This is a genomic window from Bradyrhizobium iriomotense (assembly GCF_018130765.1).
GTDB lineage: Bacteria > Pseudomonadota > Alphaproteobacteria > Rhizobiales > Xanthobacteraceae > Bradyrhizobium > Bradyrhizobium iriomotense_A.
In genome coordinates this window covers 227791-285239 of record NZ_JAFCJZ010000004.1, presented here as the reverse complement: position 1 = coordinate 285239, position 57449 = coordinate 227791, and the positions used below count along the sequence as shown (strand labels likewise).

At 65.7% G+C, this 57449-nt stretch carries 48 protein-coding genes (1 of these 48 running past the window's edge); 21 read left to right on the top strand and 27 right to left on the bottom strand.

What is annotated here, in order from left to right:
• Nucleotides 1–39: 39 nt before the first annotated feature.
• From JQ635_RS09980 to JQ635_RS09960, 5 genes are all read right to left on the bottom strand, one after another.
• On the bottom strand, nucleotides 40–1782 hold the full coding sequence (locus tag JQ635_RS09980; protein WP_211409684.1) for a methyl-accepting chemotaxis protein: 1743 nt from the start codon (nucleotides 1780–1782) through the stop codon (nucleotides 40–42).
• Nucleotides 1783–2012: 230 nt separating this feature from the next.
• The gene (locus tag JQ635_RS09975; RefSeq protein WP_211409683.1) at nucleotides 2013–2246 is read right to left on the bottom strand and encodes a DUF6894 family protein; all 234 of its coding nucleotides are present in this window, start codon (nucleotides 2244–2246) and stop codon (nucleotides 2013–2015) included.
• Between the two features lie 163 nt (nucleotides 2247–2409).
• Nucleotides 2410–3009 carry a hypothetical protein gene (locus JQ635_RS09970; RefSeq protein WP_211409682.1) on the bottom strand — a complete coding sequence of 200 codons (600 nt, stop codon included), beginning with the start codon at nucleotides 3007–3009 and terminating at the stop codon, nucleotides 2410–2412.
• 113 nt (nucleotides 3010–3122) lie between these two features.
• Entirely contained in the window at nucleotides 3123–4109 is a 987-nt protein-coding gene (gene acuI / locus JQ635_RS09965; RefSeq protein WP_211409681.1) for an acrylyl-CoA reductase (NADPH), read from the bottom strand.
• Between the two features lie 41 nt (nucleotides 4110–4150).
• Nucleotides 4151–5401 carry an MFS transporter gene (locus tag JQ635_RS09960; RefSeq protein WP_211409680.1) on the bottom strand — a complete coding sequence of 417 codons (1251 nt, stop codon included), beginning with the start codon at nucleotides 5399–5401 and terminating at the stop codon, nucleotides 4151–4153.
• Nucleotides 5402–5719: 318 nt separating this feature from the next.
• Between JQ635_RS09960 and nadA the strand changes: the two genes are divergently transcribed.
• From nadA to nadC, 3 genes are all read left to right on the top strand, one after another.
• Nucleotides 5720–6823, top strand: coding sequence for a quinolinate synthase NadA (gene nadA, locus JQ635_RS09955; protein WP_211409679.1), 1104 nt, complete (start codon nucleotides 5720–5722; stop codon nucleotides 6821–6823).
• 147 nt (nucleotides 6824–6970) lie between these two features.
• Nucleotides 6971–8578 (top strand): L-aspartate oxidase, encoded by a 1608-nt coding sequence (locus JQ635_RS09950; protein WP_211409678.1) that lies wholly within the window; start codon nucleotides 6971–6973, stop codon nucleotides 8576–8578.
• 10 nt (nucleotides 8579–8588) lie between these two features.
• Nucleotides 8589–9467, top strand: a complete 879-nt coding sequence (gene nadC, locus JQ635_RS09945; RefSeq protein ID WP_211409677.1) for a carboxylating nicotinate-nucleotide diphosphorylase — start codon at nucleotides 8589–8591, stop codon at nucleotides 9465–9467.
• Nucleotides 9468–9621: 154 nt separating this feature from the next.
• Here the strand turns inward: nadC and JQ635_RS09940 are convergent, their stop codons facing one another.
• The 3 genes from JQ635_RS09940 to JQ635_RS09930 all read right to left on the bottom strand — a co-directional run bounded on the left by JQ635_RS09940 (nucleotide 9622) and on the right by JQ635_RS09930 (nucleotide 14769).
• Nucleotides 9622–11076: a cell wall hydrolase gene (locus tag JQ635_RS09940; RefSeq protein ID WP_211409676.1), complete on the bottom strand. Its 1455-nt coding sequence runs from the start codon at nucleotides 11074–11076 to the stop codon at nucleotides 9622–9624.
• Between the two features lie 525 nt (nucleotides 11077–11601).
• Nucleotides 11602–14517, bottom strand: a complete 2916-nt coding sequence (ppdK, locus tag JQ635_RS09935) for a pyruvate, phosphate dikinase (RefSeq protein ID WP_211409675.1) — start codon at nucleotides 14515–14517, stop codon at nucleotides 11602–11604.
• Between the two features lie 96 nt (nucleotides 14518–14613).
• A complete protein-coding gene (locus JQ635_RS09930) occupies nucleotides 14614–14769 on the bottom strand; it encodes a DUF3096 domain-containing protein (protein ID WP_074077234.1) in 156 nt (51 codons plus the stop codon).
• A 225-nt stretch (nucleotides 14770–14994) separates the two neighbouring features.
• Between JQ635_RS09930 and JQ635_RS09925 the strand changes: the two genes are divergently transcribed.
• Nucleotides 14995–15342, top strand: a complete 348-nt coding sequence (locus JQ635_RS09925) for a DUF1236 domain-containing protein (protein WP_211409674.1) — start codon at nucleotides 14995–14997, stop codon at nucleotides 15340–15342.
• 303 nt (nucleotides 15343–15645) lie between these two features.
• Here the strand turns inward: JQ635_RS09925 and glyS are convergent, their stop codons facing one another.
• The 6 genes from glyS to JQ635_RS09895 form a co-directional block, all read right to left on the bottom strand.
• Nucleotides 15646–17835, bottom strand: coding sequence for a glycine--tRNA ligase subunit beta (gene glyS, locus JQ635_RS09920; protein WP_211409673.1), 2190 nt, complete (start codon nucleotides 17833–17835; stop codon nucleotides 15646–15648).
• The gene (locus JQ635_RS09915) at nucleotides 17835–18770 is read right to left on the bottom strand and encodes a glycine--tRNA ligase subunit alpha (protein ID WP_211409672.1); all 936 of its coding nucleotides are present in this window, start codon (nucleotides 18768–18770) and stop codon (nucleotides 17835–17837) included. The genes glyS and JQ635_RS09915 overlap by 1 nt, the downstream gene beginning before the upstream one ends.
• Before the next feature lie 231 nt (nucleotides 18771–19001).
• The gene (locus JQ635_RS09910; RefSeq protein WP_018648788.1) at nucleotides 19002–19193 is read right to left on the bottom strand and encodes a hypothetical protein; all 192 of its coding nucleotides are present in this window, start codon (nucleotides 19191–19193) and stop codon (nucleotides 19002–19004) included.
• A 104-nt stretch (nucleotides 19194–19297) separates the two neighbouring features.
• Complete coding sequence (locus JQ635_RS09905) at nucleotides 19298–20206, bottom strand: S49 family peptidase (protein ID WP_211409671.1); 909 nt, start codon at nucleotides 20204–20206, stop codon at nucleotides 19298–19300.
• Nucleotides 20207–20421: 215 nt separating this feature from the next.
• A complete protein-coding gene (locus JQ635_RS09900; RefSeq protein WP_211409670.1) occupies nucleotides 20422–21189 on the bottom strand; it encodes a tRNA1(Val) (adenine(37)-N6)-methyltransferase in 768 nt (255 codons plus the stop codon).
• Complete coding sequence (locus JQ635_RS09895) at nucleotides 21182–21409, bottom strand: DUF2007 domain-containing protein (protein ID WP_018648792.1); 228 nt, start codon at nucleotides 21407–21409, stop codon at nucleotides 21182–21184. The genes JQ635_RS09900 and JQ635_RS09895 overlap by 8 nt, the downstream gene beginning before the upstream one ends.
• A 133-nt stretch (nucleotides 21410–21542) precedes the next feature.
• Between JQ635_RS09895 and JQ635_RS09890 the strand changes: the two genes are divergently transcribed.
• From JQ635_RS09890 to JQ635_RS09870, 5 genes are all read left to right on the top strand, one after another.
• Nucleotides 21543–22550 carry a polyprenyl synthetase family protein gene (locus JQ635_RS09890; protein WP_080135719.1) on the top strand — a complete coding sequence of 336 codons (1008 nt, stop codon included), beginning with the start codon at nucleotides 21543–21545 and terminating at the stop codon, nucleotides 22548–22550.
• A 434-nt stretch (nucleotides 22551–22984) separates the two neighbouring features.
• The gene (locus tag JQ635_RS09885; RefSeq protein WP_211409669.1) at nucleotides 22985–23500 is read left to right on the top strand and encodes a winged helix-turn-helix transcriptional regulator; all 516 of its coding nucleotides are present in this window, start codon (nucleotides 22985–22987) and stop codon (nucleotides 23498–23500) included.
• A 1-nt stretch (nucleotide 23501) separates the two neighbouring features.
• Nucleotides 23502–24764 carry a beta-ketoacyl-ACP synthase II gene (gene fabF / locus JQ635_RS09880; protein ID WP_211409668.1) on the top strand — a complete coding sequence of 421 codons (1263 nt, stop codon included), beginning with the start codon at nucleotides 23502–23504 and terminating at the stop codon, nucleotides 24762–24764.
• 44 nt (nucleotides 24765–24808) lie between these two features.
• Nucleotides 24809–25441 (top strand): LysE family translocator, encoded by a 633-nt coding sequence (locus JQ635_RS09875; protein WP_211409667.1) that lies wholly within the window; start codon nucleotides 24809–24811, stop codon nucleotides 25439–25441.
• Entirely contained in the window at nucleotides 25434–26312 is an 879-nt protein-coding gene (locus tag JQ635_RS09870; protein ID WP_211409666.1) for an alpha/beta fold hydrolase, read from the top strand. Before JQ635_RS09875 ends, JQ635_RS09870 begins: the two co-directional genes overlap by 8 nt.
• Nucleotides 26313–26421: 109 nt before the next feature.
• Here JQ635_RS09870 and JQ635_RS09865 read toward each other — a convergent pair whose 3' ends face one another.
• The 3 genes from JQ635_RS09865 to JQ635_RS09855 form a co-directional block, all read right to left on the bottom strand.
• Nucleotides 26422–27306, bottom strand: coding sequence for a 4-(cytidine 5'-diphospho)-2-C-methyl-D-erythritol kinase (locus tag JQ635_RS09865; RefSeq protein ID WP_211409665.1), 885 nt, complete (start codon nucleotides 27304–27306; stop codon nucleotides 26422–26424).
• Between the two features lie 25 nt (nucleotides 27307–27331).
• Complete coding sequence (locus JQ635_RS09860; protein WP_211409664.1) at nucleotides 27332–29128, bottom strand: tetratricopeptide repeat protein; 1797 nt, start codon at nucleotides 29126–29128, stop codon at nucleotides 27332–27334.
• A 298-nt stretch (nucleotides 29129–29426) separates the two neighbouring features.
• Nucleotides 29427–31088, bottom strand: a complete 1662-nt coding sequence (locus JQ635_RS09855; protein ID WP_211409663.1) for an electron transfer flavoprotein-ubiquinone oxidoreductase — start codon at nucleotides 31086–31088, stop codon at nucleotides 29427–29429.
• Between the two features lie 133 nt (nucleotides 31089–31221).
• Here JQ635_RS09855 and JQ635_RS09850 point away from each other — a divergent pair, with 133 nt between their 5' ends.
• On the top strand, nucleotides 31222–32034 hold the full coding sequence (locus JQ635_RS09850) for a uracil-DNA glycosylase (protein WP_211409662.1): 813 nt from the start codon (nucleotides 31222–31224) through the stop codon (nucleotides 32032–32034).
• A gap of 148 nt (nucleotides 32035–32182) precedes the next feature.
• Here JQ635_RS09850 and JQ635_RS09845 read toward each other — a convergent pair whose 3' ends face one another.
• The 4 genes from JQ635_RS09845 to JQ635_RS09830 form a co-directional block, all read right to left on the bottom strand.
• Entirely contained in the window at nucleotides 32183–33691 is a 1509-nt protein-coding gene (locus tag JQ635_RS09845) for a glycosyltransferase family 39 protein (RefSeq protein WP_211409661.1), read from the bottom strand.
• Nucleotides 33692–33790: 99 nt separating this feature from the next.
• Nucleotides 33791–34576, bottom strand: a complete 786-nt coding sequence (locus JQ635_RS09840) for a ribonuclease HII (RefSeq protein WP_211409660.1) — start codon at nucleotides 34574–34576, stop codon at nucleotides 33791–33793.
• 78 nt (nucleotides 34577–34654) lie between these two features.
• Nucleotides 34655–35110: a VOC family protein gene (locus tag JQ635_RS09835; protein WP_211409659.1), complete on the bottom strand. Its 456-nt coding sequence runs from the start codon at nucleotides 35108–35110 to the stop codon at nucleotides 34655–34657.
• A gap of 24 nt (nucleotides 35111–35134) precedes the next feature.
• A complete protein-coding gene (locus JQ635_RS09830) occupies nucleotides 35135–36301 on the bottom strand; it encodes a PA0069 family radical SAM protein (RefSeq protein ID WP_211409658.1) in 1167 nt (388 codons plus the stop codon).
• A gap of 210 nt (nucleotides 36302–36511) precedes the next feature.
• Between JQ635_RS09830 and JQ635_RS09825 the strand changes: the two genes are divergently transcribed.
• From JQ635_RS09825 to JQ635_RS09810, 4 genes are all read left to right on the top strand, one after another.
• Nucleotides 36512–38899, top strand: coding sequence for a phosphoketolase family protein (locus JQ635_RS09825; protein ID WP_211409657.1), 2388 nt, complete (start codon nucleotides 36512–36514; stop codon nucleotides 38897–38899).
• A 4-nt stretch (nucleotides 38900–38903) separates the two neighbouring features.
• A complete protein-coding gene (locus JQ635_RS09820; RefSeq protein ID WP_211409656.1) occupies nucleotides 38904–40100 on the top strand; it encodes an acetate/propionate family kinase in 1197 nt (398 codons plus the stop codon).
• Nucleotides 40101–40184: 84 nt separating this feature from the next.
• Nucleotides 40185–42113 carry a hypothetical protein gene (locus tag JQ635_RS09815; RefSeq protein ID WP_211409655.1) on the top strand — a complete coding sequence of 643 codons (1929 nt, stop codon included), beginning with the start codon at nucleotides 40185–40187 and terminating at the stop codon, nucleotides 42111–42113.
• 10 nt (nucleotides 42114–42123) lie between these two features.
• Nucleotides 42124–43731, top strand: a complete 1608-nt coding sequence (locus JQ635_RS09810; protein WP_211409654.1) for a PEP/pyruvate-binding domain-containing protein — start codon at nucleotides 42124–42126, stop codon at nucleotides 43729–43731.
• Here the strand turns inward: JQ635_RS09810 and JQ635_RS09805 are convergent.
• Entirely contained in the window at nucleotides 43725–44564 is an 840-nt protein-coding gene (locus JQ635_RS09805; RefSeq protein WP_211409653.1) for an RMD1 family protein, read from the bottom strand. The genes JQ635_RS09810 and JQ635_RS09805 overlap by 7 nt on opposite strands.
• Nucleotides 44565–44894: 330 nt before the next feature.
• On the opposite strand from JQ635_RS09805, the gene JQ635_RS09800 reads away from it, so the two are divergent.
• On the top strand, nucleotides 44895–45470 hold the full coding sequence (locus JQ635_RS09800; protein WP_211409652.1) for a glycosyl transferase: 576 nt from the start codon (nucleotides 44895–44897) through the stop codon (nucleotides 45468–45470).
• A gap of 61 nt (nucleotides 45471–45531) precedes the next feature.
• On the top strand, nucleotides 45532–46461 hold the full coding sequence (locus JQ635_RS09795) for a bifunctional helix-turn-helix transcriptional regulator/GNAT family N-acetyltransferase (protein WP_211409651.1): 930 nt from the start codon (nucleotides 45532–45534) through the stop codon (nucleotides 46459–46461).
• Nucleotides 46462–46701: 240 nt separating this feature from the next.
• Here JQ635_RS09795 and moaB read toward each other — a convergent pair whose 3' ends face one another.
• Both moaB and ypfJ read right to left on the bottom strand, forming a co-directional pair.
• Complete coding sequence (moaB, locus tag JQ635_RS09790; RefSeq protein WP_211409650.1) at nucleotides 46702–47265, bottom strand: molybdenum cofactor biosynthesis protein B; 564 nt, start codon at nucleotides 47263–47265, stop codon at nucleotides 46702–46704.
• A 227-nt stretch (nucleotides 47266–47492) separates the two neighbouring features.
• A complete protein-coding gene (gene ypfJ, locus JQ635_RS09785) occupies nucleotides 47493–48440 on the bottom strand; it encodes a KPN_02809 family neutral zinc metallopeptidase (protein ID WP_211409649.1) in 948 nt (315 codons plus the stop codon).
• A gap of 405 nt (nucleotides 48441–48845) precedes the next feature.
• Between ypfJ and JQ635_RS09780 the strand changes: the two genes are divergently transcribed.
• From JQ635_RS09780 to JQ635_RS09770, 3 genes are all read left to right on the top strand, one after another.
• Complete coding sequence (locus tag JQ635_RS09780; protein ID WP_283826437.1) at nucleotides 48846–49976, top strand: site-specific DNA-methyltransferase; 1131 nt, start codon at nucleotides 48846–48848, stop codon at nucleotides 49974–49976.
• A 187-nt stretch (nucleotides 49977–50163) separates the two neighbouring features.
• Nucleotides 50164–50490: a hypothetical protein gene (locus JQ635_RS09775; RefSeq protein ID WP_211409647.1), complete on the top strand. Its 327-nt coding sequence runs from the start codon at nucleotides 50164–50166 to the stop codon at nucleotides 50488–50490.
• Nucleotides 50491–50622: 132 nt separating this feature from the next.
• Entirely contained in the window at nucleotides 50623–51309 is a 687-nt protein-coding gene (locus JQ635_RS09770) for a glutathione S-transferase family protein (RefSeq protein WP_211409646.1), read from the top strand.
• A gap of 52 nt (nucleotides 51310–51361) precedes the next feature.
• Here JQ635_RS09770 and JQ635_RS09765 read toward each other — a convergent pair whose 3' ends face one another.
• Together JQ635_RS09765 and JQ635_RS09755 are read right to left on the bottom strand one after the other, a co-directional pair.
• Entirely contained in the window at nucleotides 51362–53371 is a 2010-nt protein-coding gene (locus JQ635_RS09765; RefSeq protein WP_211409645.1) for a methyl-accepting chemotaxis protein, read from the bottom strand.
• Nucleotides 53372–53918: 547 nt separating this feature from the next.
• Nucleotides 53919–54362: a nuclear transport factor 2 family protein gene (locus JQ635_RS09755; RefSeq protein ID WP_211409643.1), complete on the bottom strand. Its 444-nt coding sequence runs from the start codon at nucleotides 54360–54362 to the stop codon at nucleotides 53919–53921.
• A gap of 91 nt (nucleotides 54363–54453) precedes the next feature.
• Here JQ635_RS09755 and JQ635_RS09750 point away from each other — a divergent pair, with 91 nt between their 5' ends.
• The gene (locus JQ635_RS09750; RefSeq protein WP_211409642.1) at nucleotides 54454–55371 is read left to right on the top strand and encodes a LysR family transcriptional regulator; all 918 of its coding nucleotides are present in this window, start codon (nucleotides 54454–54456) and stop codon (nucleotides 55369–55371) included.
• A 201-nt stretch (nucleotides 55372–55572) separates the two neighbouring features.
• Here JQ635_RS09750 and JQ635_RS09745 read toward each other — a convergent pair whose 3' ends face one another.
• On the bottom strand, nucleotides 55573–56193 hold the full coding sequence (locus tag JQ635_RS09745) for a glutathione S-transferase family protein (protein ID WP_211409641.1): 621 nt from the start codon (nucleotides 56191–56193) through the stop codon (nucleotides 55573–55575).
• 140 nt (nucleotides 56194–56333) lie between these two features.
• On the opposite strand from JQ635_RS09745, the gene JQ635_RS09740 reads away from it, so the two are divergent.
• Nucleotides 56334–57449, top strand: the 5' portion of a protein-coding gene (locus JQ635_RS09740; RefSeq protein ID WP_211409640.1) for a flavin-dependent oxidoreductase. The gene runs 162 nt beyond the window's last position; 1116 of the gene's 1278 nt are visible here — the first part of the coding sequence; it begins with the start codon at nucleotides 56334–56336; its stop codon lies beyond the right edge, outside the window.

The following is a 57449-nucleotide window of genomic DNA, read 5'->3' as shown; positions in this document are numbered from 1 at the left end:
CGACGGTTGCGGATCGAATCTTCCGAAGGACGGCCGCTCTCAGGCGGCCCGCACCGTCTCGAGAAATTTCCCAACCTCGAGCTTGAGGCGATTGCTGTCGCCGGACAGCATCTGCGCGGCGGACAGCACCTGCGAGGAGGCCGAGCCGGTCTCGCTCGCGCCACGCTGTACGTCGGTGATGTTGGACGAGACCTGCTGCGTGCCGTGCGCGGCCTGCTGCACATTGCGGGAAATCTCCTGCGTTGCCGCGCCCTGCTCTTCCACCGCAGCCGCGATCGTCGAGGAGATCTCCGACAACTTTTCGATGGTGTCGCTGATGTTCTTGATGGCGCCGACCGATTCCTGTGTCGCAGCCTGGATGCCGGAGATCTGCTGGCCGATCTCGCCGGTTGCCTTCGCCGTCTGCTCGGCGAGCGCCTTGACCTCTGATGCGACGACCGCAAAGCCCTTGCCGGCCTCGCCCGCGCGCGCCGCCTCGATCGTGGCATTGAGCGCCAAGAGGTTGGTCTGGCCCGCGATGGTGTTGATCAGCTCGACGACGTCGCCGATGCGCGTCGCCGCCTTGGACAGTTCGCTGACGCGCTCGGTGGTGGTGCGGGCCTGCCCGACGGCTTCGCTCGCCACGCGAGCGGATTCCTGCACCTGCCGGCTGATCTCCGTGATCGAGGAGGACAGCTCTTCCGTGGCCGAGGCCACCGACTGCACGTTGGTGGAGGCTTCTTCCGAGGCTGCCGCGACCATGGTTGTGAGCTGTTGCGTACGCTCGGCGGTCGAGGTGAGCGTAGTGGCGGACGCCTCGAGCTCAGTCGAGGCCGATGACACCGTCCCGACGATCTCGCCGACGGCGCCTTCGAAACTGTCGGCAAGCCTGCGCATCTCCGATTTGCGCTGCTCGGCTGCGATCTGATCCTGCCGCATCTTGGCTTCGGCTTCCTCGCGCGCCTTCTGCTCGGACACGATCTTGAATTTCTCGACGGCGCCCGCAACCTCGCCGACCTCGTCCTTGCGGCCGAGGCCCGGCAGAATCACCGAGAAGTCACCTGCGGCGAGCTTCTCCATCGCCGACGTCAACGCGCGCATGGGCCGCGCGATGCTGAAGACGGAGAAGATGCACGCGCCGATCAGAACCAGCGCGACCAGCACGCCCGTGACGAGCGACACCCGGGCAACGGACGCGGCCTCGGCTTCCGCCTCCGCACGGGCCTCGGCGCTGCTCTTCTTGGCGAAGTTGGTGATCTGGTCGGCGAGCTCGGATATCTCTTCGTTGATCGGCGCCAGCATCTCCTTGCGGATGCGGTTGACCTCGGCCGTGAGCCTGGCGTGCTCCGCCGCCGCTTCGCCGTCCTTCTTGCCGTCGAGCACGAGCTCCTGCTTGCGGATGGCTTCGATCTGCTGCTCGCCTTTGCCGAAATTTCCGATCAGCACGGTCAGGCGGTCGATCCGCTTGCGGTTTTCCGGCGAGTGCGACAGCTTCGCCATCTCCCCCGAGAATTTCAGCGCCGCCGTCTGGCGATCGCCGAAATAGGTGACGGCCTTCTGCATCTCGGCCGGCGAGGATGAGGTCAGGATATCGCGAATGCCGATCTGCATCCCGCGGACCGAGGCCTTCGCCTCCGCGGCGTTTTGCGCGACCGCCTGCTGTCCCGATGCGGCGTTGCTGAGCCTCTGGACTTCGGTGCCACCGCTCATCTGGAGGAAGATCATCAGCGCGACGAGCCCGATGGTCAGCGCGGAGGTGACGGCGAGCTTGGTGCCAATTCGCAGGTTCTGAATGAACGACATTGAAGCATCCCCGGATACGCATTGCCGCGCCAATGCGCGTGAACAGCCCGGGAAGGCTAGCCGCGAGGTTCCTCATTAACGTTAAGTGAGAGCGCCTGCGGCCTGGGTAGAAATACTGAAAAAGCTGCTCAAACCATGGGACTTGCACACTTTTCGCGTGCAGTGAATTTGCACTTCGCGGATTTGCGGACAATACGTCCGTTAACGGACCGACCCGTTGTTGAGTCTCATCAGCTGACCGTCTCGCCCATGATGCTGATGCGGAACACTGGCTCCTTGTTCTCGTCGAGCAGCTCCATGCTCCACTTCGCATTCGGCTTCATGCTGCGCGCGATCCCGCCGAGCAGATTGGCGCAGACCTCGGTCATCTCGTTCCACGCGGCGGCGCGATCGTCGAACTCGTAGGGCTGATCGGCGGCACCGGAGTAGCGACCGGTACTGATGCGGAAGAAGTACAGCGACATCGTTGAACCCTTGTCTAGGGCCGCGTCCCTCCGGCCGTACGCAAACTGGGGCGCGAACAGCTACCAACGCATGAAAGCCGCCGTCCGTATGACTACGGCACGGCGGCTTCGTGTGCGATGGACATATGCAACGAAAAGGCGCGGATTGGCCTGCGCCGCCAGCTCACTGGGTGGAGCGACGCAGCTCCAGCGGGCCCTCGTTCTTCGCAGGCTCCGACCTGACTTCGGACTTCACCGGCTCGAGCCGGCTGCTCTCGACACGCGGCGTCTCGACACGCGCGGCAACCTCGGTGTTCGAGGAGGCGACCGAGCCGGTGTGCTCCGAGGAGCGCAGCGAACGCGGACGCGCCACCGCGCGCGCCATCAGCATCTGGTTGCCGCCCTGGTGATGGAAGTCGCAATAGGCGAAGCCCATGCCCGATACCGAGCCGCGGAAGCTGCGCTCGTCGGTCTTCTCCAGGTTGAAACAGGGCTCGAACGGGATGCCCTTGATCGAGGCGCAGACGTTCTGGCCGCGGATCTGGAGCGTATTGCCGGGCAGGCGGAGATGTTTCACCGGGCCTGAGCCCGAGAACTGCACGGCGCCGGCGGCACCGAGGTCGTCCAGGATGCGGCCTGCGCCGCGGGTGCCGTCGAAACAGGTGAAGGCGAAGACCTTGCCGGCCACGAAGCGGCGCGCCTCATCGGCGTTCATGCTTCCAGCAATGGCCGGCGCAAACGTCGCTGCCGCCGTGACAGCCCCCAACACAATACGCGCAAGCATGCTCAACTCCGAACCGACCCCCGCAGCGGGCGATGCCTTATCTCTTTACCCGCTGCTTACCATACTAACCAAGGCAACATTGAAGCAGCTTGGTTGGTAAAGTCTGAACGCCGTTAGACAATTTTTACCACGATGCGGCCGCGGACCTGGCCGGCCAGGATCTTCGCGCCCCAACCCTGGACCTCGTCGAGCGAAATTTCGTGAGTAATTTCAGATAGTTTTGTCCGATCCAGATCGGAGGCCAGGCGCTGCCAGGCGGCTTTCCGCGGCTCGATCGGGCACATCACGGAATCGATGCCGAGAAGGCACACTCCGCGCAAAATGAAGGGCGCGACAGAAGACGGCAGGTCCATGCCGGCCGCAAGGCCACAGGCGGCGATCGCGCCGCCGTACTTCGTCATCGACAGGAGATTCGCCAGCGTGGTCGAGCCGACGCTGTCGACGCCGCCCGCCCAGCGCTCCTTGGCGAGGGGTTTCGCCGGCGCCGACAATTCATTGCGATCGATGACTTCGGCCGCGCCGAGGTGCTTGAGGTAGTCGGCTTCAGCTGCGCGGCCGGTCGAGGCGATGACGTGGTAGCCGAGCTTGGACAGCACGGCGGTGGCGACCGAGCCGACGCCGCCGGCTGCGCCCGTTACCACCACGGGACCGCTCTTCGGCGACAGACCGTGCTTCTCCAGCGCCAGCACCGAGAGCATCGCGGTGAAGCCGGCGGTCCCGATCGCCATGGCGTCGCGCGCCGACAGGCCCTGCGGCAGGGCGACCAGCCAGTCGCCCTTCACCCGTGCCTTCTCGGCATAGGCGCCGAGATGGGTCTCGCCCATGCCCCAGCCGGTGCAGACGACCTTGTCGCCCGCCTTCCACTGCGGATGCGAGGAGGCTTCGACCGTGCCGGCAAAGTCGATGCCGGCGATCATCGGGAAGCGGCGCACCACCGGCGCCTTGCCGGTGAGCGCGAGGCCGTCCTTGTAGTTCAGCGTCGACCATTCGACGCGGACGGTGACGTCGCCCTCCATCAGTTCGGCTTCGTCGAACTGCGCGAGGTGCGCGGTGGTGCCCTTGTCCGCCTTGTCGACCCGGATCGCCTTGAATGTGGCCACGACTACGCTCCCTGACTTGTTTGTCGGGGATGTTTAGCCGATCAGGCCGGCTGCGCAACCGCCCGTGCGACGGGTTTCTCCACGATCGGAAGGTTGATCAGCGCCGAGAGCACGCCGAACAGGATCGAGAGCCACCAGATCGGCGTGTAGGAACCGTATTTCTCGAACACGATGCCCCCAAGCCAGACGCCGAGGAAGCCGCCGACCTGATGGCTGACGAAGGCAAAACCATAGAGCGTGGCGAGCCAGCGCGTGCCGAACATCAGCGCCACCAGCGCCGAGGTCGGCGGCACCGTCGACAGCCAGGTCAGGCCCGAGATCGCGCCGAATGCGATCGCCGAGAACGGCGTGATCGGGAACGAGATGAAGGCGAGCGTCGCAAGGGCGCGCGTGAAATAGATGGTCGAGAGGATGTAGCGCTTGGGCAGATAGTTCTGGAGATAGCCGACGCTGAGCGAGCCGATGATGTTGAACAGGCCGATCGCCGCGATCACCCAGCCGCCGGTTTGCGTCGAGATGCCGCGATCAACCAGGAAGGCCGGCAGATGCACGGTGATGAAGGCGAGCTGGAAACCGCAGGTGAAGAAGCCGAGCACCAGCAGCACATAGGAGCGGTGACCGAAGGCTTCCGCAAGCGCTTTGGTAAACGTCTGCTCGTCCGCTGGCGCCGCATTCGCGGTGGTTGCGACCGGCGGCGTGGCGAGCGCCAGCGACAGCGGGATGATCAGCAGCATCAGGAAGCCGAAGACGGTGAGCGCCTGCTGCCAGCCGAAATTGTCGATCAGCGCGACGCCGATCGGCGCGAACAGGAACTGTCCGAACGAGCCCGCCGCCGTGCCGGCGCCGAGCGCAAGCCCGCGCTTCTCGGCCGGCAAGAGCTTGCTGAACGCCGACAGCACCAGGTTGAACGAGCAGCCGGCGAGACCAAAGCCGACCATCACGCCTGCACCGAGATTCAGTGACAGCGGCGTCGAGGAGTAACGCATCAGGAGCAGGCCGCCGGCATAGAGCAGCGCGCCGACGCACATCACCCGGAACAGGCCGAAGCGATCGGCGACCGCGCCGGCAAAAGGCTGACCCAGTCCCCACAACAGGTTCTGCACAGCGATGGCGAGGCCGAACACGTCGCGGCCCCAGGCGAATTCATGGCTCATTGGCTGCACGAAGAAGCCGAGCGCCGAGCGCGGGCCGAAACCGAGCATGCCGATGGCGCAGCCGCAGAGAATGATGATCGCCGGTGTGCGCCAGTTGGAACGGGAGGCCGGACCGAGCTCGCCAATTGATGTCGACATGGTGTGCTCCTTGTCCGTTGTTGGCGGTCCGGAATAGGCAGCCGCGGGCCAACTCGTTTAATGCATTTGCATGAAAATCCCAAGTCAAAAGCGATTGCATTCCACGAGGGGCTGTCGCGGGAGCATTGCATTTCAATGAGGCCTCGCCTGACGGGAATGTGTGCGACAGGGCCTAGCGATCCTCCGCGGGGCGTGGTATCTTTGATTTACTCAGTTTGAGCATATTTGGGTATCAGTGAAGTCCGCTCCGGCCCTTGGGCCGGATTACTCAGGCCCACAATATACTCATTGTGAGTATAACTTAAAAGGGAGGCTTTGATGCCGATCACTGGAATTTACGGCCCCGACGATTTTGCCGCCCGGCCTCAGGGCAAGGTCATTACCTCCCCGCGCGCCGCGCCGGAGCCGGGGCCCGCGCTGCCGATGCCTGCGCTGGAGTGGAACGACGACGTCGAGCGCGCCACCGCGCCGCTCTATGAGCGCGTCAAGCACGTGATCCCGCCGATCGAGTGGCCGCTGATGGCACCGACCATCAAGGCGATCAACGAGCTGAAGCAGACGCGCGGCGCGGTGATCCTCGCGCACAATTACCAGGCGCCGGAGATCTTCCACTGCGTCGCCGACATCGGCGGCGACTCGCTCCAGCTCGCGGTCGAGGCCACCAAGGTGAAGGCCGGCATCATCGTCCAGTGCGGCGTGCACTTCATGGCGGAGACCTCAAAACTGCTCAACCCGGAGAAGACGGTGCTGATCCCGGATTCGCGCGCCGGCTGCTCGCTTGCTTCCAGCATCACCGGTGCCGACGTGCGGCTGCTGCGCGAAAAATTTCCCGGCGTGCCGGTCGTCGCCTATGTCAACACGTCGGCGGAGGTGAAGGCCGAGGTCGACATCTGCTGCACCTCGTCGAACGCGGTGCAGGTGGTCGAAAGCCTGAATGCGCCGACCGTGATCTTCCTGCCCGACCGTTACCTCGCGACCTACGTCGCCTCGAAGACCGACGTCAAGATCATCGCCTGGAAGGGCGCCTGCGAAGTGCACGAGCGCTTCAAGGGCGAGGAGCTACGCGCCTTTCGCGAGGCCGATCCGTCCGTGCAGATCATCGCGCATCCCGAATGTCCGCCGGACGTGCTGGCGGAGGCCGACTTCACCGGCTCGACCGCGCACATGATCAACTGGGTGCGCGAGCGGCGGCCGCGACGGCTGGTGATGATCACGGAATGCTCGATGGCCGACAATGTCCGCGCCGAGCTGCCTGACGTGGAGATGCTGCGCCCGTGCAATCTCTGCCCGCATATGAAGCGCATCACGCTCGCGAACATCTTGCAGAGCCTGCTGACGCTCGGCGAGGAAGTCACGATCGATCCCGTGCTTGCGGTGCGGGCAAGGCGATCGGTCGAGCGGATGATCAATCTGAAGAATTAGCAACACACTCGGTGTCGTCCCGGCGCAGGCCGGGACCCATAACCACAGGACGTGGGTATTGGCACGCTGACAGCACCAGCCTGCTGCAACAACAAACAGTCGGGGTAATGGGTCCTGGCTTTCGCCAGGACGACAATGGAGAAAGCCATGACAAACAACATCCACAATCTCACCCGCTCGACCGACGATGTCGTCATCGTCGGCGGCGGCCTTGCCGGATTGTTCTGCGCGCTAAAACTCGCGCCGCGGCCGGTGACACTGATCTCGGCGGCACCGCTTGGACAGGGCGCATCCTCCGCCTGGGCGCAAGGCGGCATCGCGGCGGCGGTGGCCGAAGGCGACACCCCGGAAGCGCATGCCTCGGATACGATCGCGGTCGGCGGCGGCCTCGTCGACGAAGCCGTCGCACTTGGCATTGCGCGGGAGGCTGCGCCGCGAATCCACGACCTGCTCGCCTATGGCGTGCCGTTCGACCGCGACCTCGAAGGCCGGCTCGCCGTGGGGCGGGAAGCTGCGCATTCAGCCCGGCGCATTGTGCATGTGCGCGGCGACGGAGCAGGCGCCGCGATCATCGCGGCACTGAGCGAAGCGGTGCGCCGCACGCCGTCGATCCGTATCATCGAAGGCCTGGTCGCGGAGTCGCTGCTGACCGAGAACGGCGCCGTCACGGGCCTGCAGCTGCGCGAAGCCGGCAATCCCGCCGCACGCCCGGTCCTGCTCGCCTCGCGTGCGATCGTGCTGGCGACCGGCGGCCTCGGTCATCTCTACGCCGTCACCACCAATCCAATGGAAGCCAGCGGCTCCGGCCTTGCGATCGCAGCCCGCGCCGGCGCTGTCATCGCCGATCCCGAATTCGTGCAGTTCCACCCGACCGCGATCATGGTCGGCCGCGATCCCGCACCGCTCGCGACCGAAGCCTTGCGCGGCGAAGGCGCGACGCTGATCAACCGCCATGGCGAGCGCTTCATGCTCGCTCGCCATCAGCTCGCCGAGCTTGCGCCGCGCGACATCGTGGCCCGCGGCGTGTTCGCCGAGATCGCCGCCGGGCGCGGCGCTTTCCTCGATGCAAGGGACGCGCTCGGTACGCGTTTCGCCGAAAAATTTCCGACGGTGCATGCGAGCTGCATCGCCGCCGGGATCGATCCCGCGAAGCAAGCCATTCCGATCGCGCCGGCCGCGCATTACCACATGGGCGGCATCGCAGTGGACGCGCGCGGCCGCAGCGCGATCGACGGGCTCTGGGCCGGCGGCGAAGTGTCGTCCACCGGCGCGCACGGCGCCAACCGCCTCGCCTCCAATTCGCTGCTGGAGGCGGTGGTCTACGCCGCACGCATCGCCGACGACATCGCCGGCCGCACGGTGCCCTCGCCTGCCCGCCTCCCCGACACAGTCGTGACGCCGCGCAGCGGCGCGCCGGATGCAGCGGACGTCAAACGGCTGCGCACAATGATGAGCGCGCATGTCGGCGTGATCCGGGAGCGCGATGGGCTTGCAGAAGCAATACGCAGCTTTGCCGCGCTCGAGAGTGAGGCGGCTAGCATCACGGTCCGCAACATGGCGGCTTCGGCCCTGCTCGTCGCCGCGGCGGCCTGGGCGCGGCGCGAGAGCCGCGGCGCACATTTCCGTTCCGATCATCCAGCCGACAACCCCGCGCTGGCGCAGAGAACGATGACCACGCTCGCCGCAGCGCGCGAGGTCGCGGAGAGCCTGAGCGAGCCTCCGCTGCCGCGCGTTGCGCAACCCCTGATCGCCTGAAGGAGTCCCCATGATCACCCCGACCTCACTGCTCTATCCCGATGCCTTCCTCTCGCCGCTCGCGATCGATGAGGCCGTGCATCGCGCGCTCGACGAGGATCTCGGCCGCGCCGGCGACATCACCTCGCTCGCGACGATTCCCGAAGCGACTAAGGCGCAGGCCATCCTGGTCGCGCGCCAGTCCGGCGTGATCGCCGGCCTGCCGCTGGCGCTGGCAACGCTGCAAAGGCTCTCGGCCGACATCGAGGTGCGCGCGCATGTCCGCGACGCCGCACGCGTTGCCCGCGGGCAGCAGGTGCTGACGATCTCGGGTCCCGCGCGCGCCATCCTCACCGCGGAGCGGACTGCGCTGAACTTTGTCGGCCGGCTGTCGGGCATCGCCACGCTCACGGCGGACTACGTCGCGCGCACCGAGGGCACGACAATGCGGATCTGCTGCACGCGAAAAACCACGCCCGGTTTGCGCGCGCTGGAGAAATACGCAGTGCGCTGCGGCGGCGGCTTCAACCATCGCTTCGGCCTCGACGACGCGATCCTGATCAAGGACAATCACATCGCAGTCGCCGGCGGCATCCGTGCCGTACTGGAGCGCGCCCGCGCCCATGCCGGCCATCTCGTCAAGATCGAGATCGAGGTGGATACGCTGATCCAGTTGCGCGAGGTGCTCGACACCGGAATGGCGGACGCCGTGCTGCTCGACAACATGGACCTTGCGACACTGCGCGAGGCTGTCAGGATCAACGAGGGCCGCCTCAAGCTGGAGGCGTCAGGCGGCGTCACGCTGGACTCGATTGCAGCCATCGCGGCGACCGGCGTCGATTACGCGTCCTCCGGCGCGCTGACGCATTCGGCGCCGAACTTCGACTGCGCGCTGGATATCGAGATGTGAGACGGTCTACTCCCTCTCCCCGTTCTTACGGGGAGAGGGTTGGGGTGAGGGGCCTCTCTCTCCGCACGTGAGATCGCCGAGAGACCTGTACCCCCTCACCCGACGCGCTTCGCGCGTCGACCTCTCCCCGCAAGCGGGGCGAGGTTAAGAGAGACTACCGCCGCTCCGTGTTGCCCATCTCGGCCGAGCTCTTCGCTTCCTGCGCAAGCTCGGCAGAGAGCGCGGCGGTCTGGGCCGGGGTGCCCCAGCTCGGTTCCTCGCTGCCGTCGCCCCAGTTGCGCGGCCGATAGAAGGTGTGCACGCCGGTCTTGTACATCTTCTTCATCTCGGCGACCCAGGACGGGCGCACCCAATAGGCGTGGTAGTGCGTCGACTTGCCGACCTCGGGCAGCCAGATCTGACCGTCGAGCATCGCCTTCGAAATCTTCTTCGCGCGCTCCCACATCTCGGGCTCGCGGATCACGTCCGGATTGTTGTCACAGGCAAAGGTGAACTGGCAGGCGAAATGGCGGTACTTGTTCTGGTAGACCACGCCGCACACGGTGTCGGGATATTTGCCGGAGAACACGCGGTTCATTACCACCTGCGCCACCGCCATCTGTCCGCGCACGGCTTCGCCGCGGGATTCGAAATAGACGGCTTCGGCGAGACACTTTTCCGACTTCGCGCGCGACTTGTCGTCGAGCGCGAGCCGCTCCGCCGGCGATCTGGTGCGCTGGTTGTCGGCGTTGACCTCGCCCTTCGGCGCAACGCTCTCGCCACTCTCGATGTCCTTGGCGATGTCCGCCGTCGGCGGGGTCAGCGAGGCCGTGACCTTCATGTCGGGGTCGGGCATCACGATCAGCGGCTCGGCGCCGGGCTGCCAGCTCTCGATGCTCTCGACATTGCCGCCGAGCGAGGAGCTGCCGAAGAACAGGCTCGAGGTCTTGACGCTGAAGGGATCGCGCACGGGCGTCGTCGGCGCAGTGGCCCGCTTCAGCGCCTCCAGCGGCTGTACCGCGAATGAACGCGCGACGTCACTGGCCTGCGGGGGATTGGAATATTGGGGCAGCGGCGGCGCGCGCAGCGCTTCCGCAAGCTCCGGGTCGAGCGCAGCTGCGGACTCCGGCGACATCGCTTGCGGCAGTGCGGCAGTCTTGGCGCCGAACACCGAGCTGTTCGACGTCCCGGGATCTTCCTGCGCGGGCGTCGCGGCGGGCGCCGCGGTCTCGGGGACCGGCGCTGGCGTAGCCGTTGCGAGGCGATCACCCTTCAGCGAGCGATCGACCTTGGGAAAATCTGCGGCCTGATAGCGGGGTGGTGCCTGCAGCGCCGGATTGCGGCTGATCGCGCCAGTGACGTCGCGTCCATCGATGCTTGCGAGGCGAACCATCGCGCTCTGCGGAACCGAAGTGCCGATGGGGCGGGAAAAGCTGTAGGTGGCGAGCTGGATCGAGGACGCCGCGGAGAACACCTGCTTCTGCCAACGCTCGGCGACGCCGGGCTGACGCGCCAGCAGAGAGGCAATGTCCTGATAGCCGGTCTCTCTCGGCATCAATGCGAAGATGCAGAGACCGATGCCGAAGGACGCGAACCGCGCGCCCTTCGGATGGTTACGCAACACTGACATCGATACGCTCACGCTACGCTTACGCCAGAAAAATCGAACCGCAGTACGTCCGTGCAATTCGATCTTTATCGTAAGTATCCAATTTAGGTTGCCGCGGCGTTAATCGACGTTGCTCGCATGGCACACTCAAGCGATTGCAGGTGTTTTCACGGGGCGACGATGCGCATTGGTAAATGCGGCCTGACGTGAAGCGGTAAACAATCGGTCAACGCGAATGGTGAAGGAACTCTTGCGCGCACGTATCATTGCGGGACACGTGATGAGTTCCCGGTGTTGCGCTGAGTGCTCCCACATCATCGGTGTCATGCCCCGCGAAGGCGGGGCCATCCAGTACGCCGCGGCGTCTCGGCTCAATCACAGCTGTCTCGGCGTACTTCATCGCCCGGCTTGACGGGCGATGACAGCGAGTGTGTGGCCTGGATTGCTTCGCTGCGCTCGCAATGACTGCGTGGAGAGAGTGATGCGCGAAATGAAAAGAGGCGGGACCAAAGCCCCGCCTCTCTCAACTCAATCCTGCGCTTCGCCTTACGCCTGGCTCGCGATCTCTTTGCCGAGCGCGGCCTGCGCTGCCGCAAGGCGCGCGATCGGCACGCGGTAGGGCGAGCAGGAGACGTAGTCGAGGCCGATATTGTGGCAGAAGGCGACGGACGCGGGATCGCCGCCGTGCTCGCCGCAGATGCCGACCTTGAGCTTCGGGCGTGTCTTGCGGCCGCGCGCGACACCGATCTTGACCAGCTCGCCGACACCTTCCTGATCGAGCACGATGAAGGGATCGACCGAAAGGATGCCCTTCGCCACGTAGGGACCGAGGAAGCTCGCCGCGTCGTCGCGGCTGATGCCGTAGGTCGTCTGCGTGAGGTCGTTGGTGCCGAACGAGAAGAACTCGGCCGACTGCGCGATCTCGGCCGCGAGCAGACAGGCGCGCGGCAGCTCGATCATGGTGCCGACCTGATAGGCCAGCTTGGTGTTGGTGTCGCGCATCACCGCCTGCGCGGTGGCGTCGATCCGCGCCTTGACGAGATCGAGCTCGGCCTTGGTCGCGATCAGCGGCACCATCACCTCGAGGCCGACGGCCTTGCCGGTGCGCTTCTGCGCCTCGACCGCCGCCTCGAAGATCGCGCGCGCCTGCATCTCTGCGATCTCCGGATAGGCGATCGCGATGCGGCAGCCGCGGAAGCCGAGCATCGGATTGAACTCCGAAAGCTCGCGCGCGCGGTCGGCCAGGCGCCGCGGGTCGGTGTTCATGGCGCGCGCCACTTCCTCGACCTCGGCATGGGTGTGCGGCAGGAACTCGTGCAGCGGCGGATCGAGCAAGCGGATCGTGACGGGCAGGCCCTTCATGATCTCGAACAGCTCGACGAAGTCGGCGCGCTGCATCGGCAGCAGCTTTGCGAGCGCGGCACGGCGCGACTGCTCGTCCTCGGAGAGGATCATCTCGCGCACCGTGCGGATGCGGGTCTCCTCGAAGAACATGTGCTCGGTACGGCACAGGCCGATGCCTTCGGCGCCGAACTTGATCGCGGTACGCGCGTCATCAGGCGTGTCGCCATTGACGCGGACGCCGATCTTGCGGACCTGGTCGGCCCAGTTCATCAGCGTGCCGAACTCGCCGGACAGCTCCGGCTCGATCATCGGCATGCGGCCGGCGAGCACCTGGCCGAGCGAGCCGTCGATGGTGATGACGTCGCCGGTCTTGAAGGTGCGCGAGCCGATGCTCATGGTGCCGCGGCCGTAATCGACGCGGATGGTGCCGCAGCCGGAGACGCAGGGCTTGCCCATGCCGCGCGCGACGACCGCCGCGTGCGAGGTCATGCCGCCGCGCGTGGTGAGGATGCCTTCCGCGGCGTGCATGCCGTGGATGTCTTCCGGGCTGGTCTCGATGCGGACCAGAATCACCTTGCGTCCGTCGCCCTGAAGCTTGGCGGCTTCATCCGAAGAGAACACGATCTCGCCGGAGGCCGCGCCTGGCGAAGCCGGCAGGCCGGTTGCGATCACGTCGCGCTTGGCGTTGGGATCGATGGTCGGATGCAAGAGCTGGTCGAGCGAAGCCGGATCGATCCGCGTCACCGCTTCCTTCTTGGAGATCAGGCCTTCATTGGCGAGCTCGACCGCGATGCGCAGCGCCGCCTTGGCCGTGCGCTTGCCGCCGCGGGTCTGGAGCATCCAGAGCTTGCCCTGCTCGACCGTGAACTCCATGTCCTGCATGTCGCGGTAGTGCTTCTCGAGCAGCGTGTAGATCCGCGTCAGCTCCTTGAAGGCCTCCGGCATCGCCGATTCCATCGACGCCTTGTCGGAGCCCGACTCCTTGCGCGCCTCCTCGGTGATGTCCTGCGGCGTGCGGATGCCCGCCACCACGTCCTCACCCTGCGCGTTGATCAGGAACTCGCCGTAGAGCTTGCTTTCGCCGGTCGAGGGGTTGCGGGTGAAGGCAACGCCGGTCGCCGAGGTCTCGCCCATGTTGCCGAACACCATGGCCTGCACGTTGACCGCGGTGCCCCACGACTCAGGGATATCGTGCAGCTTGCGGTAGGTCACCGCGCGCGCGTTCATCCAGGATGAGAACACCGCACCGATCGCGCCCCAGAGCTGGTCGTGCGGATCCTGCGGGAAGTCCTTCCCCGTCTCGCGCGCGACCGCGTCCTTGTACTTGCCGACCAGCTCGACCCAGTCGTCGGCGGACAGGTCGGTGTCCAGCGTGTAGCCCTGGCTGTCCTTGAAGGTGTCGAGGATTTCCTCGAAGTGATGATGCTCGAAGCCGAGCACCACGTCGGAATACATGGTGATGAAGCGGCGATAGCTGTCATAGGCGAAGCGGCGGTCGCCCGACAGTTCCGACAGCGCTTCCACGGTCCGGTCGTTGAGGCCGAGATTGAGCACCGTGTCCATCATGCCCGGCATCGAGGCACGCGCGCCGGAGCGCACCGAGACGAGCAGCGGGTTCTTGGTGTCGCCGAACACCTTGCCGGTCAACTTGCCGACATGGTCGAGCGCCTTCTCAACCTGCGACTGCAATTCCTTCGGGTAGGATTTGTCGTGCGCGTAGAAATAGGTGCAGACCGAGGTCGGGATGGTGAAGCCGGGAGGCACCGGCAGGCCGAGATTGGCCATCTCGGCGAGGTTGGCGCCCTTGCCGCCGAGCAAGTCGCGCATCTCGGTCCGGCCCTCGGCCTTGCCGTCACCGAATGTGTACACCCATTTGCCGGCCTTGGCCGCGGCTGGCGCCGCCTTGGCGGGTGCGCCCTTCTTCGGCGCCGGCTTCACAGCGACCTTTGGCGCAACCGGCTTGGTTGAGGCCTTCGCAGCCGGCTTGGCCACCGGCTTCGGGGCGCTCTTCAGGGCGCTCTTGGGAAGCGCCTTGCGGGCCGCCGGCGCGGCTTTCGCCTTGACGGAGGACTTTGATTTCGCTGGTATTTTCTTAGGCTTCGAGGCGGCTTTGGCCATAGCTTGCACACAACCTGCGAGAGGAATGGGAAATCGCGGGCCTTACACCATTTTGGAGGGGCCCGCGCAAGTCGGACAGTTCCGGAAAATGAACCCCTAGAGGTGGAGCCACTTCAGGAGCCCGAGCCCGATCGCACCGTTGATGATGAGAAAGATCGCGACGATCAGGTTGAGCAGCCGCGGCATGATCAGGATGAGCACGCCCGCAATCAACGACAGGATCGGCGAAATGTGGGCGACGGTGATGTGCATGAATTATCTTTCTGTGGAGGTGGGGCGAATCGCCGGCGGATCATAGCGATCCCGGTTCCGCGAGTAGAGACGCGCAAGAAGCGAGCGGGTTCCCCGTTTCGCGAAAACTGCCTGAAATTGCCGCGTATGCGGCGTGCATTTTCCGGAACATTGCCAAGACGCATGCATTGGCCACCGAGTCGCGCCAATGGCGCTTTCCGAAAAATCACGTCGAAGGAGTTGCCTATGCGGAACAGGATTCTTGCCCTTGCAGCGCTCGCGGCCGCGATCGGCTCGCCCCTGGCGGCGCAGGCGCAAAGCACGGTCGGACGCGCGCCCGTCGTGGTCGACAGCGGCCCGACAATTGCGGTCGAACAGCGGCCGGCCTTCCGCGACTATGTCATCGAACAACGTGTACCGGCCTTCCGTATCCCGGATCGCGTGGTGGTCGGCACCACCTTACCCGAGGCCGGCGTCACCTATTATGACGTGCCGCAACGCTTCGGCGCCACCACCTATCGCTACACCGTCGTGAACGGCGAGACCGTGCTGGTCGAGCCGCGCTCACGCCGCATCGTCGAGGTGCTGGACTAGGCTCTCGCTGGACGCGTTTTCGTCACGCGAACCGGTATCTGCCTCGCTTGAAAACGCCGCTGATCGACTAGATGTCCGGCGCGCCACTTCAATCAGGCTGGCGCGAGCAGTGTTAAATCGGACATCAGGCCCTGCCCGGTCTCCCCCCGCCGGGCGGGGCTTTTTTGTAAGCTGTCATTCCGGGGCGCGCCACTTGGCGCGAGCCCGGAATCCATTTCTCCACATCACGCGCGGCATGATGGATTCCGGGTTCGCGCTACGCGCGCCCCGGAATGACAGCGGTGTTTGCCGCGCGACCGCGCCTCAATCCTGGATCTTCGAGAAGTCCGCCACCGCACGCGTGGCGCTGCGGATCTCGTTCAGCAGCTTCAGCCGGTTCTCGCGCACCTTCGGATCGTCGTCGTTGACCCGAACCTTGTCGAAGAACGCATCGACCGGCGGACGCAGTTTTGCCATCGCGCTCATGGCGGCGGCAAAGTCCTCCTTGGCAACGGCAGCGCTGGCCTCCGCCTTCACCTCGCCGATCGCCTTCGCCAGCGCCTTCTCCTCGGCCAGGCTGTAGAGCGCAGCGTCGGGCGCGCCGTCGAACGTGCGCTTGTCCTTCTTCTCCTCGATCGAGAGGATGTTGCTGGCGCGCTTGGTGCCGGCGAGCAGGTTCTTGCCGTCGTCGCTGTCGAGGAATTTGCCGAGCGCCTCGACGCGGCGGACGATCATCAGGAGATCGTCCTGGCCGCCGAGCGCGAACACGGCGTCGACGAGATCGTGCCGCGCGCCCTGCTCGCGGAGCTGGACTTTCAGGCGATCGGCGAAGAAGGCGAGCAGATCGCCGATCAGTGAGACAAGATTATCGGCTGCGATTGACCCGCTTTTTCGAAGGAACGTCGGATTGGGGGTCGGATTGCGAACAACACGAACAATGTCTTCGAAAGTGGCGTCGCTGCCACGCATGATGTGAAGCGCAATTGCAGCCTGGAAAATCGGCGTCAGGGAAATGCGATCGCTCTGCTCCAAGACAATTCTGATCACACCCAGCGCGGCACGGCGCAGCGCATACGGGTCCTTCGATCCCGTCGGCTTTTCGTCAATCGCCCAGAAGCCGACAAGCGTATCGATCTTGTCGGCAAGCGCCACCGCGACACTCACCGGATCCGTCGGCACGCGATCGGCGGGGCCTTGCGGCTTGTAGTGCTCCTCGCAGGCGGCGGCGACGGAGGCGTCCTCGCCCTGCGCCAGCGCGTAGTACTTGCCCATCAGGCCCTGCACCTCGGGGAATTCGCCGACGACTTCGGTCAGCAAATCCGCCTTCGCCAGATGCGCGGCCCGCGTGGCCTTGGCGACATCGGCGCCGACCAGCGGCGCGATCTCGGCGGCAAGACGCTCGATGCGCTTGATGCGCGTGGCCTGCGTGCCGAGCTTCTCGTGGAACACGATCTGCTCGAACTTCGGCAGCCTGCCCTCGAGCTTCGTCTTCAGATCGGTCTCGTAGAAGAATTTCGCATCGCTCAGCCGCGCGCGGATGACGCGCTCGTTGCCTGCGATGATGGTCTTGCCGCCGTCTGTCGCCTCGATATTGGCGACCAGGATGAACTTGTTGGCGAGCTTCCCGGTCTTGGGATCGCTGACGACAAAGCACTTCTGGTTGTTGCGGATGGTGGCGCGGATCACTTCGCCCGGAGTCGCCAGGAATTCCGGCTCAAACGAACCCATCAGCACGACCGGCCATTCGACCAGGCCGGCGACCTCGTCGAGCAGGTTCTGGTCCTCGACAAGCTCAAAACCTTGCGCGAACGCGAGCTGCTTGGCGTCGGTGAGGATCGCGTCCTTGCGGCGCTCGGGGTCGAGCACGACCTTGCCGGCGAGCAGTTTTGCCTCGTAGTCCTCGAAGCGCCGCACGTTGATCGCCGCCGGCGCGAGAAAGCGGTGGCCGTAAGTGGTCTGGCCGGTCTCGATGCCGTCGACCTCGAACTTCACGATATCGGGCTCTTCCGTCTCGAGCCCGAAGGTCGCGGTGATCGCATGGAGCGGACGCACCCAGCTCAGCGAGCCGGGTTTGCCGGAGCGCGCGCCCCAGCGCATCGATTTCGGCCAGGGGAAGGTGCGGATGATGACGGGCAGGATTTCCGCGAGCACGTCGATCGCATCGCGGCCGGGCTTCTCGATCAAGCCGATATAGAAATCACCCTTGGGATCGCGCTGGATCTTGGCCTCCTCCAGCGACTTCAAGCCCGTCGCTTTCAGGAAGCCCTGCACAGCCGCATCGGGCGCGCCGACCTTCGGTCCGCGGCGTTCGGTCTTGAGGTCGGGCTGGCGCGCAGGAATGCCATGCACGGTGAGCGCAAGGCGGCGCGGGGTCGCGAACGCCTTCGCGCCTTCATAGACGAGGCCTTCGGCGACGAGCTTGTCGGTGACCATGCGGCGCAGATCGTCGGCCGCCTTGGCCTGCATGCGCGCGGGAATTTCTTCCGAGAACAGTTCAAGCAAAAGATCGGGCATCAGGCCGCTCCGCCCGCTTCAGTATGGATCCAGGCCTCGCCGCAAGCCTTGGCCAGCTCACGCACACGAAGAATGTAGCTCTGCCGCTCGGTCACGGAGATCACGCCGCGCGCATCGAGCAGGTTGAAGACATGGCTCGCCTTGATGCACTGGTCATAGGCCGGCAGCGCCATCAGATGCGCCTCGCGCTTGCCGTCCTTCCAGCCGGCGTCGAGATATTTCCGGCAAGCCGTCTCGGCCATCTTGAACTGCTCGAACAGCATCGCGGTGTCGGCAACTTCGAAATTGTGCTTCGAATATTCGCGCTCGGCCTGCAGGAAGACGTCGCCATAGGTGACCTTGGCATCGCCCTCGCGGCCGTTGAAGTTGAGGTCGTAGACGCGGTCGACGCCCTGCACATACATCGCGAGGCGCTCGAGCCCGTAGGTGAGCTCGCCCGCAACCGGCGCGCATTCGAAGCCGGCGACCTGCTGGAAATAGGTGAACTGGCTGACCTCCATGCCGTCGCACCAGCATTCCCAGCCGAGGCCCCAGGCACCGAGCGTCGGGCTCTCCCAGTCGTCTTCGACGAAGCGGATGTCGTGCACGGCGGAATCGATGCCGATCGCGGCGAGCGACTTCAGGTACAGCTCCTGAAGGTTCGGCGGCGACGGCTTCATGATCACCTGGAACTGGTAGTAGTGCTGCATCCGGTTCGGATTCTCGCCGTAGCGGCCGTCCTTGGGCCGGCGCGAGGGCTGCACATAGGCCGCGTTCCAGGGTTTTGGCCCGAGCGCGCGCAGCGTGGTCGCCGGATGGAAGGTGCCCGCGCCCATCTCCATGTCGTAGGGCTGCAGGATCACGCAGCCCTGCTCGGCCCAGAACCGCTGGAGCGCGAGGATGAAGCCCTGGAACGAGCGTTCCGGGCGCATATGGGCGGGCAATGAGGCGTCCATCGTCAGATCAGGCTCTCGCGGGGGGTTTTGAATCGCGCGGGACCGTATCGACGGCGGGGATGGGAATCAAGGCAAAGGGGGGGCTTCTTACCTCTCCCGCTTGCGGGAGAGGTCGCGCCGAAGGCGCGGGTGAGGGCTTTGTCCTCTTGGGCGGTCTCGCCCGCGGAGATACCCCCTCCCCAACCCTCCCCCGCAAGCGGGAGAGGGAGCGCACCGAGCGTGCGGCGAGAACTAACCCGGCCGGTAAGCTCCGGTCACGGGGTCGCGCTTCAGTGTCTGGATTTCCCCCATATGGGCGGCTTCGGCGACACGCGACAGGCGCATCTCCTCCAGCTCCTGGTTGATCCGGACAGCGGTCTTGTAGGCCCAGCGGACCACGGCAAGCCCGCCCAGGACGCCCGCGAAAGCGACGAACGGCGGCATCTGTCGATCCTTGTCTAGTGCTCAGCCCCCACGCGTATTCTCGCGCAGTCGGGGCCAAGCCGCAATTGGCTCGCGGCGGACCAAATGGCGCGGGAGGGCGCTGCCTAGAACCCGAATTTCGCCCAAATCGCCCGCGTCTCGACCGCGGAGATCAGCTCATCCGGCAGGCCGGCCATTGATTCCATGGCCGAAAGCTGGCCCGCGCCGGGCGATTTCCGCCCGAGAAGGCCCGACAAAAGCCCGGTCGGCTGGGCGATCACGGGGGTGAGAACCTTCTCGCCGTAGCGGGCACGAAGAGTTGAGCGGAGATCGCCGATGCCGTCCGCGAGCCCAAGCGCGACCGAGCTGTCGCCGGCCCAGTATTCACCCGTGAACAGAGTGTCCTCCGAGCCCTTCAGCCGCGCGCCGCGGCTCTCCTTCACCAGCGCAATGAAGATCTGGTGGATCTCGCGCTGGATCGCCTTCAGCTTGGTGACGTCGTCCGGGTTCTCTGGAAGAAACGGATCGAGCATCGCCTTGTGTGCGCCGGCGGTGTAGAGGCGCCGCTCGATGCCGAGCCGCTTGATCGCGTCCTGGAAGCCGAAGCTGCCGCCAACCACGCCGATCGAGCCGAGGATCGAGGACGGATCGCAGAAGATCTCGTCGCCGGCACAGGCGATCATGTAGCCGCCGGAGGCCGCGACGTCCTCGACGAACACAAGCACGGGCAGCTTCTTCTCGGCCGCGAGCTGCTTGATGCGCAGATAGATCTGGCGCGACTGCACCGGCGAGCCGCCGGGCGAGTTGATCACCAGCGCCACCGCCTTGGCATTCCGCATCGAGAAGGCCCGCTCCAGCACCCGCGCGACACCGGCGAGCGACATGCCCGGCCGCAGCGGCGTCACCGCGCCGATCACACCCGACAGCCGCACCACCGGCACGACCGCCGTGCCGGGACGGAAGCGCGCCGGCAGATATTGCATGAGCTTGTCGGCCAGGCCGGAACTCCCACGATCACTCAATTGTTCGGCCATGCCCTTACCTCTGATTAACCATTTCTTATCACGCGAGTGTCATTGAAAGTGCCTGGAACGTGTTTTGCAGAATTCCCGTTGGGAAGCTGCAATAGGCAGCGGAGGAAACGCCATGAAGATCTATCTGCTGCTGCTGCTGATCGGTGCGCTTTTCACGGCGATTCGCTTTACGTCCTCGCCTGAACAGCAGACGGAATCGCTTCCGCAGTAAGCCGTCACGGCTCTGCCAGCGGCAACGCCGCCCTCCCCTCCAGAATATCCCTCACCTCTTTTTTAGGCACGATTGACTCTTCGTTAAGCATCAGGCCCGGCAGCAATCGTGTCGGAGCCCGGCCGCCTTTAACTGCGCGCACCAGCACGCGTATGGCAGGCTTTCCCGCTTCGCCATGAACCGGCAGGACCACAAGGCTGCCGAAGCCGCGTGACAGCGCTGCCAAAACCTCACTGATTCCATCCGCGCGCCAGATCAGAGTCAGCACGCCGTTCGATCGGAGGATACGCCGCGCTGCATGCACCCACGCATGCAGCGTCTGCTCGGTCGCAACATGCGCGGTGTGGCGGGACGGATCCGGCGAGCCACGATGCCTGTCCGGATTGTTGAAGGGAGGATTCATCAGCACCGCGTCGACACTGTCGGGCACCAGCCCGTGTGCCGCGAACGCCGGCGCGTCGGCGGTGACGTCGAGCACGATCGCCTCGGCGGCGATCGCGTTCGCCGCCGCATTGGTGCGTGCCAGCCCCGCCAGTTCCGGATCGATCTCGACCATGCTGAGCCTGATGCCGGCGACGCGGCGGGCGAGCGCGAGGCCCGCCGTGCCGATACCGGCGCCAAGATCGACCACGCGGTCACCCGCCTGGGCCTGCGTCGCCGCCGCCAGCAGGATCGCGTCATGCCCGGCGCGATGGCCGGACCGCTTCTGCTTCAGGAGCAACTGTCCACCGAGAAAGGCGTCCTCGGTGATATCTGCTGCGGCCTCAATCATCGCCGCGCAGTTCGTGGCTGAGGCCGGCGTCGGTCAGGATCTGCCGGGCCTCGAGGGCGTCGTCCTCGTGGACTAGGATCCGCCGCGGCAAAATGCCGAGCGAGCCCTCAATGATGCTCATATTCTGGTCCAGCACCAGATGATGGATATTGGCGCCGTCGAGCAGCGCGCCGATCGCCGACACCAGCACCATGTCGTTGGTCCGAACCAGTTCACGCAAAACTGAGGTCTCCTGCCCAAGGGGGGCTAAAGCGGCAAATGTCAATGGTTCCGCAGGCCTTGCCGCATCCGCCGCCAGTTTCTATTGTATTTCCATCAGAATAGCCCTTCCGGGGCAAATATTGGAGACCGGCGTGGCCGTCATCGTACCTTTCGAAACTCCCGGCGCGTCGATCGAAGAGCTGGTTGCCCTTGTCGCCCCTGATATGGAGCGCGTCAACGCCACGATCCTGTCGCGAACCGGTTCGGACGTGACCATGATCCCAGAGGTGGCCAACCATCTGATCTCCTCCGGCGGCAAGCGCCTGCGGCCGATGCTGACGCTGGCCATGGCCAACCTCGCCGGCTACACCGGCGACGGCCACATCAAGCTCGCCGCGTCCGTCGAGTTCATGCACACCGCGACCCTGCTCCACGACGACGTCGTCGACGAGAGCGAGATGCGCCGCGGCAAGCTGTCGGCGCGCATGCTCTGGGGCAATGAGGCCAGCGTGCTGGTCGGCGACTTCCTGCTGGGACAGGCCTTCCGCATGATGGTCGAGGTCGGCTCGCTGCGCGCGCTCGACATCCTCTCCGCGGCCGCTGCCACCATCGCCGAGGGCGAGGTGATGCAGCTTGCGGCTGCCAAGAACACCGCGACCACCGAGGACGAATATCTCGCCGTGATCCGCGGCAAGACGGCCGAGCTGTTCGCCGCCGCCTGCGAGGTCGGACCTGTCATCGCCAACCGCCCGAAGGCGGAGCAGACCGCCTGCCGCTCGGTCGGCATGAATCTCGGCATCGCCTTCCAGCTCGTCGACGACGTGCTCGACTATGGCGGCAAGAGCGCCAAGCTCGGCAAGAACACCGGCGACGATTTCCGCGAGGGCAAGATCACCCTGCCCGTCGTGCTCGCCTTCCGCCGCGGCAACGACACCGAGCGCGCCTTCTGGATCCGCGCGCTCGAGCGCGGCGAGATCGGTGACAGCGATCTCGACCACGCCATCGGGCTCATGAACAAGCACCGCGCACTCGAGGACACGCTGAGCCGCGCCCAGCACTACGGCGCCATGGCCGTCGACGCGCTGGCGCTGTTCCCGCCCTCGCCGATGAAGAGCGCGCTGGAGCAGGTGGTGGCATTCTGTTTGGCAAGGTCGCATTAGGCGCTGGTCGTTTCGGCACACTGCGTACAACACAGTCAGTGTCGTCCCGGCGAAGGCCGGGACCCATACCGCGTGATCTATCGATGACGCGCGGTGTTCCTACCGCGCGACGACACCTTCACTACCAGTCTTCGTCAAACTTCTCCCCGTGGTTATGGGTCCCGGCCTTCGCCGGGACGACATCGGGGAGATAGTTCGCCACCGCACCACCACCGTCATTGCGAGCGCAGCGAAGCAATCCAGAATTCCTCCGCGGAAACAGTCTGGATTGCTTTGCTGCGCTCGCAATGACGGAGTATGGCGCGAGGCCATCGTTCGCCAACACACATTTCAGATCGCAGCGCGAGCTGCACAGTCTTGCGGCCCCACACCGCATCCGCGGGCGCCCACCCAGTAACTTGCATTTTGCAAGTGACTACTCTAACCTTCCCGCCATGCAGCCCAAATCCCCCTCCATCCTGGAATGCCCCGTCGGCCGCGCCGTGGAGACGGTCGGCGAATGGTGGAGCATCCTGATCCTGCGGGACGCCTTTCAGGGGGCGACGAAGTTCGACGAGTTTTCGAAAAACCTCGGCATCGCTCCGAACATCCTGTCGCGACGGCTCGCCCATCTCACCGAGAGCGGCATGTTCGTGCGCCGCCGCTATCAAGAGCGGCCGCCGCGCTATGAATATGTGCTGACCGACAAGGCGCGGGATTTCTTCCCCGTGGTCGCGGCGCTGCTGGCCTGGGGCAACAAGCATCTCGCCCCTAAAGGCGAAGCCATCCTGCTGGCCAACCGCAGCGATCGTCGTCCGTTCGATCCTGTGATCGTCGATGCCACCGACATGCAGCCGATCACGCTCGCCAATGCGGTCATCATCGCAGGTCCGGGCGCCAGCCGCTTGATGCGCAGACGGCTCGCCTTGCTCAAGGCCATGAACCCGGCCGTCGCGCCGGCTGGAGACTGACATGCGTCGTATCGTCGTGACGGGAATGGGCGCGGTGTCGCCGCTCGGCTGCGGTGTTGAACTCACCTGGCGCCGGCTGCTCGCCGGCCAAAGCGGGCTGCGTCCCCTGCCGGAGTGGTCGCAGGTGCTGCCGGCGCGCATTGCCGGGCTCGTGCCCGACAAGGCCGATGACGCCGAAGGCGGCTTCGATCCCGCGCAGGCTGCCGCGCCAAAAGACCAGCGCAAGATGGACCGCTTCATCCTGTTCGCGCTGCTCGCCACGGCAGAAGCAGTCGCGCAGGCCAAATGGACGCCGCAGGATGCAGCCACGCTGGAACGCACAGCGACGATCATCGCCTCCGGCGTCGGCGGCTTTCCGGCGATGGCGGAAGCCGTGCGCATCACCGAGCAGCGCGGCGCGCGCCGGCTGTCGCCGTTCACGATCCCCTCGTTCCTCGCCAATCTCGCGGCCGGCCACGTCTCGATCAAATATGGCTACAAGGGTGCACTGGGCACGCCCGTCACGGCGTGCGCGGCCGGCGTGCAGGCGATCGGCGATGCCGCGCGCATGATCCGCGCCGGTGAAGCCGACATCGCGATCTGCGGCGGCGCAGAGGCCTGCATCGACATCGTCAGCCTCGGCGGCTTTGCCGCGGCGCGCGCACTGTCGAGCTCCTTCAATGACACACCTGCGCGGGCCTCGCGCCCGTTCGATCGCGACCGCGACGGTTTTGTGATGGGCGAAGGCGCCGGCATCCTGGTGATCGAGGACCTGGAGCACGCGCTGGCCCGCGGCGCGACGCCGATCGCGGAGGTCGTCGGCTACGGCACGACGGCGGACGCCTACCACATGACGTCGGGTCCGCCCGATGGCGACGGCGCCCGCCGCGCCATAGAGATCGCGCTCCGACAGGCCAAGCTTGCGCCCGCGGATCTGCAGCACCTCAACGCGCATGCGACGTCGACGCCGGCCGGCGACGAAAGCGAGCTTGGCGCGATCGCCACGCTGTTCGGCCGCAACCGCGGCATTGCCGTGAGCGCGACCAAATCGGCCACCGGCCATCTGCTCGGCGCTGCCGGCGGCCTGGAGGCAATCTTCACCGTGCTCGCGTTGCGCGACCAGATTGCGCCGCCGACGCTCAATCTCGAAAACCCCGACGCGGGCGCTGACGGCATCGACATCGTCTCAGGAAGCGCGCGGCCGATGCCGATGCGACACGCCATCTCCAACGGGTTCGGCTTCGGCGGGGTGAATGCCAGCGTGATCTTCCGCCGGATGGGCTGAACGAGGGGCCTTGCAATCGCGGCAGCCTGCGCTACGAAAACAGGATGACCGAAACCAATTTCTGGCTGTTCCTGGCCGCAGCATTTCTCATTGCGGCAATTCCAGGCCCCGGTATTTTTTACGTCGCGGCACGCACCCTGTCGGAAGGACGCGCGAGCGGCTTTGCCTCGACCGCGGGCACGGCGCTGGGCGGGATGGTTCACGTCGTGGCCGGCAGTCTCGGCATCTCCGCGGTCATCCTGGCCAGCGCGGAACTGTTCACCGCGGTGAAGTTTGTCGGCGCGCTTTATCTGGTCTGGCTCGGCATCAAGACGTTCCGCAGCGCCGGCCGGGCACTGTCGCTCGAGAGCGAAGCCGTCGGCGACAAGCGCGCATTTCGCGACGGCGTGCTGGTCGAGGCGTTGAACCCGAAGACCGCGGCGTTCTTTCTCGCCTTCATTCCGCAATTCCTCGATCCCGCAGGATCGAATCCGACGCTGCAATTCATCATGCTGGGTGCGATCTCGGTGACGCTGAACACGCTCGCCGATGTCGTCGTGGTGCTGATGGCATCCGCGACACGCACGCAACTGATCGGACGGCCGCACCTGATGCGGCGTCTCACGCAGGGCTCCGGCGTCTTCATCGCGGGCCTCGGACTCTCGCTCGCGCTGGCGCGGCGACCCGCCAATGGCTAGTGCCCCGCACGATCGCTTCTATGAATCACACGGCCTGCGGCTGCACTATGCCGACTGGGGCAACGAGAGCGCGCCGCCCCTCATCCTGGTCCATGGCGGCCGCGATCATTGCCGCAGCTGGGACGTCATCGCGCGCTCGCTGCAGCCGCATTATCACGTGATCGCGCCCGACCTGCGTGGTCACGGCGATTCCGACTGGACCAAGGGCGGCAGCTACGCGCTGACCGAGTATGTGTACGATCTCGTCCAGCTCGTCCGCACCATCGCCGCGCCTCAGATCACCCTCATCGGCCATTCCATGGGCGGCATGGTGAGCCTGATCTTCTCAGGTTCATTCCCGGAGCAGGTCGCCAAGCTCGTCGTCCTCGACGGCGTGACCATGCTGCCGGACTCGCCGAAGCCGCCGGCGCACGAGCGCATCGGCAAATGGGTCAGCCAGCTCGACAGACTGCACGACCGCACGCCGCGCCGCTATGCGACCCTCGCGGATGCGGCCGCGCAGATGATGCTGCACAACAAGCGTCTCGCCCGCGACGTCGCGCTGCATCTTGCCACCCACGGCGCGCGGCAGAACGAGGACGGCACCTATAGCTGGAAGTTCGATCCCTATCAGCGCGCCAGTGCGCCGCACCGGCTCTGGTCGGACGATCACGTCGCGCTGTGGTCGCGCATCGCCTGTCCGACGCTGCTGCTCAATGCCGGGGAAAGCTTTCTGGCCGGCGCGAAGGCAGCCGGCCTGGAGCGTTATTTCCCGCAAGCGCGTGTCGAGACCATCGCCGGTGCTGGACACTGGCTGCAGCACGACAAGCCGCAGGAGGTGCTGGCTGCGATCCGGCAGTTTTTGGGATTGACCGAGGACGGCGCGGGTTAGCCGAGAATCGTAGCCCGCATGAGCGCAGCGACATGCGGGAAGCCGCGAGGAAGAGTCCCGGATATCGCTTCGCTCATCCGGGCTACGGCATTGTCGCCGGGGAAAAGACCTAGCTCAACGTCCCCGCATGCACCCACCAGCCGGGGTGATCGCGCCGGATCTTCTCGGCGGCGGCATGCGCATCGCTGGCTGCGCCGTAGATCGCAAAGCACGTCGCGCCGGAGCCGGACATGCGGGCGAGCTTGACGCCGGCGGAATCGCGCAGTGCTTCCAGCACCTGGCCGATCACGGGCTCGATCCGCAGCGCGGGCGCTTCGAGATCGTTGGCGACGGTTTCGAGAACCTCGATCCAATCGGCGATCGACCCGCCCTCCTCCGGCCAGGCCGGCGCTTCGAGAACCGAGGTGGCGCCGACCAGAAGCTCGCCGTTGCGCAGGCCCAGCGCCTGGAACACGTCCTTGGTGGCAACAGGCACGCGCGGATTGACCATCACGCAGGGCATGCTCGGCAACGCGAGCGGCAGCAGCTGCTCGCCGACGCCGGTCATGTCGCAGGCGCGCGAGAGCAGGCACACCGGCACGTCGGCGCCGGTCGCGAGCGCAACCTTCTGAAGGCGGGGATCATCGAGGGAGAGATTGTTGAGGCGCGCGAGCAGCCGCAGCGCCGCCGCGGCATCGGCCGAGCCGCCGCCGATGCCGGCCGCCACAGGAAGCACCTTGTCGAGCGAGAAGGCACCGAGCTTCAGGCCCGGCACGGCCTCGGCCAGAAGCCTGGCCGCCTTGAACACGAGATTGTCGGCGGTCTCGCCACAGGCTGCGGCCAGCGGCCCGGTGGTGGTGAGCTTCAGCTCGCCGCCCGGCTCCAGCGTGAGCCGGTCCGCGCAGTCGGCAAAGGCGACCACGCTCTCGAGATCATGATAGCCGTCGGCACGACGGCCGACGACGCGAAGGCTCAGATTGACCTTCGCGCGCCCTTCTTCAATCAACGCCGGCATTGGCGATCAGCCCCCAAACTCACTCTTAGCCGCCCTTGCCGTCGTCCTTTTTCTTCTCGGCCTGCGCCGCGGAAGAGTTGGAATTGTCCTCGGTCATTCCGTTAGCGATCTTGGCCTCGATCTTCGGAAGGTCATCCGGCTCGGGCTTGAGATCGCGCGCATGCGACCACTGGAATTTGGCTTCCAGCGTGCGGCCGACGCGCCAATAGGCATCACCAAGGTGATCGTTGATGGTGGGATCTTCCGGCTTGAGATCGATCGCGCGCTCGAGGTTCTTCACCGCCTCTTCGTAGTTGCCGATGCGGTAATAGGCCCAGCCGAGGGAATCGACGATGTAGCCATCGTCGGGACGCTGCTCGACGGCGCGCTTGATCATCTTCATGCCCTCGTCGAGGTTCACGCCCTGGTCGATCCAGGAATAACCGAGATAGTTGAGGACATGCGGCTGGTCGGGCTGCAGCTCGAGCGCCTTCTTCATGTCGGCTTCGGCCTTGGCCCACTGCTTGGAACGCTCCTCGCAGATGCCGCGATAATAGTACCAGACGCTGTTGGCCTTGTCGGCGCCGGCCGGCAGCACCTCGATGCCCTGCGAATAGGTCGCGCCGCAGTCGCCAAACCGCTTGCGGCCGCGCTCGATATTCCCGAGCGCCATGATCGCTTCGAGATCCTTGGCATCCTCCGTCGTGACGCCCTTGAGGATCTTGATCGCCTCGTCGGTGCGGTCGGCGGAATCGAGGTCGATGGCGAGCTGGATCTGCGCGTTGCGCTTCAGCGGCGAGGTCGACGGCACGCGCTCATAGACCTTGATCGCCATTTGCGGCCGCTTCACCGATTCATAGAGATCGGCGAGCGAGAGCAGCGCCAGCGGATGGCTGGGCTGCAGGTAGAGCGAGAGCTGGAGATAGACCAGCGCCAGATCCTCGCCGCCGCGGCGGGTCAGTGTGGCGCCGATGCCGTAGAGCGCTTCGGCGGCGCCGGCCTGCGCGGAATCGATCAGCGGCGGCAGCTTCTTGCCGGCCTTGGTGTCGCGCAGACCTTCCACGATCAGCGGATGGCGGGCCAGCTTCTTGTCGAAGGCCTGGTAGACGGTGGTCGCCGCGGCCGAATCCTTGTTGCGCGACAGCCAGCGCGCATAGGCCTCGGTGACGCGCAGCATGGAATCGTCGAGCTTGTAGGCGCGCTCGAAGCGCGTGCCGGCGTCCTTCTCCTTGCCGGCGAGCTCGAGGATCATGCCGGTGTGGAGATCCTTGAACAGCGGATACCACTCGGGACCTGCGAGCTTGTCGATGGTGGCGACGCCGCCCTTGGCATCGCCGGCGCCATAGGCGGCCCAGCCCGACAGCAGCGTGGCGACGAGATCGGTGATCGGACCGCGGATCGACTGGTTGATGTTGGTCTGCGCGGTCGCGTACTTCTTCATCTTCAGATCGTGCACGCCGACGACGAGGCGCGCGACGCGGTTGGTCTTGTCGATGGTGAGGATGCGCTCGGCGAGCTTGACCGCCTCATCGATGTCGCCGTCGGCGACCGACGAGATGAAGGCGCGGTCGAGCAGTTCGTTGTTCTTGGGATCGGTGCGAAGCGCCGAGCGGTAGAATGCGGCGGCGGAAGCCGCGTCACGCTCGACGCTGGCGTGGCGGGCGGCAAGATAGCTGCCGGCGGTGGTGAGCGACTTCAGATCGTTCCGGGTCGGAAACTGCGCCGCCGTGTCGGACGGATGGTCCGGCGTCTGCGCCAGGACCGCGCCGGGGACCGTCGCGATCGCTGTGCCCATGAGGGCGATGGCGGCAACAGTCCAGCGGTTGAAACGATTTGAGAACATCAGGGCTCGCCTTGAGTTGGTAGTGCCTGGGTTTGCAGCAGAAGGCCGTCTCGCATGCGAACGCGGCCTGCGGCATCGGGACCCGGAACCGTCGGGCCGACAATGCCGCTTTTGGCGTCTCGCCGCAAGGATTCGGACCGGGCGATCCCCTCCGCACGCCCCAAATCGGCCAACAGCGCCCCAAGACCCCGCCACTATGGCCTTATCGTGGCCGCGGCAGGTGGCCGCAGCCGGGTCCTCACGCGAACGTGCGCCAGATCACCTTTTGTGACCTGGTCCGCGCTGATCTGGTCCGCTCTTACATCGCCTCGTAGTTCGGGCCGCCGCCACCTTCCGGCGGAACCCAGGTGATGTTGCCGTTGGGGTCCTTCACGTCGCAGGTTTTGCAGTGGACGCAGTTCTGGGCGTTGATCTGGAAGCGCGGGCTCGTCCCCTCCTCGACCCACTCGTAGACGCCGGCCGGGCAATAGCGATTCGAGGGACCCGCGAAGACGTCGTGCTCCGAGGTCTTCTGCAGGTTCATGTCCGCAACCTTGAGATGGACCGGCTGGTCCTCTTCATGATTGGTGTTGGACAGGAACACCGAGGACAGCTTGTCGAAGGAAATCTTGCCATCAGGCTTCGGGTAGTTCTTCGGCGCATGGCTCTTCGCCGGATCGAGCGTGGCGCGGTCGGGCTTGCCGTGCGACTGGGTGCCGAACAGCGAGGCGCCGAACAGCGTGTTGCACCACATGTCGAAGCCGCCCAGCGCGACGCCGAGCACGGTGCCGAACTTCGACCACAGCGGCTTGACGTTGCGGACCAGGAACAGGTCCTTGCCGACCGACGAGGAGCGCCAGGCGTTCTCATATTCGACGAGCTCGTCATTGGCGCGATCCGCGGCAAGCGCAGCGGCGACGTGCTCGGCAGCCAGCATGCCGGTGCCCATCGCATTGTGTACGCCCTTGATGCGGGGCACGTTGACGAAGCCGGCCGCGCAGCCGATCAGCGCGCCGCCGGGGAAGCTGAGCTTCGGCACCGACTGATAGCCGCCCTCGGTGATGGCGCGCGCGCCGTAAGCGAGCCGCTTTGCGCCCTCGAAGGTGCCGCGGATCGACGGGTGCGTCTTGAAGCGCTGGAACTCGTCGAACGGCGACAGATACGGATCGTCGTAGTTGAGGTGCACGACGAAGCCGACGGCAACGAGATTGTCGTCGTAATGATAGAGGAACGAGCCGCCGCCGGTCTTCAGGTCGAGCGGCCAGCCGAAGGAATGCTGGATCATCCCCTTCTGATGCTTGGCGGGATCGATCTGCCAGACTTCCTTGAGCCCGATGCCGAACTTCGGCGGCTCGCTCTTGGCATCGAGCGCGAACTTGTTGATGAGCTGCTTGGTCAGACTGCCGCGCGCGCCTTCGGCGAACAGCGTGTACTTGCCGAGCAATTCCATGCCACGGGTGAAGGAGTCCTTCGGCTTGCCGTCGCGGCCGATGCCCATGTCGCCGGTGGCGATGCCCTTGACCTTGCCCTCCTCGTCATAGAGCACCTCGGCCGCGGCAAAGCCCGGATAGATCTCGACGCCGAGCGCCTCCGCTCTCCGCGCCAGCCAGCGACAGACATTGCCGAGCGAGCCGATGTAGCAGTGATGGTTGTCCATCAGCGGCGGCATCATGAAGTTCGGCAGCTTGATCGCGCCGCCGCCGGTCATCCAGTAGAAGCGGTCGTCCTTCACCTGGGTCTTCAGCGGGCAGTCGGCATCCTCGCGCCAGTCCGGAATGAGCTTGTCGAGCCCGGCCGGGTCGATCACCGCGCCCGAAAGAATATGCGCGCCGACCTCGGAGCCCTTCTCCACCACGACGATGTTGAGATCGGCGTTGAGCTGCTTCAGCCGGATCGCGGCCGACAGGCCCGAGGGGCCGGCGCCGACGATGACGACGTCGAATTCCATGGATTCGCGCGGGGGAAGTTCTTCGGTGCTCATCTGATCTCAGCCCTTGAGACGGTCCTTGGTCGTTTGCCCTCTTGTTTCCGATTTTTCCGGGTAGGACAACCTCGGAATCGCGTTCCGCCGGGATGCAAGGCCGTCCAAGGTGATATAAAAGTCAGACTTTCCCATGATCCCCGAACCCGCACCCACCGTCCGAGAGCTGCTCGCCTTCTATCTGGAGGCCGGAGTCGACTGCGCGCTGGCGGAGGAACCGATAGACCGCCTGGCGGAAATCGATACGCCACCGCCGGCCCCGCGCGCGGTGCCGGTCGAGGCGCCGCGGCCGGTTGCGGCGCCCGCGGTGATGCGTGGCGAGGCCGCGCCTGCACCCGACGTCGCCATCGCTTCGGCGCGCGAGGCTGCGCGCACCGCGCCGACCCTGGAGGCGCTACGCGAACTGATGCAGAATTTCGAGGGCTGCGCGCTCAAGCACACGGCGACGCGGCTGGTGTTCGCCGACGGCAACCCGCAGGCGCGCATCATGTTCGTCGGCGAGGCGCCGGGCCGCGATGAGGACATCGAGGGACTGCCCTTTGTCGGGCGCAGCGGCAAGCTGCTCGATCTCATGATCGGGGCGATCGGGCTCAACCGCACCACCGCCTATATCGCCAACGTCATTCCCTGGCGGCCTCCCGGCAACCGCACGCCGACGCCGCAGGAGACGCAAGTGTGCCTGCCCTTCATCCAGCGCCAGATCGAGCTGGTAAATCCGGATGTGCTGGTGACGCTCGGCAATCCCTCGACGCAGACGCTGCTGTCGACGCGCGATGGCATCATGCGCACCCGCGGGCGCTGGTTCGACTACGACACCGGCCAGCGCACCATCCGTGCGCTGCCGACGTTCCATCCGGCCTATCTGCTGCGCTCGCCGTCCTACAAGCGCCTGGCCTGGCAGGATCTGCGCGCGATCGCGAAGGTGCTGGCGCAAGGCGCGGCGTAACCACATACACGCCGTCATTCCGGGGCGCGGCAAAGCCGCGAACTATGATGCGCAATTGCGCATCAGAGAATCCATTCATCCACCGACTCTTCCGCTTGATGGATTCCGGGCTCTCGCTTCGCGAGCCCCGGAATGACTGCGCATGTGGCTACGTCCCCTTCGGCCGCACGATGGCCCAGCCGATGCGCAGCAGCTGCTGGCGGCCGGTCACGAGCCATTCGAAGGCGCGCGGGACTTCCGGCACGATGCCGGGGAAGCGCTTGAGAATTTCGGGCGGCGGGGTGCCGGCGGTATCGGAGGCGCGCCAGACCACGACACCGCCGGTCTCGCTGAACTTGGCCTGATTCATCCACGGCGTGCGCGCAGGCTCGGCATCGATGAAGAGATGCGGCCGGCCGGAATGCAGCGTGATCAGGCTGGCGAGCTGGGTCTCGCCGGCAACCGCGCGCAGGCGATGGTTGGTGCGGCGGGCGAAGCTCTCGTCGAAGAAATCCGAGATCGCGCGCGCCGGCATCGAGGTCGCAATCTCGTTGGCACCGGTCCAGGGCAGGAACAGCACGGCGAGCACCACGCCGGCGGCGGGCGCGACGACGGCGGCGGCCCAGACCATGCGCAGCATCCGCGCACGGCGCATCGCGATGAGGTCGCCGGCCATAACGACCACCGCAAGCCCCGACATGACCAGCACGACGCCGGCGCCGCCGACAACGGAATCGAGGCCGAGCACGGCCGAGATCAGCACCGCGCCGAGCGCCGGCGCCAGCGCAAAGAAATAGACGAAGCTGCGCGCGAGCGGCTCGACCGGCGGGCGGTAGATGATCGGCGCCTCCTCGCCCCTGGCGACGAACAGGCGGGTGTTGAGGAAGGTCAGCGCCGGAATCGCGGCAGCCCCGAGCACGAGCCAGCCGAGCAGCCAGGCCGCGTGCAATGCGCGGGCGTTCAGCTCGGCAAGCTGCGGCAGGGCCGGCAGCACCAGCGTCTCGGACCGCATCAACCAGACGGCATAGGGCAGCGCCAGCACGGCGACGACGATCAGCGCGAACAGCGGGTCGAGCGCCCGCAGCGTGCGGCGGCCGCCGGCGGTTGCGAGCGCAAAGATGACGAGCAGGAGCAGCAGGAAGACCGCAGCAGGCGTCGTCAGCAGCAGGAGACCCGCCTCGATCGACCAGGCGAACCAGGCATTGCCGCGGCGCTGGCCGATGATCTGCCAGGAGTGCAGCAGCAGCAGCGCCCAGAGCGGGCGGGCCAGGATGAGCGGACCGAAATCGAGCGCGGGCGAGGAGAAGGCGAGCACCGTCATGGTCAGGAGCACGGCGAGCACCGCCTGCTGCGAGCCGACCACGGCGCGGGAGAGATGATAGAGCGCGATGAAGGTCGCGATCTCGCAGAGCTGGGCAAGCACATAGACGCCGAACATGTGGCCGCCGGCGAGGCGGTAGGCGATGTCGGCGAGCCAGACCGGCAAGGGCGGGCCGAGATCGGTACCGACCTGGTATTCCCTGCCGAAGGCCAGCAGCGTCGCCAGCGAGCCCGGCGGGCTGCGGTAGAACAACAGCGCCACGAACAGCCACATCGCGGCCTGGAGCAGCACGGCGATCCACACGATCAGCCGCGGCCGGGCGCGAATGAGCTCGATGACCAGGGAGGTAAACCGCATGCAACGTCCGAAAGATGCAGCCAACCCGTCCAGCCGGCCCTATTCGCCCACGGCTACTTTGATAAGGGGCGTCACGCGTCGTGGCAACGACCGTCTGCCCTAGAGTCCGGCAGAGGCATCAATTTCAACGCTTGCATCCACCTGCACCTCGACCTCGGTGCCCTCGAACAGATCCCGCACCGGCTCGACGGTCCAGGGCATGTGCTTGGCCCGCGCCGCCGCAACCGGTGCGAAGAAGCTGCGGTGATGGACGGTGGGGCCGAGGCGGTTGAGCGCGTCGAGGTGCTCGGGGACGCCGTAACCCTTGTGCTGCTCGAATCCGTAGCCGGGGCAGTCCTGCGCCAGCGCGCACATCAGCCGGTCGCGCGTCACCTTGGCGACGATCGAGGCCGCCGCAATCGACAGCACGATGCCGTCTCCGCCGATCACGGCCTCGCAATCGCAGGCGGTATCGAGCCGGTCGCGGCCGTCGACGAAGACATGCTTGGGCGCCTCGGGCAGCGCCACCACGGCGCGCTTCAGCGCCCACAGCGAGGCGCGCAGGATGTTGTCGCGGTCGATTCGCGCGGGCGAGGCGACGGCGACCGAGACCTGGGCGGTGGCGCAGATCTTGTCGAACAGTTTTTCGCGCTCCTCAGCGGTGAGGCGCTTGGAATCGTCGATGCCGCGCGGAATGCGGTCGGGATCGAGAATCACCGCGGCCGCCACCACCGGCCCGGCCAGAGGACCGCGGCCGGCCTCGTCGCAGCCGGCGATCGGCCAGACGCCGCGCTTGATCAGCGCGCGCTCGCGGCGGAAGCTCGCTTTTGCTGGCGCAGCCTTTTTCGCAGCAGGCTTCTCTGGCGCGTCTTTGGCCGATTTCTTGGCGGACTGGTCCCGAATCATGGCGGGGATCGTGCGCAAGCAGCCCAGCCGGCGCAACCGGGAACCAATCGCAATTCCCGTTATTCAGGCCGGCGCCCCCTACTCCGCCAGATGCACCCGCCGGTCCTCGCCGACCTCGATGCCGGGCGCCACCACGGCCTCCCAGACATGGCCGTCGGGATCGGCAAAATAACCGCAATAGCCGCCGTAATCGGTCTCGCACGCAGCCTTCAGCAGCCTTGCCCCCTTGCTGACGGCGAAAGCCAGGACCGCATCGACCTCCCCACGCGCGCGACAGTTCCAGGCGAGCGTCGTGCCGCGGAAGGCCGCCGGCCTCGGCTCATCAGGCAGCGACGCATCCGCCGCGAGCAGATCCCAGGGAAACAGTGCGAGCACCGGCCCGCCGGTGTCGTAGAACGCAACGGCCTCGCCGGTCGCCTTCAGCCGGCGTGAGAAGCCGAGGGCATCATAGAACGCGATGCTGGCGCGGATGTCGGCAACGCCCAGCGTGATGACGGTGAGCCGCGGCACCGGCACCGTGAGTTCCTTGCTCATGCTACGCCTCTTCCACTTCCCTGATCAGAACAGGCTGAGCTGATCGCCGTTCCGCTTCGGCCGCGCAAAGTGATCCGTGGTCAGCTTGGAGCGGCGCTTGTTGAGCCCGAGCCTGTCGCAGGCGATCTCGAAGCGGCGGCCGATGGTCCAGGCCATCGGTCCGGTGCCCTTCATCCGCTCGCCCCATTTCGCGTCGTAGTCGCGGCCGCCGCGCATGTCACGGATCAGCGTGAAGACGTGGCGATAGCGGTCCGGATAGTTTGCCATCAGCCATTCGCGGAAGAGATCGCGCACCTCGAGCGGCAACCGCAGCAGCACATAGGAGGCTTCCTTGACGCCGGCATGGGCGGCGGCATCGAGAATGCGCTCGATCTCGGAATCGTTCAGCGCGGGGATCACGGGCGCCACCATCACGGTGGTGGGAATGCCGGCCTCCGAGAGCTGCTTCAGCGCCTCCAGCCGCCTCGGCGGCGTCGAGGCGCGCGGCTCCATGGTACGCGCCAGCTTCTGATCGAGCGAGGTCACGGAGATTGCGACCTTGGCGAGGTTGCGCTTGGCCATGCGCGAGAGAATGTCGATGTCGCGCACCACCAGCGCCGATTTGGTGACGATGCCGACGGGATGCCCGGTGCGCTCCAGCACCTCCAGGATGCCGCGCATGATTTTGCGCTCGCGCTCGATCGGCTGATAGGGATCGGTGTTGGTGCCGATCGCGATCATCCGCGGCTCGTAGCCGGGGGCGGCGAGCTCCTTCTCCAGCAGCGAGGGCGCCTCGGGCTTCACGAACAGTTTCGACTCGAAGTCGAGCCCCGGCGACAGGCCGAGATAGGCGTGGGTCGGCCGCGCGAAGCAATAGACGCAGCCATGCTCGCAGCCGCGATACGGATTGATGGAGCGATCGAAGCCGATATCGGGGGAGTCGTTGCGGGTGATCACCTTGCGCGAGGTGTCGACCGCCACCGTCGTCATGAACGGCGGCAGATCATCCAGGCTCTGCCAGCCGTCGTCGAAGGCGACGCGCGCCTCGGCCTCATAGCGGCCGCTGGCATTGGACTGCGCACCCCGACCTCGCCTGCGCTGACGGTCGATGGCGACCGCCAGTTCGGGAAAATCAGAGTCCGCACCCGCCGGCTCGGAGGGCGCCTTGACCGGCGGGTGCTTGAGAGCATGAGAGGATGCTGCTGGACTCATGAAGCCAAGATAGCACGCAAAAGGAACAAATCAAGAACACAAACAAAAAACTCGAAAACAACCCCATGCACAGTAGAGCTGCCCAAACTTCGCGCGCCCGCCTTTGACCTCACGCAACACGACCGTCACGACCATCCCGTTTCATGACCGACGGATCGATCAAGCCGGAACCGGGTTGATGACGATCGCTGTGTGAAGGTCGGCAGGAACATGACAATCCAACAAAAAACGGCCGCCGCGAGCGGCGACCTCAATCTCCTCGATCGCTACTGGCGCGCTGCCAACTACCTCTCGGTCGGGCAAATCTACCTGCTCGACAACCCGCTGCTGCGGGAGCCGTTGCGGGCCGAGCACATCAAGCCGCGTTTGCTGGGACATTGGGGCACGACGCCCGGTTTGAACTTCATCTACGCCCATCTCAACCGCGTCATCCGCGCGCTTGATGTCAGCGTGCTCTATGTCTGCGGCCCCGGCCATGGCGGACCGGGCATGGTCGCCAACACCTATCTCGAAGGCAGCTACAGCGAGATCTATCCCGATATCGCGCGCAATGCGGACGGATTGCGCAGACTGTTCAGGCAGTTCTCCTTCCCCGGCGGCATTCCGAGCCACGCGGCGCCCGAGACCCCCGGCTCGATCCATGAGGGCGGCGAGCTCGGTTATGCACTGGTGCACGCCTATGGCGCGGCGTTCGACAATCCTGATCTGATCGTGGCCTGCGTCGTCGGCGACGGCGAAGCCGAGACCGGTCCGCTCGCGGCGTCCTGGCACTCCAACAAGTTCCTGAGCCCGGCCCATGACGGCGCAGTGCTGCCGATCCTGCATCTCAACGGCTACAAGATCGCCAACCCGACCGTGCTCGGGCGGATGCCCGACAGCGAGATCCGCGATCTGTTCCGCGGCTTCGGCCACGAACCGCTGTTCGTCGAGGGGGACGATCCCAAATTGATGCACCAGGCCATGGCGGACGCGCTCGACGTCGCATTCGCCAGCATCCGCTCGATCCAACAGCACGCCCGCGACGGACGCAAGACGGTCGAGCGGCCGCGCTGGCCGATGATCGTGCTGCGCAGCCCGAAGGGCTGGACCGGCCCGAAGGAGGTCGACGGCAAGAAGGTCGAGGATTTCTGGCGCGCGCATCAGGTGCCTGTTGCGGGCTGCCGCGAGAATCCGGCGCATCTGAAGATCCTCGAAGACTGGATGCGCAGCTACGAGCCGGACAAACTGTTCGACGCGAGCGGCGCGCTCGTCCCCGAGCTCCGGGCGCTGGCGCCCGAAGGTAACAGGCGCATGGGCGCCAATCCGCATGCCAATGGCGGCCTCCTCAAGAAGGAGCTGAAGCTGCCGGACTTCCGCAGCTTTGCCGTGGACGTGCCGCAGCCTGGCGGCGTCACGAGCGAAGCGACGCGCGAGCTCGGCAAATTCCTGCGCGACGTCATTCGTCTCAATGCGCTAGAGCGCAACTTCCGCATCATGGGCCCCGACGAGACCGCGTCAAACCGGCTGGATGCGGTCTTCGAGGCGACCGAGCGGGTGTGGATGGAGCCGACGGAGCCTTACGACGTGCATCTCGCGCAGGACGGACGCGTGATGGAGGTGTTGAGCGAACATCTCTGCCAGGGCTGGCTCGAAGGCTATTTGCTCACCGGACGCCACGGCTTCTTCTCCTGCTACGAGGCCTTCATCCACATCGTGGATTCCATGTTCAACCAGCACGCCAAATGGCTGAAGGTGACGCGGCATCTGCCGTGGCGGCGACCGATCGCCTCGCTGAACTACCTGCTGACCTCGCATGTCTGGCGCCAGGACCACAACGGCTTCAGCCACCAGGATCCCGGCTTCGTCGATCTCGTCGCCAACAAGAAGGCCGACATCGTCCGCATCTACTTCCCGCCGGATACCAACACGCTGCTGTGGATCGCCGACCATTGCCTGCGCACCTACAACCGCATCAACGTCATCGTCGCGGGCAAGCAGCCTGCGCCGCAATGGCTGTCGATGCAGGAGGCCGCGACGCATTGCGATGCCGGCATCGGCATCTGGACCTGGGCTGGCACGGAAGATGCCGGCGACGAGCCGGACGTGGTGATGGCCTGTGCCGGCGACGTCCCGACGCTGGAGACGCTCGCCGCCGTCGATCTCCTGCGCAAGGCGCTGCCCGATCTGAAAATCCGCGTCGTCAGCGTCGTCGACCTCATGACGCTGCAGCCGAGGGATCAGCATCCGCACGGTCTGTCCCACCGCGACTTCGACAGCCTGTTCACGCGCGACAAGCCGGTCATCTTCGCCTATCACGGCTATCCCTACCTCATCCACCGTCTCACCTATAACCGCACCAACCATGCCGGCCTGCATGTGCGCGGCTTTGCCGAGGAAGGCACCACGACGACGCCGTTCGACATGGTCGTGCTCAACGAGCTCGACCGCTATCACCTCGCGATCGAGGCGATCGAGCGCGTCCCGGGTCTGGCGACCAAAGCCGCGCGGGTGAAGCAGCAATTCCGCAACAAGCTGATCGAACACTCCCGCTATGTCCGCGAGCACGGCGTGGACATGCCTGAGATTCGCGACTGGGTCTGGCCGGGCAAGGCGGGGTGAGGCCATGCCGGCGCCAGAGGCGGTCCTTGTCCTCAATTCGGGATCGTCGAGCATCAAGTTCGGCCTGTTCGACATCTCGGCGGCCGAGCCTGTCCTGCTCTGCAAGGGCCTGCTCGACGAGCACGAGAACAAGCCACGGCTCGTCGTGAGAGACGCCGCGGGCAATAGCCTGTTCGACAAGCAGCGGGCGGACTCGGATACCGACAGCGGTCACCTGTTCGCTGAGGTGCTTGCCTTTATCGAGGACCGGTTCGGCCAGGGCAGCTTGCGCGCGGTCGGCCATCGCATCGTTCATGGCGGTCCGGATCATTCGGGTCCGATCGTCCTGACGGACGACGTCACCACGAAATTGGAGGCGTTGACGCCGCTGGCGCCGCTGCACCAGCCGCGCAGCCTCGCGCCTATCCGCGCCATCTCGGCGATCCGGCCCGCGCTGACGCAGATCGCCTGTTTCGACACCGCCTTCCACCACGGCCTCGCGCCACCGGCCAGCCGTTTCGCCATTCCAAGGCGCTACGAAGCACGCGGCGTCCGGCGCTACGGCTTTCACGGCCTCTCCTTCGAATATGTCGCGGGCCGTCTGGCCGAGATCGCGCCGGAGCTTGCGGCCAAGCGCACCGTCATCGCGCATCTCGGCAACGGGGCAAGCCTGTGTGCACTCCGCGATGGTCGCAGCGTGGACACCACGATGGGACTGACGCCGCTCGATGGTCTCGTGATGGGCACGCGAAGCGGCACCATCGATCCCGGCGTGCTGCTCTATCTGCAGCAGCACGAGAAGATGTCGGTCGAGGATGTTCAGCACCTGCTCTATCACCAGTCGGGCCTGCTCGGCGTCTCCGGCCTCTCCTCCGACATGCGGACGCTGCTCGCAAGCCGCGACGCTGCGGCGCGCGAGGCGGTGGATCTGTTCGTCTTCCGCGCGGCGCAGCAGATCGCGATGATGGCAACCACGCTTGGCGGGCTGGACTGCGTGGTCTTCACCGGCGGCATCGGTGAGCATGCCTGCGAGATCCGCGGCGCGATCGGCGAGCGTCTCGGCTGGCTCGGCATGCGTATCGATGCATCGGCGAACGTCGCGGCGCGCGAGCGGATCAGCGATGGCGATAGCGCGGTTGATGTCTTCGTCATTCCCACCAATGAAGAAATGACGATCGCGCGTCATTGCGCGGCGTTGCTCCGCGAGCGGCACGCTGCATGACGATTTTATGAATGATCTGGCGCAATGCCGCCGCCGCGGCTTCGCGGCATAGAGACGGCGCATCAATCTTCGTGCGGACAGATCATGAAAACCCAGATCATCGAAGAACTCGGACAAGGCGACATCCTGTTGCCCGCCCTGGTGACGGAAGGGCTCGCCGCCAACGACCGCATCAAGGTGCGGATGAGCGCGCTGCAAGCTGCGGCCCACCACGCGCAGGAGCCTGGCCGGACAGCGAGCGACCTCGGCGTCGAGAGTCAGACGGCCGGCATTGCCGCCGCCGCGATCGCGGCGCTGATCGGCGGCGCCCATCTGATCGGGCAGGACCGGCTCGCGGCGCCCGGTCTCGCCGAGCTGATGCAGAACATCCAGGACGACGCCGCGACCATGATCCGCGCCGTCGGCGCCGGCACGGCGAGTGAAGGCGCCAAAGCGCAGGTGCGGTTTGAGGCGATCCGCGCGGCCGGCCTGCTCGATGCCACCGGCGAGATCGAGAAGTCCCGCATCGCGCGCCTGACCGGCCTCACCGAGAGTGCCGGCGACAGCCTGCACCGCCTCGTGATGGATCTGCACAAGCAGCTCAACAGGCTTGCCGCGAGCTGCGCGGAGGAAGCCCTCGACGGCGCCCATGTCTTCGGCCTGCACGGCGAAGACCGCACCGCGGTCGCAGCCTTCATGAAGGGCCTGAACGCCACGCGGGGCCTCAAGTTCAATCATCCCGGCCTCGACACCATGGCGATGCGCGCCGGCGGACGGCTGCTGATCCAGAACGACATCGGCACCACCGACGCCCATGTCGTCGTCATCGCGGTGAAGAAGAACGCGGTCACCGTCACCTACACCGACGTGCACCTGGCGCGGGCGAAGTTCTTCATCTCGCTGTTCGACGAATTCGAGGCGACCTGGAGCGGCCTCGATCGTCACACCGCCGCAGGTCTCGGCGAAGACAATTCCTTCTATCTCGTCACCGGCCAGTACGAGGCCGGGCACGCCGCCGATCGCAACGAATTTCTCGCGGCCGCCGGCGCCGCGCTGGTCTTCCTGATCGACTGGAACAAGGCCCGCAAGCTGCTCAGGACCTGGGTCGCCAAGGACGATGCGGCCCGCATCCTCGAATGGGCGGCGCGCCAGCGGATCGGTCACCGCGGTTTTCTCGAGCTTGGCGGCAACGAGCTGTTGGGCTCCGCGGTCCGGAATGCAGCCCCGTCGCGGATCGGCTTCGGCGAAAGGCTCGACCAGGCGCTGGGCCGCACCGCCGCGATCGACTTCCTCAAGGCCTCGCTGCGCGCCTCGACCGAGGCGCTGCTCGCAGGCCGCTCGGTCAGGACCGTCCGCGACCAGATCGAAGCCGACCTGATGCGGCATCTCGATCGCGTCGACGGCACCCTGCTCGCGGCCGTGTTGCGACAGATCGGCCTTGCCCACGATCTCGTCGCCGCGGTTGCGCGCCATCTCGCCGCGCTTCGGGCCGGCCAGGCTGCCGACGGCGCGCTGCTGGTGCAACGCTGCGGCGCGATCGAGCAGAAGGCCGACCGTATTGCACTCGAAGGCCGCAAGGAGGTCGATCGCCTCAATGCCCGCCCGCTGATCGGCCAGTTGATCGATCGCGCCGAAGAAGCCGTCGACGAGCTGGAACAGGCCGCGTTCATCGCTTCGCTGCTGCCCGAACGGTCGGATCCCGCACTGCTGGCGGCGTTGGCCGAGCTCTGCACCGTGGCCGCGACCGCAACGGAGGTCGCGTCCAGCGGCGTCGCCGCGGCGATGGACGTTCCCGAAGGACGGCGGGCCGATTCCGAGGACGCGCTCTCGGCCGTGATGCGGCTGATCGATGCCGAACACGCCGCCGATACATGCGAGCGCGCGACGACCGCGCTGGTGTTCCGCAGCGGCTTCGACGTCGCGACGTCGTTGTCGGTGATCGAGCTTGCCCGCGCCATCGAACGCGCCACCGATCGCTTCGCCGCGTTCGGCCATCTGCTCCGCCGTCACATCATGATCGATCTCGCAGCTTGAGGAAGCCCCCATGCATATCGTGCGTATCGGCGCTGACGCGACCGAATTGCGGCCAGCCGAAGAGATCGGCGCCAAGGCCGCCAACCTCGCCCGGATGGCCGCGCTCGGACTGCCCGTGCCTCCCGCCTTCGTCCTGCCGGTCAAGCTCTGCGCCGAAATCATCGCCGGCCGCGCCCACGCAGCGCAGCATCTGCGCGACGGCCTGAAAGACGGGATCGCATTCCTGGAGCGCGCGACCGGCAGGCGCTTCGGCGACCGCAGGCAGCCGCTTCTGGTATCCGTACGTTCAGGCGCGGCGCGATCGATGCCGGGCATGCTCGAGACCGTTCTCAACGTCGGCTGCACGTCCGATGCCGTGCACGGCCTGATCCGTGCGACCGGACGGCCGCGGCTTGCGTGGGATTGCCGGCGCCGTTTCCTGGAGAGTTTTGGCGAGACCGTGCTGGAGGTGGACGCGGGCGCATTCGCCGCGCGCATCGCCGAGCGCGTCGGAGCCGAATGCGCCGCCAATGACCGCGAGCTCGACAGCGAAGCACTGGAGCGGCTTGCCGGCGACGAGCAGGCGCTGGTCGAGGATCGCGCCGACGGCTGGCTCGACGATGCCTTCGCGCAACTCGAGGCCGCGGCGGAGGCGGTCTACCGGTCCTGGATGAGCGAGCGGGCGCGCGCCTATCGCAGCCTGCAACATCTCGAGGCGCTCGAAGGCACCGCCGTGACCGTGCAGACGATGGTCTTCGGCAATGGCGGCCTTGCCTCCGGTGCCGGCGTGGCCTTCTCGCGCGATCCCTCGACGGGCGCGCCGCACCCGATGATCGACCTGGTGCTGGATGCGCAAGGCGAGGACGTCGTCTCCGGACGCCGTGCGCCCGACACCACTGAAGCGATCACGCGCGAACTGCCGACGCTCGAGCGCGAGCTTGGCGAGGTCCTGAGGCGGCTCGAGCGCGAATTCGCCGACGTGCAGGACGTCGAGTTCACGGTCGAGGACGGCAAGCTCTGGATCCTCCAGACCCGCGCGGCCAAGCGCACGCCGCGAGCTGCGGCGCGGATCGCCATCGATCTCGTGCATGAGGGCCTGATCGCGAGGGACGAGGCCCTCGCGCGCATTGCCGAGATCGACCTTGCTTCCCTCACCGAGACCAACTTGGTTGCTCCCGGCAAGCCGGCAACGACCGGCATCGGCGCCTCCGGCGGCATCGGGATCGGACGCGCGGCCTTCGATTCCGAAAGCGCCCGCCGCCTGTCGGCCGCAGGCGAGCCGGTCATCCTGCTGCGTCCCGATACCAGCACCGCCGACGTCGCCGGCTTTGCGGTGGCGGCCGGCATCGTCACGGCAGTCGGTGCTCGCACCTCGCATGCGGCCCTGGTGGCGCGGCAGATGGGCAAGCCCTGCGTGGTCGGCTGTCGCCAGTTGAAGATCGATCCGGTCACGCGGCAGGCGCAGCTTGCGGGCGCCGTGCTCTGCGAAGACGAATGGGTCACGATCGATGGCGATAGCGGAGAGCTCTATCTCGGGCGCTGCGAGACCGTCGAGACACGGCCGGAGGCCGAGCTCGCCGAGATCGCTGCGTGGCAATCGCCGGCCGGGCGCCCCGAAACGCAGGCTGCAGCTCAGTGAGTCCCTGACAATATCTGGATGCAGCCGATCACGACCTCGATCACGATCAGCACCACGACCGCGATTTCGAGGCGAAGCGAGCGCTGGGTGTCGATGATGTCGGTCAATGCGTTGGCGGTCTCCGACACGGCGGTGAGCTTGCGCTCGAGCGTATCGAGGCGCTCCTTCAATTCGTACTCGTCTTCGAGGCGGGCATAGAGCCGGTCGAGCTCGGGCTTCTCCCAGAGCACGTCGGGCTTCTCCGCCACCGCAACACGGCCGGCAACGCGCTGCTGTACCAGCAGCGCACTGCCGATCAGTTGCAAAATGCCCTTGCGGCGGCGCGGCGTGCGGCCGCGCTCGGCCAGCTCGCGCGCGAAGGGCTCGATGACGTCGAACACCGCAGCAACCCGCCGCTCGTCGCGGGCCAGCGACGTGCTCTTGGCGAGCGCGTCCGCGACCAGAAGCAACCGGTCATCGGAGAATTTGGCGAGGTAGATCGGCCCGCCCGGCTGGATCGCTTCAGTGCTTTCATCCTTGCACGGCTGCGCGTGCGCGATCTCCTCCTCGTAGGGGCTGAGCTCGCCGATCACGCGCGGCTTCAGGCTGTCGATCAGCACCTTCTCCTCCGAAGGCAAGAGGCCGATCAGCACCACGACGCCGTAGCGGAAGATCACGGCAAGGCCGGCATGGACGCGGAAGGCGGCCGGCATCGACGACACCAGCGTGCCGATCTCGAGGCCGGACGCATTGATGCGGTCCCCCAGCATCAGCGCCCGGATCCGCAAGCTCGGCGCGGCGTCCGGTCTGGGAGATGCAGTCGACGCGCTAACGGCGAGTTGATCGGCGTTCATGCAAGGCCTCATCAGCACCGTGGATTGCAGGCTTTTCCCGTTCCCCGGTGTCGGTCCACTCGCATCCTCCGTATGCAGGATTGCGGTAGCCTGCATGCTGCGCAAAGATCGCAGGGAAACTCCGGGATAATACTGTCACCGCGAATTCACGCCGAAATATTCGGCAATATTGCCACCCCGCACGGGACATATTTGGATGCGATGGCTCCAGCAGTTTACCATCGAACAGCGAAGCCTCACCGAAAAGTTGCACTCGGCAATACCTCGTGTTTATGACAACATCATATTGAGTTACGCTTCTCCGGAAGCGGGGACACTGAAGCTTCAATCATGCTGAGCGTCATCATTCCGACCGAAGGCGTCGAGCAGACGGCGGTCGCAACCCTGGCCGCGCTGGTGCCCGGTGCCGCCGCCGGGATCATCCGGGAAGTGCTGCTGGTCGACGGGACCCCGAACGGGGTCATCGAGCGCGTCGCCGACGTCGCTGGCTGCCGTTTCATCGGCTTCGAGGGGTCCTCGCAGGGCGCGGCGCTCGCCGCCGGCGCGCTTCAGGCCCGTTCGCCCTGGCTGATGTTCCTCCCCGCAGGCGCGGTGCTGGAAACCGGCTGGATCGAGGAGACCACCCAGTTCATCCAGACCGTCGCGACCAGCGGCCGGGACCGGGCGGCGGTGTTCCGCTATGCACGCACGCCTTACGCCGATACCGGGTTCCGCGATCTCCTCCGGGCCGTGGCGCGCAAGCTGGTCGGCCCGTTCGGCGATCAGGGCCTTTTGATCGCGCGTGATCATTACGACCGGATCGGCGGCTATCCGCCCCAGGCCCGCCGGTCCGAGGCGCGGCTGCTGCGGCGGCTCGGCCGCTCGTCCCGGACCATGCTGCGCAGCCGGATCGTCATGATCGGCTGAGGCCACCAATACTTGCCAAAGTCAAATAATTATTTGACAATGGCAAGTATCGAGGTGAGCCATGTCATTTGCCGGAACTAACGACCCCATCGCAGCGGTCCGCGCCTTCAACCGCTTCTATACCCGCAAGCTTGGCGTGCTCGACCAGCACCTTGGAAAGACCCCGTTCTCGCTCAGCGAGGCCCGGGTGCTCTATGAGCTCGCCCATCGCGACGACCTTGCGGCGAAAGAGATCGGAAACGAGCTTGGTCTCGACCCCGGCTATCTCAGCCGCATCGTCCAGAGTTTTGACGAAAAGGGGCTGATCACGCGCAGACCCCTGCCCGCAGATCGCAGGCAATATCAGCTCAGCCTCACCGCCAAGGGCCGGCAGACCTTCGCCAAGCTGAACCTGAGCTCGCAGAACGAGGTCGCCGCGATGCTGGCCCAGCTTTCAGCCGACGATGCGACGCGGCTCACGCAGGCCATGGCAACCATCGAGGCTGTGCTGGAGCAGCGTCGAAGCCTGCCCACGGCATTCATGCTGCGCAGCCATCGCGTCGGTGACATGGGCTGGGTCATCTCCCGACAGGGCGCCGCCTATGCCGCGGACTACAACTGGGACATCAGCTACGAGGCGCTGGTCGCCGAGATCTGCGCGCAGTTCATCAGGAACTACGACGCCGCGCGCGAGCACTGCTGGATCGCGGAAGTCGATGGCGAGCCGGTCGGCTCGGTCTTTCTGGTCAAGACGACGGACGAGATCGCCAAGCTGCGCCTGTTGCAGGTGGAGAAGAAGGCGCGCGGGCTAGGTGTCGGCCGCGCCCTGGTCGAGCAATGCATCCAGGGCGCCCGCGAAAGGGGCTACAGCAAGATGACGCTGTGGACGCAAAGCATCCTGGTTGCCGCGCGCGGCATCTACAAAAGTGCCGGCTTCAAGCTCGTGAAGGAAGAGAAGCACCACAGTTTTGGTGCCGACCTAGTCGGCGAGACGTGGGAGCGGGATCTCTGATCTCGCTGCGGGCGCGACGCACGTTGCGGCGAGATGCACGTTGATGCGCCCTCTCCCCTTGTGGGAGAGGGCAGCGGCGCTAGCAGACACACACTCGCTTGGGTGAGGGGTATGTCTCCGCGCACGCCGTGCCGGTAGATACCCCTCATCCGGCGCTTCGCGCCACTTTCTCCCACATCCGCCTCCGCCAAGGCTTCGGCGGACATGAGGGGAGAAGGAAGAAGACGTCCGCGCGCACGACTACACCGTCGCGCCTTGCGCCTTCGGCCGGCGCAGGTGCTCGTCCAGGCGTGGCATGATCTCGACGAAATTGCAGGGACGCGTGCGGTAATCGAGCTGGGCCTGGAGGATGCCGTCCCAGCCGTCGCGGCAGGCGCCGGGCGAACCGGGCAGGCAGAAGATGTAGGTCGCGCCCGCAACGCCCGCGGTGGCGCGGCTCTGGATCGTCGACGTCCCGATCTTGGCGTGGCTCAGCATGTGGAACGCAATGGAGAAGCCATCCATGCGCTTCTCGAACAGCGGCTCGATCGCCTCCGGCGTGACGTCGCGTCCCGTAAAACCGGTGCCGCCGGTGGTGATGACGACGTCGACGCCGGCATCCGCGATCCAGCGGCGAATGACGGCGCGGATCGCCTCGACATCGTCGGTGACGATCTCGCGCGCGGCGAGATGATGGCCCGCGCCGGTGAGGCGGTCGGCCAGCGTCTGGCCGGACTTGTCGTCCGCAAGCGCGCGCGTGTCGGACACGGTGAGCACCGCGATGTTCAGGGGGATGAATTGTTTGGATTCGTCGATCGAGGCCACGACTTCACTCCTGTTTCCCGCCCACCGGCGTCATCCTGAGGTGCGCGCCGTGCGGTGCAAGCGCACCGCAGGGCGAGCCTCGAAGGATGGGCCGCAGACTCCGCCATCCTTCGAGGCTCGCCGAAAAGGCGAGCACCTCAGGATGACGCCACTACTCCCGGATTCCCAGATGCGCAATTGCGCATCATAATTCGTGCTGCGCTACGTCCGAGGCACGGTGGCGAGAACTACAACGCCCCGCCGCCGAACGTGTTGCAGGCCTGGACCGTGCCCTGTTGGTAGCCGGTCATGAACCATTGCTTGCGCTGCGCGGCCGAGCCGTGGGTGAAGGAGTCGGGCACGACGCGGCCCGTGGCCTGACGCTGCAGCGTATCATCGCCGATCGCGCTCGCGGTGGTCAGCGCGGCGTCGATGTCGCCTGCCTCCAGGAAGTTCGGACGCTTCTTCGCCTCGCGGTTGACCCAGACGCCGGACAGACAATCCGCCTGCAACTCCACCTTCACCTGGAGCGCGTTGGCCTCGGCCTTGCTGCCGGCCTGCTGCTGCAGCCGCGTCACGCGCGGAATGATGCCGAGCAGGTTCTGGATGTGATGGCCCGCCTCATGCGCGATGATGTAGGCGGTGGTGAAATTGCACGCCGACTTGCCGGAGCAGCCGCGGAAGCGTGTCTCGACCTCGCGGAAGAAGGCGGTGTCGAGGAAGATGGTGCGGTCCGGCGGACAATAGAACGGGCCCATCGCCGACTGCGCCATGCCGCAGCGGCCGCCATTGGTGGCATTGCGGAACAGCACGACCTTCGGACCGGTATAGTTCTGGCCGCTGGCCTGAAAGATCTCGCTCCAGCGGTCGTCGATCTCGCCGAGGATGCCGGCGATCATGCTGCCGACCTCGTCGGTCGGCGCGCCGCGCTTGGCCGAGGTCGAGGATGACTGGCGGTCGGTCTGGTAGCTTGGCGCCTGGCCGCCGCCGGTGAGGATCTCGGCACCGCCGATCAGGATGCGCGGGTCGATGCCGAAGGCATAGCCGATCAGGCCGAGCACGATGATGGTGCCGATGCCGAGCCCGCCGCCGCCCATCGGCAGCCCGAACCCGCCGCCTCCGCCGCCGAATCCACCGCCACCCTCGTCGCGACGATCCTCGACGTCGTCGCTCCGGCGGAAATCATCGTAGCGCATGGCGGGCTTTCCCTTAAATCCTCGATTGGCATCATTTGGGCGCAGAAGCGCGAAAGCTCAACGCGCCACATACGTAAAATTTCCGTTGCCTTTATCAATATCGTGCTCGGCAAAAATTGCCTAGTGCGACAGCATGCGCCTGCCAGCAATTTTTTCCGAGGGATGCGCAATTTTTTCCGAGAGAAATTTGCAGTCTTTCTGGCGCCGCGGCCGCTCCCGCAACGCGAAGAAACACGAAATACACTGTAAAACACGGCGAATGCGGACAGCCGACGCGCGATGTGCGGCCTGCTCACAAAAGCAGCGGGTTAAGTCGATTTTTACTTTGCCGCTTCAATGTAACGGTCAGTCGGTTGTTTGGTCCCGCGTCGCCGACAGCGTCGCCTGAGTCAGAGTTCTTGAGTCATGGTAGAGTCGCGTCGCGGGGCGTCTGCAAGGGCGCCCCGCACAAACTTCGAGTCCTCGTCGCATCGAATCATCCTCGGCGATTGCGTCGCCGAGATGTCGAAGCTTCAGGCAGGCAGCGTCGATCTGGTGTTCGCAGATCCGCCCTACAATCTTCAGCTCAAGGGCGATCTCAAGCGCCCCGACGAATCCCATGTCGACGCCGTCAACGACGACTGGGACAAGTTTGATTCATTCTCCGCCTATGACGATTTCACCCGCGCCTGGCTGCTTGCCGCCCGCCGCGCGATGAAGCCGTCGGCGACGATCTGGGTGATCGGCTCCTATCACAACATCTTCCGCGTCGGCGCGATCATGCAGGACCTCGGCTTCTGGCTCCTGAACGACATCGTCTGGCGCAAGACCAACCCGATGCCGAATTTCCGCGGCCGCCGCTTCACCAACGCGCACGAAACGATGATCTGGGCCGCGCGTGACGAAAAAGCCAAGGGCTACACATTCAACTACGAGGCACTGAAGGCCGCAAACGAGGACGTGCAGGCACGTTCCGACTGGCTGATCCCGCTCTGCACCGGCGAGGAGCGCCTCAAGGGCGCCGACGGCAAGAAAGTGCATCCGACGCAGAAGCCGGAAGGCCTGCTCGCGCGCGTGCTGCTGTCCTCATCCAAGCCCGGCGATCTCGTGATCGACCCCTTCAACGGCACCGGCACCACCGGCGCCGTCGCAAAACGCCTCGGCCGCTCCTATATCGGCTTCGAGCGCGACAAAACCTACGCCAAGGCGGCCGAAGCGCGCATCGCGGCGGTCGAGCCGCTGCCGGAAGAAAGTCTCGCTCCGTTCATGACCGCACGCGAAGCCCCGCGCGTGGCATTCTCGGAACTGATCGAGCGCGGCATGATCATGCCCGGCACGAAACTGTTCGACGCCAAGAAGAAGCTTGGCGCGCTGGTCCGTGCCGACGGCGCCATCGTGCTCGGCGACAAGGTCGGTTCCATCCACCGCATCGGCGCCGTCGCGCAAGGCGCCCAGGCCTGCAACGGCTGGACCTTCTGGCATGTCGAGACCAAGAAGGGTCTCAAGCTGATCGACGAGCTCCGCGCCGAGATTCGCGCCGGCATGGCGGCGGAGTAGTATTCTCCGTCATTCCGGGGCTCGCGAAGCGAGAACCCGGAATCCATCGAACGACAGCACCTGCGGCCCAATGGATTCCGGGCTCGCGCCAAGAGGGGCGCCCCGGAATGACAGCAGTGATGGTTGAAAGCCGCCCCCGCCAGGACTAGATTCGCCCGATCAGCCCCATCCTGACCGGGTGGTTCCCATGCGACGACAGTCCGAGACATTGCTGCTGGTGCCGCTGCTGCCGATCTTCCTGCTCGGCATGTTTCCGATGTTCCTGATCGCCCTGCTCGGATTTTTCGGCCTCGCGCTGTTCGGCGTGCTCGTGGTCTGCGTCGGGCTCGCCAGCAGCAACGAGGCGCATGACAATTTCAATCACGACGTCATCGTTCACGGCTATTCGCGCGGATCGGAGCGCGCGGCGCGCGCCTCCGACATGCATCTCGCCGCGCGGCTCGGGCTGCGCCTGGAGGCGGTCGGTGCCGCGATGATCCTTACGGCGGCGATCGGCTTTTGTTACGCCGGCTGATCTGCGTGGCGCGCAGATACCGCCCGGCAAACTCGCCGGTTGCTCTCCCCGACAAGGTTCAGGCAAGAGAAATCCGCCTAGCGGCAATGACGCCGCGTTCGCTCTCGGCAACAGAGACTGGGGAGATACTCGATGCTCAAATTCTATTTCAACGGCTCGCCGAACCCGACCAAGGTCGCGCTTTATCTCGAAGAGTCCGGCCTGCCTTTCGAGCCGGTGAAGATCGACACCCGCAAGGGCGAGCAGTTCACGCCGGAATTCCTCAAGATCAATCCGAACGGCAAGGTGCCGGCGATCGACGATGGCGGCACCATCGTTTTCGACTCGAACGCCATCCTGCTCTATCTCGCCGAGAAGACCGGCAAGTTCCTGCCCGCCGCCGGCGTGCGCGGCGAGACGCTGTCATGGCTGATGTTCATCGCCACCGGCGTCGGGCCGTATTCGGGCCAAGCCGTGCACTTCAAGCATTTCGCGCCAAAGGACCAGAACCACGACTACGCCCATAACCGCTACCAGTACGAGACCGATCGCCACTACAAGATCCTCGACGCTCATCTTGCCGGCCGCCGCTACATGGTCGGCGACAGCTATTCGATCGTCGATATGGCGCTGTGGGGCTGGGCGCGGATGCTGCCGTTCAAGCTCGGCGACGACGCCTTTGCGCGCTACCCGAATGTGAAGCGGCTGGTGGACGAGATCTCGGCGCGCCCGGCGGCCGCGCGCGCGATCGCGCTGAAGGACAAGTTCACCTTCAAGGCCGAGATGGACGACGAGGCCCGCGCCAACATGTTCAAGCACATGACGACCAAGGTCGCCTGATCATACCGCGCCGCGATTTGAAGGCCACGCGCATGCGCGTGGCCTTTTGCTTTTATGCGGCGTGGACCGAGCTCAGGAAGTTCGCGACCTCCTGCTTCAGCCGGTTGCTATCCGCCGACAGCGAGCGCGCCGCCGAGAGCACCTGCGAGGAGGCCGAGCCGGTCTCGGACGCGCCGCGCTGCACGTCGCCGATATTGGTCGAGACGCGCTGGGTGCCGTGCGCGGCCTGCTGGACGTTGCGGGAGATCTCCTGCGTCGCCGCGCCCTGCTGCTCCACGGCGGCGGCGACCGTCGACGAGATCTCCGACAGCCGCTCGATGGTGCCGCTGATCTCCCTGATCGAGCCGACCGACTGCTCGGTGGCGGCCTGAATGCTGGAAATCTGCTGGCCGATCTCACCGGTCGCCTTCGCGGTCTGCTCGGCGAGCGCCTTGACCTCGGAGGCAACCACCGCAAAGCCGCGGCCGGCATCGCCGGCGCGTGCTGCTTCGATGGTCGCATTCAGCGCCAGGAGATTGGTCTGGCCCGCGATCGTGTTGATCAATTCGACCACGTCGCCGATGCGAGCGGCAGCCTTGGACAGCTCGCCGACGCGCTCGTTGGTCCGGCTCGCCTGCCCCACGGCTTCGCTGGCGATGCGGGCGGACTCCTGCACCTGGCGGGCGATCTCGCTGACCGAGGAAGACAGCTCTTCGGTGGCCGAGGCAACGGCCTGAACATTGGCCGAAGCTTCCTGCGAGGCGGACGCCACCTCGGTGGAGATATCCTGGGCGCGCGAGGCGGTCGCCGTCAGCGTGCCGGCGGAGGCTTCGAGCTCGTTCGAGGCCGACGACACGGTATTCACGATCTCGCCAACAGCTTGCTCAAACTGGTCTGCGAGCCTCACCATGTCAGCCTTGCGGCTCTCGGCCTGCCGGGCCTCGATCTCGGTCTGCTCGTGGCGCAGGCGCTCGGTGTCGACCATGTTGTCCTTGAACACCTCGATCGCCTTGGCCATGTCGCCGATCTCGTCGGTCTTGCCGCGTCCGGGAATCTCGACCGCGAGATTGCCGCCGGCAAGCAGCCCCATCGCGCGCGTCATCGAGGTCAATGGACCGACGATGCTGCGGGCGATCAGGAAGGCGACGATCAGTCCGAACAGGACGGCGAGGCCGCCCGCGATCATCTGCACCGATGTCGTGCCTTCGATCACGGCTTCGGCGGCGGAGCGCGACCCCTTGTAGTCCTTCTTCAACGTGGTTTCCGCGACCTTGAGCTTGCCGATGCTCTCGACGATGAGCGGAGCGAGGTTTTTGTGGTAGATCTCGTCGGCCTGGAGCATCGCGGCGGAGGTCGTCTCGAACGCTGATTTGTAGATGCCGAGCGAGGTCTTCACCGGCGCGAGCACGGTTCGCAATTCCGACGCCTGCGGGCTCTTTTCGAGCGCCGAGAGCCGCTGCGCCGCCCTGTCCACATTGGTTCTGAAGTTGGCGGGGCCCTTGGTGTCGCGTAGTGCCAGGAAACGCCAATTGGCGATCTGAACCTGAAGAAGCCGGGATTCGAGGTCCGCGACGAGCGCCGCGGTGTCCTCATCGACGGCCGCACGGGCCACATCGACCAGCTTGCCCATCTTGACGGTCAGCTCATCTCCACTCGGCAGCAGCGTCGCCTTGCCGGTTCGCGCCTCGTTGACGGCGTCCCCGAGATTGTCACGCAAGGCCTTCATCCTGGCGATGTCGGTGATGAGATCTTCGTAAAGCTTGCGCCGCTCCGCGGAAGCCGTCCCGTTCGCCCCGACCTTCAACAGCTCGGTCGCCGCGGTTTCCCGCTCCGAAGCCTCCTTCATCGCGGGTTCACTGGCGTCGTAGATGTAGCGCAGATTGGCGCGCTGGATCGCCTGGAGGTGGGTCGATATCTCCAGCACCCGCGCGGTGCTGTCCGAAAGCGCCGATTGCTTGGCGACCTGATCCTGCACGGCCCGCAAATTCCAGACGGCAACCACCGCCATCACGAGACCAACCGCCACCAGGGCCATGAAGCCTGCGTACAGGCGTCCCCTGATCCGCAAACGAAACTTCGGCATTCCCACTGTCCACCAGATGCATGCGACTTCGAGCGGCCGAACCCGATCGACGATCGTTTCCGGCCACCCCGGCAGCCGCACGTCGCGTCTTTGCGACCCACGCTGCACCGCGACACAATGGAGGACACTCGTTAATTGAACCTTCCAATTTTTCGCGCAGACTCTTGGCGACGCGCACAACATCTGCTGATTTTGTAGCCAGTTGCGCAGGGATTTGGCCTGCGGCCAGCACGCCGCAAGCATTTCGACGATCAACGTCTGTCAGGCGCCTGCGTCAATTTGCCGAGGGCGCCCGACCACATGGCGCTCCCGCCTGCTCCGGGCTCCTACTTCCGCCGACTGGGCTTCCTCAGCACGTACTCAATCTCCGACCGGGACATCCCGCAGTCCTGAAGCTCCCGCTCGGTCATGGCGGCGAACTGGCACCGGACCCGAGACCGCTCCCGCCTGATACGCATGAGGTCCACCAGCGTCCGCCAGGCCCGCGCGACCATCGCGGGCCGTGATGGACAGGGACGGTGGGTGGACGCTGCGTCGTCCAATCCGCTCAGCCCGCAGCCCTCACGGGTGCTTGCGGAAACGGGCCCAGCGCCTTCTCGGTCAAGACCGAGTCGCAGTACTCGCGGATCTCCTTGATCTTGCCGTCCTCGAGACGAAACACCAGGCAGTAGTCGTTGTCGTAACGCACGCCCTCGGGCGTGACGTTGTCACCCTTGGCTTCCACCACGACGATGTCGCCATCGGCGATGAAGCGGTGGGCCACGGTGCGCGTCCGGTCGCGCAGGCGGGTGCGCACATAGCCGTGCAGGTCGTTGAGGATCGCCTCCTTGCCGGTGAAGGTGCGCGACCAGGAATACTGGCCGGTGACGACCCATCTGGCATCGTCGGCAAGGCTTGCCGTGAACAGGGCGCGGTCGCGCGCGGCCGGATCGGGATTTGCGGCGGCGGCGAAAATATCCTGCATCAGTTTCTTGTTGGCGCTCGCACTCATGGCGGCATCTCCTTGTCATGGCAACACGGAGATCATCGTCGGGCGATCAGCATTCTTCAAATCGATAGAGAATATGATATCTATTCGTCTCATGAATTTGAATTCGCTTGACCTCAATCTGTTGACCGCGCTCGACGCGCTGCTGCGCGAAGCCAATGTCAGCCGCGCGGCCATGAGGATCGGCCTGTCACAGCCGGCGACGAGCCACGCGTTGCAACGCCTGCGCGACATCTTCGGCGATCCGCTGCTCGTACGCACCGGCGCGCGGATGGAACTGACGCCCCGGGCGCAGGCCCTTCGCGCACCGCTGGCACAGGCGCTCGATCAGGTGCGCGGACTGTTCGTGCCTGATGAATTCGATGCGGCGCGCAGCGAGCGGCAATTCCGCCTGATGATGCCGGACCTCGCGGTCGAGCTGCTGATGCCGCCCTTGATGGAGAAGGTGACGCGCCTTGCGCCCAACGTCCGCATCGACGTGGTGCCGTGGCGGGGACCGGCGATCTTCCATGCCGAGTTCGCCCGCACCATCGACCTCGTGATCTCGATCGGCAATGCCTTCAAGGGCTTTCACCGCCAGCTGCTCTACACCGACAGCGACGCGCTGGCGGTGCGGCGCGGCCATCCTGTTGGAGCGAAGCTGAAGCGGCGCGAGACGTTCCTGGCCGCCCGCCATGTCGGCGTCATCATCCGCGGCAATGCTGAGGATCTCATCGACACCTGGCTGCGCAGCAAAGGCATCGAGCGGCATATCTCGCTGGTCGTGTCAGGCTATCTCGAGGCGCTGCACGTCGCCGCCCGCACCGACCTCGTCGCCTTCGTGCCGCGCCGGCTGATCGCGGCGCTGTCGAAGCAGCTCGGCCTCGTCACAGTGACGCCGCCGCTCGACCCCGGGATCGACGAGCAGTTCATGTTTCATCCGACGCGGGCGCAGATGGACCCGGGCTCGATCTGGCTGCGGCGGCTGATGCTGGAGACGGGGCGGGAGTTGGAGAAGCGGAGAGCTGGATAGCGTGTCGCTTCAAAACATTCGGTGTCGTCCCGGCGAACGCCGGGACCCATAACCACAGGGTGGAGTTTGGCGAAGACCCGTCGTTCGGTACTCCTATCGAACGCGATCGATAGATTCCGCGGTATGGGTCCTGGCTTTCGCCAGGACGACAGCGGAATTTGTGGCCGCGCTGACGCTCGCCCGGGACGACACCGAGTTTTGTTACGCCTTCTGCGCGTCCATCACCTTGCGCACGGCCGGGCGATCCGACATGCGCTTGAAATGATCGGCGATCTTCGGCGTAGCGTTGATGTCGACGCTGTCGCCTTCGAGCCAGTTCGAGAGCGTGTGGAGATAGGGATCGCAGATCGTGAACTGATCGCCCATCACCCACGGCCCTTTGAACATCTTCTGCTCGATCAGCTTGAAGCAGGCGGCCATGGTCTTCGGAACCATCGCCTTCATGTCGGCAAACGAGCTCTCCTCCGTCGCCCAGCGCGCGCCGCGCATCTTGTGGGCATGATTGATGTGCACGGTCGAGCAGAGATAGGAGTTGAACGACTGCACCTGGGCGAAGTCGAAGGGATCGTCCAGCGGCGCCAGCTTCGCCTTGGGGAAGGTCTGCGCGATATAGGCCAGCATCGCCGGCGTCTCGGTGAGGACGCCGCGATCGGTCACCAGGGCCGGCACGCGGCCCTTCGGGTTGATGTCGAGATAGTCCGGGCTGTTCTGCTGGTTGTCCTTGAAGCTCAGCCGTTCGGCCGTGTAGTCGGCGCCGGCCTCCTCCAGGGTCATGTAGGTGGCGAGCGCGCAGGTGCCGGTTGCGTAGTAGAGCTTGAGCATGTCTGACCTCATGGGAAAGCTGGAAGTTAACGGCTGTCGGCCGCGAGGTCCATAGCACGCTGTTCTACGTGCTTTGCTCTTCGCAGTTGCCCACATCCGCCCGCCTGTGCCAAGACGCCGATGATCGGAGGGGCTTTCTCATGACCGTACTCATCGCCGGTGGCGGCATCGGCGGGTTGACGCTTGCGCTCAGCCTGCATCAAATCGGCGTGCCCGTAAAAGTGTTCGAGAGCGTCGCGGAGCTGAAGCCGCTCGGCGTCGGCATCAACGTGCTGCCGCATGCGGTGCGCGAGCTGATCGAGCTCGGGCTGATGGACAAGCTGGACTCCAGCGGCGTGCGCACGCGCGAGCTCGCCTATTTCTCCAAGCACGGCAAGCCGATCTGGAGCGAGCCGCGCGGGCTGGAAGCCGGCTACAAATGGCCGCAATTCTCGATCCATCGCGGCACGCTGCAGCAGCTGCTGCTGGACACCGCGGTCGAGCGGCTCGGCCGCGACAATATCCTCACCAGCCATCATCTGACCGGCTGGAGCGAGACAGCGAACGGCGTGCGCGCCGACTTCGTCGACAAGGCGACCGGCAAGCCCGCCGGCACTTACGAAGGCGCGATCCTGATCGCCGCCGACGGCATCCATTCCGCCGCGCGAGAAAAGCTCTACCCGAACGAAGGCCCGCCGATCTGGAACGGCCGCATCCTCTGGCGCGGCGTCACGCCGGCAAAGGCCTTCCTGACCGGCCGCACCATGATCATGGCCGGGCACGAGATCCTGAAATTCGTCTGCTACCCGATCTCGAAAGAGCCGGATGCTGCCGGCAATCACCTGATCAACTGGGTCGCCGAGCGCCACATGCCGCCGACCTATCAGTGGCGGCGCGAGGACTATAACCGCACCGCGCGGCTCGAGGAGTTTTTGCCATGGTTCGAGAGCTGGACGTTCGACTGGCTCGACGTGCCCGGCCTGATCAGGAACTGCCCGCACGCCTATGAATATCCACTGGTCGACCGCGATCCGGTGTCGCAATGGACCTTCGGCCGCGTCACGCTGATGGGCGATGCCGCGCATCCGATGTACCCGATCGGCTCGAACGGCGCCTCGCAGGCGATCCTCGACGCCCGCGTCATCACCCGCGAGATCCTGGCGCACGGCCCGACGCAAGCGGCGCTGCTCGCCTATGAAGCCGAGCGCCGGCCCGCGACCACCGACCTCGTCCTGCTCAACCGCAAGAACGGCCCCGAGCAGGTGATGCAGCTCGTC

Excerpts from the sequence above, each read along its gene's own strand:
- JQ635_RS09980 (WP_211409684.1), bottom strand. The coding sequence starts at position 1,782 with ATGTCGTTCATTCAGAACCTGCGAATTGGCACCAAGCTCGCCGTCACC.
- JQ635_RS09975 (WP_211409683.1), bottom strand. The coding sequence starts at position 2,246 with ATGTCGCTGTACTTCTTCCGCATCAGTACCGGTCGCTACTCCGGTGCC.
- JQ635_RS09970 (WP_211409682.1), bottom strand. The coding sequence starts at position 3,009 with ATGCTTGCGCGTATTGTGTTGGGGGCTGTCACGGCGGCAGCGACGTTT.
- JQ635_RS09960 (WP_211409680.1), bottom strand. The coding sequence starts at position 5,401 with ATGTCGACATCAATTGGCGAGCTCGGTCCGGCCTCCCGTTCCAACTGG.
- nadA (WP_211409679.1), top strand. The coding sequence starts at position 5,720 with ATGCCGATCACTGGAATTTACGGCCCCGACGATTTTGCCGCCCGGCCT.
- JQ635_RS09950 (WP_211409678.1), top strand. The coding sequence starts at position 6,971 with ATGACAAACAACATCCACAATCTCACCCGCTCGACCGACGATGTCGTC.
- nadC (WP_211409677.1), top strand. The coding sequence starts at position 8,589 with ATGATCACCCCGACCTCACTGCTCTATCCCGATGCCTTCCTCTCGCCG.
- JQ635_RS09940 (WP_211409676.1), bottom strand. The coding sequence starts at position 11,076 with ATGTCAGTGTTGCGTAACCATCCGAAGGGCGCGCGGTTCGCGTCCTTC.
- ppdK (WP_211409675.1), bottom strand. The coding sequence starts at position 14,517 with ATGGCCAAAGCCGCCTCGAAGCCTAAGAAAATACCAGCGAAATCAAAG.
- JQ635_RS09930 (WP_074077234.1), bottom strand. The coding sequence starts at position 14,769 with ATGCACATCACCGTCGCCCACATTTCGCCGATCCTGTCGTTGATTGCG.
- JQ635_RS09925 (WP_211409674.1), top strand. The coding sequence starts at position 14,995 with ATGCGGAACAGGATTCTTGCCCTTGCAGCGCTCGCGGCCGCGATCGGC.
- glyS (WP_211409673.1), bottom strand. The coding sequence starts at position 17,835 with ATGCCCGATCTTTTGCTTGAACTGTTCTCGGAAGAAATTCCCGCGCGC.
- JQ635_RS09915 (WP_211409672.1), bottom strand. The coding sequence starts at position 18,770 with ATGGACGCCTCATTGCCCGCCCATATGCGCCCGGAACGCTCGTTCCAG.
- JQ635_RS09910 (WP_018648788.1), bottom strand. The coding sequence starts at position 19,193 with ATGCCGCCGTTCGTCGCTTTCGCGGGCGTCCTGGGCGGGCTTGCCGTG.
- JQ635_RS09905 (WP_211409671.1), bottom strand. The coding sequence starts at position 20,206 with ATGGCCGAACAATTGAGTGATCGTGGGAGTTCCGGCCTGGCCGACAAG.
- JQ635_RS09900 (WP_211409670.1), bottom strand. The coding sequence starts at position 21,189 with ATGATTGAGGCCGCAGCAGATATCACCGAGGACGCCTTTCTCGGTGGA.
- JQ635_RS09885 (WP_211409669.1), top strand. The coding sequence starts at position 22,985 with ATGCAGCCCAAATCCCCCTCCATCCTGGAATGCCCCGTCGGCCGCGCC.
- fabF (WP_211409668.1), top strand. The coding sequence starts at position 23,502 with ATGCGTCGTATCGTCGTGACGGGAATGGGCGCGGTGTCGCCGCTCGGC.
- JQ635_RS09875 (WP_211409667.1), top strand. The coding sequence starts at position 24,809 with ATGACCGAAACCAATTTCTGGCTGTTCCTGGCCGCAGCATTTCTCATT.
- JQ635_RS09870 (WP_211409666.1), top strand. The coding sequence starts at position 25,434 with ATGGCTAGTGCCCCGCACGATCGCTTCTATGAATCACACGGCCTGCGG.
- JQ635_RS09865 (WP_211409665.1), bottom strand. The coding sequence starts at position 27,306 with ATGCCGGCGTTGATTGAAGAAGGGCGCGCGAAGGTCAATCTGAGCCTT.
- JQ635_RS09860 (WP_211409664.1), bottom strand. The coding sequence starts at position 29,128 with ATGTTCTCAAATCGTTTCAACCGCTGGACTGTTGCCGCCATCGCCCTC.
- JQ635_RS09855 (WP_211409663.1), bottom strand. The coding sequence starts at position 31,088 with ATGAGCACCGAAGAACTTCCCCCGCGCGAATCCATGGAATTCGACGTC.
- JQ635_RS09850 (WP_211409662.1), top strand. The coding sequence starts at position 31,222 with ATGATCCCCGAACCCGCACCCACCGTCCGAGAGCTGCTCGCCTTCTAT.
- JQ635_RS09845 (WP_211409661.1), bottom strand. The coding sequence starts at position 33,691 with ATGCGGTTTACCTCCCTGGTCATCGAGCTCATTCGCGCCCGGCCGCGG.
- JQ635_RS09840 (WP_211409660.1), bottom strand. The coding sequence starts at position 34,576 with ATGATTCGGGACCAGTCCGCCAAGAAATCGGCCAAAGACGCGCCAGAG.
- JQ635_RS09835 (WP_211409659.1), bottom strand. The coding sequence starts at position 35,110 with ATGAGCAAGGAACTCACGGTGCCGGTGCCGCGGCTCACCGTCATCACG.
- JQ635_RS09830 (WP_211409658.1), bottom strand. The coding sequence starts at position 36,301 with ATGAGTCCAGCAGCATCCTCTCATGCTCTCAAGCACCCGCCGGTCAAG.
- JQ635_RS09825 (WP_211409657.1), top strand. The coding sequence starts at position 36,512 with ATGACAATCCAACAAAAAACGGCCGCCGCGAGCGGCGACCTCAATCTC.
- JQ635_RS09820 (WP_211409656.1), top strand. The coding sequence starts at position 38,904 with ATGCCGGCGCCAGAGGCGGTCCTTGTCCTCAATTCGGGATCGTCGAGC.
- JQ635_RS09815 (WP_211409655.1), top strand. The coding sequence starts at position 40,185 with ATGAAAACCCAGATCATCGAAGAACTCGGACAAGGCGACATCCTGTTG.
- JQ635_RS09810 (WP_211409654.1), top strand. The coding sequence starts at position 42,124 with ATGCATATCGTGCGTATCGGCGCTGACGCGACCGAATTGCGGCCAGCC.
- JQ635_RS09805 (WP_211409653.1), bottom strand. The coding sequence starts at position 44,564 with ATGAACGCCGATCAACTCGCCGTTAGCGCGTCGACTGCATCTCCCAGA.
- JQ635_RS09800 (WP_211409652.1), top strand. The coding sequence starts at position 44,895 with ATGCTGAGCGTCATCATTCCGACCGAAGGCGTCGAGCAGACGGCGGTC.
- JQ635_RS09795 (WP_211409651.1), top strand. The coding sequence starts at position 45,532 with ATGTCATTTGCCGGAACTAACGACCCCATCGCAGCGGTCCGCGCCTTC.
- ypfJ (WP_211409649.1), bottom strand. The coding sequence starts at position 48,440 with ATGCGCTACGATGATTTCCGCCGGAGCGACGACGTCGAGGATCGTCGC.
- JQ635_RS09780 (WP_283826437.1), top strand. The coding sequence starts at position 48,846 with ATGGTAGAGTCGCGTCGCGGGGCGTCTGCAAGGGCGCCCCGCACAAAC.
- JQ635_RS09775 (WP_211409647.1), top strand. The coding sequence starts at position 50,164 with ATGCGACGACAGTCCGAGACATTGCTGCTGGTGCCGCTGCTGCCGATC.
- JQ635_RS09770 (WP_211409646.1), top strand. The coding sequence starts at position 50,623 with ATGCTCAAATTCTATTTCAACGGCTCGCCGAACCCGACCAAGGTCGCG.
- JQ635_RS09765 (WP_211409645.1), bottom strand. The coding sequence starts at position 53,371 with ATGCCGAAGTTTCGTTTGCGGATCAGGGGACGCCTGTACGCAGGCTTC.
- JQ635_RS09755 (WP_211409643.1), bottom strand. The coding sequence starts at position 54,362 with ATGAGTGCGAGCGCCAACAAGAAACTGATGCAGGATATTTTCGCCGCC.
- JQ635_RS09750 (WP_211409642.1), top strand. The coding sequence starts at position 54,454 with ATGAATTTGAATTCGCTTGACCTCAATCTGTTGACCGCGCTCGACGCG.
- JQ635_RS09745 (WP_211409641.1), bottom strand. The coding sequence starts at position 56,193 with ATGCTCAAGCTCTACTACGCAACCGGCACCTGCGCGCTCGCCACCTAC.